Source organism: Flavobacterium notoginsengisoli, assembly GCF_014207905.1.
Lineage (GTDB): Bacteria > Bacteroidota > Bacteroidia > Flavobacteriales > Flavobacteriaceae > Flavobacterium > Flavobacterium notoginsengisoli_A.
This window is the reverse complement of sequence record NZ_JACHLB010000003.1, coordinates 461371-519041: the sequence shown is the minus strand read 5'-3', so window position 1 is coordinate 519041 and position 57671 is coordinate 461371. Positions and strand designations below refer to the sequence as shown.

Sequence of the window (57671 nt, the reverse complement as noted above, 5' to 3'; positions counted from 1 at the left end):
CGTATTTGGGAGTAGTTTATGATGTCTTAATTGCTTCATTTGAGATATTAGCAATACTTGTAATTTTTGCAGTTACAGTATTCTGGATCAGAAGAAATGTAATTAGATTAAAGCGATTTATCAATTCTGATTTGAATGGATTTCCAAAAAGTGATGCAAATTATATTTTGTATTTCGAAACCGTTCTAATGATTTTATTCTTATTGATGAATGCTTCTGACTATCATTTGCAAAATGTTCCAGGAGGTGTTTTTCATAAAGCAGGAAGTTTTCCAATAAGTCAATTTATTGCACCGATTTTTAATGGAATGTCAAATGAACTTGTTGTGCTTCTGTTTGAAGTTTTCTGGTGGTTGCATATTGCTGGTATTTTAGTTTTTATGAACTATTTATATTTCTCAAAACACTTGCATATACTTTTAGCTTTCCCGAATACTTATTTTGCTAATTTAAAGCCAGAAGGGCAGTTTGATAATTTAGCATCTGTTACAAATGAAGTTAAATTGATGATGGATCCAAATGCAGATCCGTTTGCAGCGGCTCCGCCAGCAGATGAGAATGCAGCACCGGCTAAGTTTGGAGCAAGTGATGTTCAGGATTTAAACTGGGTTCAGTTATTAAATGCATATACTTGTACAGAATGTGGTCGTTGTACTTCTTCTTGTCCGGCAAATCAAACAGGTAAAAAATTGTCTCCTCGTAAAATTATGATGGATACAAGAGATCGTCTAACAGAAGTTGGTAAAAACATTGATGCCAATAAAGGTGTTTTTGTTCCAGATAATAAATCACTTTTAAACGATTATATTACTCCAGAAGAGTTGTGGGCTTGTACGTCTTGTAACGCTTGTGTGGAAGAATGTCCAGTAAATATTAGTCCTTTATCTATTATTATGGATATGCGTCGTTACTTGGTTATGGAGCAAAGTGCTGCACCAATGTCATTAAACGCAATGATGACTAATATTGAAAATAATGGTGCGCCTTGGCAATATAGCCAGCAAGACCGTTTAAATTGGAAAAACGAGAACTAATTTTAGTTTACAATTATAAATTAAGAATTTAGATTTCAGAATAAAATTTGAAACTTTAAACTTTAAACAAAAGAGAGAAATGTCAGAAAGTTTAGTAGTGCCAACAATGGCAGAAATGCTTGCCGAAGGAAAACAACCAGAAGTTTTGTTTTGGGTAGGTTGCGCAGGAAGTTTTGATGATAGAGCAAAAAAAATTACAAAAGCGTTTGTGCGAATTTTAAATCGTACGAATGTTTCTTTTGCGGTATTAGGTACAGAAGAGAGTTGTACTGGAGATCCTGCAAAAAGAGCTGGAAATGAATTTTTGTTTCAGATGCAGGCGATGATGAATATTGAAGTTCTGAATGCTTATGAAGCAAAAAAAATTGTTACGGCTTGTCCGCACTGTTTTAATACTTTGAAAAATGAATATCCAGAATTGGGTGGTAATTATGAAGTTATTCATCATACAGAATTTTTAAAATCATTAATTGATGATGGAAGATTAACTGTAGAAGGGGGACAGTTTAAAGGAAAGAAAATTACTTTTCATGATCCTTGTTATTTAGGAAGAGCAAATAAAGTTTACGAAGCGCCTAGAGATTTAATTCAGAAATTAGATGTTGAATTAGTTGAAATGAAACGTTCTAAAGCAAATGGATTATGTTGTGGTGCTGGTGGAGCGCAAATGTTTAAAGATGCAGAACCTGGAAATAAAGAAGTCAATGTATTGCGTACTGAAGATGCTCTAGAAGTGAAACCTGATATTATTGCAGCTGGTTGCCCATTCTGTAATACTATGTTGACAGACGGAATTAAACATGAACATAAAGAAGGTGAGGTTAAAGTAATGGACGTTGCCGAATTGATTGCAAATGCGCAAGATTTATAAAAGGTTCTGAGTTGCTAAGATGCTAAGGTTCTAAGGTTTTTTAACTTGAAACTTTAAACCTGAAACTTTTCAAAAATCTAAAATCAACAATCTAAAATCTAAATTTAAAAATGTATATACCTTTTGAAAATTTACCAGGTGAATCAAGAGTATGGATTTACCAATCAAACAGAAAGTTTTCTGAGGAAGAGTTTTCTGAAATTGAAACTGACTTAAAAGCTTTTGTAGAACAATGGGCAGCTCATGGAACAAGCCTTGAAGCTTCTTACTTGCTTAAATACAATCGTTTTATCATATTGGCTGTTAATCAAGATGTGCAGGCAGCAACAGGATGTTCAATTGATAGTTCTGTAGAATTTATTCAAAGTTTAGAGAAAAAATATAATGTTGATTTGTTAGATAAAATGAACGTTACTTTTAAATTAGGCGAGCATATTGCACATAAACCATTGATTGATTTTAAGAAAATGGTGAAAGATAAAGCAGTAACAGGAAATACAATCGTATTTAATAATTTGGTTACTAATATTGAAGAATTTAATGATGCTTGGGAAGTTCCTGCTGCCGATAGCTGGCATAGCAGATTTTTCTAAGATAAATTTATAATATATTTGAAAAGGCATGAAATTTTAGATTTTGTGCCTTTTTTTTTGTTTCAGGTTTTAAGTTTGAAGTTTCAGGTTTGCAAATCTTTGTCATTCCGAGGAATGAGGAATGACAGATATGTATTATTGGCTAAACTTCTTATGAAAACAAAAAGATCTAATCTAGCCCCGATGGGAGCGGTATCTCCCGATTTAGAAAAACAAGGCTTTTTAGTCGTAGTTTTTGTTAATCGGGAATTTAGCGGACAGCGGGACAACTGGTCTTTTATATTTCAAAAGTTGTGCTTCTCGAAAAAATTATTAACTAGAATTAATCTAATTTTGTCAAAAATCTAACAATTTAAAAGCTTATTTAAACGTGATTTTTGAGTATTTTCGTAGAATTAAATTTAATACATGAAAATAGCAATTGTCTGTTATCCTACTTTTGGAGGTAGTGGTGTGGTAGCCACTGAGTTAGGTCTTGAGCTAGCCAGAAGAGGACACGAAATACATTTTATCACATACAGTCAGCCAGTGAGGTTGGCACTTTTAAATCCGAATGTACATTATCACGAAGTTAATGTTCCGGAGTATCCATTGTTTCATTATCAGCCATATGAATTAGCGTTATCGAGCAAATTGGTTGATATGGTTAAATTATATAAAATTGAGTTGTTGCACGTGCATTATGCGATTCCGCATGCATATGCGGGTTACATGGCAAAACAAATGCTGAAAAATGAAGGGATTAATCTTCCGATGATTACGACGCTTCACGGAACTGATATTACGCTTGTTGGAAATCATCCGTTTTATAAGCCGGCGGTAACTTTTAGTATCAATAAATCGGATTATGTGACTTCGGTTTCGCAAAGTTTGAAAGATGATACTTTGAAATTATTCAAAATTAAGAATAAGATAAAGGTGATTCCGAACTTTATTGAATTGGATAAAGTAAAAAAAGACCCAACGGCACCGTGTCATCGTTATGTTATGGCGAATGAGAATGAGCGTATTATAACACATATTAGTAACTTTAGAAAAGTAAAGCGTATACCAGATATTATTAAGATTTTCTATAATGTTCAAAAAGAGATTCCAGCTAAGTTAATGATGGTTGGTGACGGACCAGAAAAAGAAAAAGCGGAAATTTTATGTCAGGAACTTGGGATTTTAGATAAAGTGATTTTCTTTGGAAATAGCCACGAAATTGATAAAATCTTATGCATGACCGATTTGTTTTTGCTTCCTTCTGAAACGGAGAGTTTTGGTCTGGCAGCTTTGGAAGCAATGGCTTGCGGTGTTCCAGTTATTTCGAGTAATTCGGGCGGTTTGCCAGAGGTTAATTTTGATGGTTTTTCGGGTTACTTAAGCAACGTTGGAAATGTCGAAGAAATGGCTGAAAATGCATTGAAAATTTTAAGAGACGATGCTGTTTTAAATCAGTTTAAGGCAAATGCTTTAGAAGTGGCTAGAAAATTTGATATCAGAAATATTCTTCCTAAGTATGAAGCATTGTATCAGAAAGCGGTTGATGACTACAAATATGAAAAGCATTAATTTTAAAGAGCGATAAATGAAAAAAGTAATTTCTGTTTTAGCAGTTTTTGTTATGATTTCGTGCGGCGTTAAGAAAGTTGAAAATTCAAACGCATTGTATGAAGTTTTGACAAAACAATCTGATGGCGGAGGAAACATTAAGTTTTTTGAGATTTTAACGGAACCAAACGAAATTAAAATGCTTCAAAATGATCCTCTTTTAGCAGATAAAATGAAGAGTCCAAATGTTCACGATTATAATTATGTAATCTTGAATATGGGAGAAAAAAATACCAGCGGTTATTCTATTGATGTCGAAAAAGTAGAAGAAACGGATAAGAATATTGTAATAACTGTTAAGGAAAATAGTCCTGCTAAAGATGCAATGACGATGCAGGTTATTTCATATCCGTATACAGTAGTGAAAATACATTCTAAGAAAGAGATTATTATTAAGTGATTAGTAATAGGTGATTAGTGATTAGTCCTTATTAGTGATTTTAATAATCTAACTGTCAGGCTGAGCGAAGTCGAAGCCCTTACATAGAACTTATTTCAAATTAAAGCATAAAAAAACCTGTCGCTAAACGACAGGTTTCTTTTTTACAATTTTTTTTATTTTTATTTAGAATCTGAATTTAACGCCTAAACCAACGTCAAATCCAAAGTTATCATCATCATAGTATCCTGAACCGATTTCTGGTCTGGCATCTAGCGATAATGTCAAAGGTACTTCTTTAAATCTGTATTCGATACCAACATCTCCAGCCGCAAAAACATAAGTTCCGCTGTCATTGTATCTGTATCCTGCATTGTAATAATCGTAATCCCAAGCGGCTAAACCTCCACCGACACCAGCGTACCAGTTAAAACCTCCATCAATATTCCAAACCCATTGATAAAGAGCAACACCTTTAATAGCGTCAACATCTCTACTATTTCTCCAGCCTAAATCAAATTCAAGTCTGTTTTTTTGATTTAATCCTAATTGGTAAGATACCTCTCCTCCAAATCCGTTATTGTCTCCTAAACGTAGTCCTAAAGCGTGTTTTGAAATTTCTTGTGATTGAGCCGTAAATGCTAATCCAAAAAGCATAATGGCAGATAAAATTATCTTTTTCATAAATGGTTAATTATTTTTTTTCAAATGTATTATTACAGTTAAATAGAGAACGTATAATATTTTTGAAAATTGTTATATAATTCACATTTTTGATTAGATAAACACTCAATATGCTTGTTTTAAGGGCTATAAAGTAGAATTATTTCAAAATAATTGATGATATTAGTTGCGAGGTAAGAATATCTTCCATTTCAAATAAATTTTCTTCTTCTACAAAATTGCTGGCTTTATAAGAGAATAATTTCCAACGTTTTTTATGATATTCTAAAGCGGTTAAATTTTCTACCCAATCCCCAGAATTAAGGTATAATGTTGATCCGTGTTTATTTTCTTTAGTCATAATTTTGGGCTCATGAATATGACCGCAAATAACATAATCGTATTTTTTTTCTATAGCTAAATCAGTTGCAGTGGTTTCAAAATCAGAAATAAATTTTACTGCTTTTTTAACGCTTGCCTTAATTCTCTTAGAAAAGGAATATGGTTCACGACCTAATTTCCCCAAACACCAGTTTGCAAAACGATTTATAAGTATTAGATAATCATACCCTAATCCGCCCAATTTTGCAATCCATTTAGAGTGTTGTACAGAAGCATCAAATACGTCTCCGTGAAAAATCCAAGCTTTTTTATCGTCTAATTCTAAAACTAATTTATCCACCAAAGCAAAATTTCCCATATTCATATCACTGAATTTTCGAAGTATTTCATCGTGGTTTCCAGTAATATAATACACTTTTGTTCCTTTAGAAGCCATTCCGATAATGCGTTGTATAACGCGTAAATGCGCTTTTGGAAAGTACGATTTACGAAATTGCCAAGCATCAATTATATCGCCATTTAAGACTAAAGTTTTTGGTTTAATGCTTGAAAGATAGTTGTTTAGTTCTTTAGCGTGACTTCCGTAAGTTCCTAAATGGACATCAGAAAGAATGACCAATTCGACATTTCTCTTTTTCAATTTTTCTTGATTTGAAGTTTTACAAATTAAGAAAAATCGGCGCAGATTTATTTTATCAAAAGGTTATGAAAAAGCGGATAATTTTACCAAATTGTGATTTTTATTCCAGTTAATGTTTAGTTAATAATACCAGTTTTAAATTTTTTAATTTAATTCATAAAACTTACATTTGCTCAAAACAAATTACAATGGCAGGAAACAGCTTCGGCAAACTATATAAAGTAACAACATTTGGAGAATCTCACGGTGAAGCTTTAGGCGGAATCATCGATGGATGCCCTCCTGGAATTCAACTAGATTTTGAAGCAATTGAATTAGATATGGCTCGTAGAAAGCCTGGTCAATCAGCAATTGTGACACAAAGAAAAGAACCAGATGCAGTACAGTTTTTATCTGGAATTTTTGAAGGAAAAACAACTGGAACTCCAATTGGTTTTATCATTCCAAATACCAATCAAAAGTCTGACGATTATTCTCATATAAAAGATAACTACAGGCCAAGCCATGCTGATTATGTTTATGATCAAAAATATGGTTTCCGTGATTATCGCGGTGGCGGAAGAAGTTCTGCGAGAGAAACAGCAAGTAGAGTAGTGGCAGGAGCCATTGCAAAACAAATGCTTTCTGAAATTAAGATCAATGCTTATGTTTCTTCTGTAGGTCCAATTCATTTAGATACTCCATATCAAGAATTAGATTTTTCTAAAATAGAAAGTAATCCTGTGCGTTGTCCTGATGAAAAATCGGCAGCGATTATGGAAGAATACATTCGTGATATTCGCAAACAAGGAGATACTGTTGGAGGTGTTGTAACTTGCGTTATCCAAAATGTTCCAGTTGGTTTAGGAGAACCTGTTTTTGATAAGCTTCATGCAGAATTAGGAAAAGCAATGCTTTCTATAAATGCGGTAAAAGGTTTTGAATACGGAAGTGGTTTCTCAGGTTCTGAAATGAAAGGAAGCGAGCACAATGATTTATACAATCCTGACGGAACTACAAAAACTAATCTTTCTGGCGGAATCCAAGGCGGAATTAGCAACGGAATGGATATTTATTTTAGAGTAGCTTTTAAGCCTGTTGCAACTATTATGCAAACGCAAGACTCATTAGATAATAAAGGAAACATTACACCAATGACAGGAAAAGGACGTCATGATCCGTGTGTAGTGCCTCGCGCAGTGCCAATTGTGGAAGCAATGGCAGCAATTGTTTTAGCTGATTTTTATTTAATCAATAAAACATATTAGTAAAAGGTAAGACAGTGAGGGTCTTATATTTTAATAATCAAAAAATAAATTAATGCAAGAAGTTACAGAAACTAAAAAACAATCATTTTTTTCGGGATTAACAGGGCAAATTATAATTGCTATGGTTCTTGGAGCTGTATTAGGAATTATATTGCACAATAGCATTTCGCCCGAAGCTGCACAAGCATTTAGTAGTAAAATAAAAATGTTGGCAACCGTCTTCATTCGTTTGGTGCAAATGATTATTTCTCCTTTGGTTTTTACAACTTTGGTAGTAGGAATTGCGAAATTAGGTGATATTAAAACCGTTGGAAGAATTGGAGGAAAAGCTATTGGGTGGTTTTTTACGGCTTCATTCATCTCATTGTTAATTGGATTGTTTTATGTAAATATATTAGAGCCAGGTGTTGGATTAAAACTAGACCATGTGGATATGGCGGCAGCTTCTGAAGTTACTGGTAAAACTCAAAACTTGTCTTTTGACAATTTCGTTGAGCATATCGTACCAAAAAGTATCGTTGAAGCTATGGCAACTAATGAAATTCTGCAGATTGTCGTTTTCTCAATTTTCTTTGGATTGGCAGCTGCATCTTTAGGAGAGAAGGTAAAACCGATTATTGGTGCTTTTGATAAGTTGTCTCACATCGTTTTAAAAATGGTAAATTACGTTATGAAATTTGCGCCAATTGGTGTTTTTGGAGCAATTGCAGGAGTATTTGCTATTCGAGATGCAGAAGAATTGATAATTACTTATTTTAAATTTTTCGGATCATTCTTAATTGGTATCAGTACACTTTGGATCATTTTAATTGCTGTTGGGTATATTTTCTTAAAAGGAAGAATGACAGAGTTGTTAAAGCGTATTACTGGGCCTTTAGCAATTGCTTTTGGTACAACAAGTAGTGAAGCTGTATTTCCTAAGTTGACAGAAGAATTAGAAGGTTTTGGTGTAAAGGATAAAATTGTTTCTTTCATGCTTCCTCTTGGATATTCATTTAATCTTGACGGAAGTATGATGTATATGACTTTTGCAAGTATATTTATCGCACAGTTCTACAACGTACATTTGGATTTAGGAACACAAATGGCAATGCTTTTGGTTTTGATGTTAACAAGTAAAGGTATAGCAGGTGTTCCAAGAGCAAGTTTAGTAGTTGTAGCAGCTACTTGTGGAATGTTTGATATTCCTGTAGAAGGTATCGCATTAATTTTGCCAATTGACCACTTTTGCGATATGTTTAGAAGTGCAACCAATGTTTTAGGAAATGCTCTAGCTACCTCTGTAGTAGGGCAATGGGAAGATGCTAAAGAATAAGAAAAAGTAGCGCTGAGATTACAATTTTAACCTTAGTTGTCTAAATAACAATTGAAAAGCTGTATTTTTTTTTGAAATACAGCTTTTTTTTATTTTAAAGTGTATATTTGATTAAACTAGCCCGATTGATGCCCCAAAAACGGATTTATTTACTTCTATTTTTTTGCCTGAATTTCAGCATAAATTCGGCTATGGCGCAATCTGATTGTGGATTAAATCCTAAAACAGAAAAACTAGTTAAACAGGCACTTTCGTATTTCAGAGAATCTAACTTTGAAAAATCACTAATACTTTCTCGAACTGCCTTAAATGAGGCTACAATGCAAAAGGATAATTGTCTTATTGCACGGTCTTACAATATAATCGCTGCTAATTATAATGCGGTGTCAGAATTTGATAAGTCTATCTTTTTTTATAAAAAAAGTTTAGGTTATGCTAATAAAACCAGTAACGATTCTATCAAAGCCAATATTTACAATAATTTAGGAAATATGCATTGCTTTGATCGAGGAGAATTTGATCAAGGAATTCGATACTATAAAAAGGCGATCGCGTACTGCTTAAAAACAAATAACTTAAAAGATGTGTTTTTTACGAATGTCAATATAGCTTGGGCGTATTTTGATATTAAAAATTACGATGAAGGATATCTTTTCTTAAAGTATGTAAACAATAACATGAAATATGCAGATGATTCTACAGAAGTTATTGTTAATATGCTTAATGGTATTTATTTAAGTTATAAAAAACAGAATGATGAGGCTGATGCTTATTTTTTAAAAGCAATAGAAGCGGGAAATAAGTGCGAGGAAAAAACAGATTTATCAAATGCCTATTTAGAATATGCTACCTTTTTAAATAAAATTGATAGACATAAAGAAGCTTACGAGACTTTAAAAAAATATAATAAAATTTCAGAAGAGATTTATAATGAGGGAAAGTTAAAAAAAGCTTCCAGTGCAGGAATAAGACTAGAACTCGATGAATATAAAAGAGAGATTGATAAGATCGAAAATGAAAAAGTAGAACAATCTCAAAGTCTGAAAAAATCAAGAATTATTGTAATTCTATTTATTCTTATTTCTTTGATTCTTCTTTTCTTAATTATCACTTTAATAAAGAATATTCGATATAAGAAAAAACATAATTTAGAGCTTTTAAAAGCAAAAGAAATAGCCGAAGAAGCTTCTCTGTTAAAAACTCAGTTTATTTCTACTATTAGCCATGAATTGCGTACTCCGCTGTATGGTGTTGTTGGTATCACCAATATGCTTTTAGAAGAGCATGAGGAAATCTCCAAAAGCCAACATTTAAGTTCTCTAAAATTCTCCGCTAGATATTTACTTTCTTTGGTAAATGATATTCTTCAGATTAATAAGATAGAAGAAAATAAGATTGTTCTAGAAAATTTTACATTTAATATTTTAGACGAAATCACTGTTATTAAGAACTCACTATCTTTTCTTTCTCAGAAAAATAATAACAAAATTTCTATAGATGTTGACCCTGCAATTCCAGAATATTTGATTGGAGATAAACTTCGATTATCACAAATTTTGATGAACTTAGTAAGTAATGCATTAAAATTCACGAAAGAAGGAGAAGTAGAAATAAAAGTAGATTTAGTGAATGTTGAAGGAAAGCTAAATTACTTGAATTTTATGGTTAAAGACAACGGAATTGGTATCGCAGCAGTAGACCAGAGTAAGATTTTTGAAAAATTTGTTCAAGTCGGGCGTAAAGATGCCGATTATCAAGGAACTGGTTTAGGGCTTAGTATCGTAAAAAGGTTGTTGGGACTTTTTGGAAGTACGATTACATTGGATAGTGATCTAGGAAAAGGAACTTCATTTTCGTTTGTAATTGCCTTTGAGCATGATTTAGCTAAAACTAAAAGTATAATTAATGAAATTGAAGTCGATTTAACTTCAAATGAAATCTATAAAATTTTGGTTGTTGAGGATAATTTGATCAATCAATTGGTAACCAAAAAGATTATTGAAAAAAACAATTATGCCTGTAAGGTTGTTGATGATGGTTTCGCAGCATTGAAAATCTTAGAAAATGAAGTTTTTGATTTGATTTTAATGGATATCAATATGCCTTTAATGAACGGATTTGAAACCACAAAACGAATTCGCCTTTTGGGAATCGAAACGCCGATTGTTGCTTTAACTGCTTTTGATAAAGATGAAATTACAGATGAAGCCATTACAGCTGGTATGAATGATATTATTATAAAGCCTTTTGAACCAGTAAAATTATTTAAAATAATAAATTTCCTTATAAACGAAAAAAACGCTGTTTAATACCAGCGTTTTTTGTTTTTCTTGGAAGAATTAGATTTTCTCGATTTATGAGCTCCACCGCTTCTGTTTGAGTTTTTAGGTTTTTCTCCAGCTTCTGGACTTCCTGAATGCCATGGGTACGGATGATCTGTAATGATTTGTACATCTACTTTGATCAGCTTTTTAATATCTTTCCAGTAAGGCTCTTCATCTTTTCCACAGAAAGAAATTGCAATTCCTCCATTTCCTGCACGTCCTGTACGACCAATACGGTGTACATAGGTTTCTGGAATATTAGGCAAATCAAAATTGATAACATAAGGTAATTGTTCAATATCAATTCCTCTTGCAGCAATATCTGTTGCAACTAAAACCCCAACTTCTTTATTTTTAAAAGCATCTAAAACGCGTTGTCTGGCATTTTGAGATTTATCTCCATGAATAGCTTCAGCTGGAATGTCTTTCTTGCGAAGCGCTTTTACAACATTGTCAGCGCCGTGTTTTGTTCTCGAAAAAACAAGTACGTTTGATAAATTTTCTTCCTTAATCAACTTATACAACAAGTTTCTCTTTTCTGTTTTATCAACAAAATAAACGCGTTGTTCTACATTTTCTGCTGTTGATGAAACAGGAGAAACTTCTACTTTTTCAGGATCTTGAAGAAACATTTCTGCCAATTCACGAATGGCAATTGGCATTGTTGCTGAGAAAAGTAATGTTTGTCTGTTTTTAGGTGTTAGCTTTATGATTTTTTTGACATCGTTTATAAAACCCATATCCAGCATTTGATCAGCTTCGTCAAGCACCAAAGTATGTAAATGATTCAAATCAAGAAAACCTTGTTTGTGTAAATCTAATAAACGGCCTGGAGTAGCTACTAAAATATCAATGCCGTTTTTTAAAGCATCAACTTGCGGATTTTGTGAAACACCGCCAAAAATAGTCAGCTGTGTTAAATTGGTATATTTTGCATAAGTGTCAAAACTTTGTCCAATTTGTACAGCAAGTTCGCGAGTAGGCGTAACCACAAGCGCACGAATTTGTTTTGCCTTTTTTGAAGAACCAACAATTCGGTGTAATTGATGTATAATTGGGATAGCAAATGCTGCCGTTTTTCCTGTTCCTGTCTGCGCGCAGCCAATTAAATCTCGCCCTTCTAAAACCACAGGAATGGATTTTTCCTGAATAGGAGTCGGATTTAAATAGCCTTCTTCAAATACGGCTCTTTGTATACTTTTTGAAAGTGATAAATCTTCGAATAACATATCTAATTTGTTAGGTATTTTAGTTTAATGTACTAAAATGCTGTGCAAAGATAGGTTTATTCAGCCAATCGTTTGTTTGATTTTGCTTTTATTTGGCAAACCTGCTTAGTTACAGGATTGAAATTGGTGTTCAAAATCAATCCTGTTCTAAGTTTGCTTTTATAAAATCGGTTACCAAATAACCAATTAATTTTCCAATTAAATTATTGTTTGGTGCATTGTCTAAGTCTGGTGCTCCTTCGCAAATATGAATATAGGCGGCGTTTTTATGTTCTGCAAAAAAGGAAACAAATTGTCTTAGTTCTTCTACAGAAAAACCGCTTATAGTCATAGCGCTGCTGGCAATATTTGGAATTGCATCCAAATCTATTTCAATTCCGAAAGCATCATTTTTAATAAAATCTAAGGCAGTAATCATTTCACGATTAAAGTCTTTTTCTTTTCTGATGTTTACGCTGTCGTAAGTATTATAGCGAACTCTATCTTCTAGTTTTTTAATAATATCTAAAACGCTTTTTGAAGTGTAATTTTCATGCAATCCAAAAATGAAATATTTTTTTAGAAAACCTTCTTCATAAGCGTATGAAAATCCATTTCCGCTATGACGGCCTTCTAAAATTCTGAAATCAGAATGGGCATCAAAATTAATAGCATTTATTGGTTTTCCTTTCGCTAAAGCGGCACCTTTAATATTTCCGTAAGCGTTATTATGACCGCCACCAATAATAATAGGTGTTTTTCCAGCTTTAATAATCGTAAATATAATATGAGATACTTCTTTGTCTATTTTTTCAACCAGCTGACTTAATTTAGAACGATCGTCGATGTCGTTAAAATCTAAGTTTTCAACTTCACGCATTTCATCAGCAACATTTATATGTCCTAGAATAATAATGTTACTTCCTTTAGAAAATCTGTTGTGTTGAATGTTGGCAATACTTTTTATGGCACACTGCCATGCAGAAGCAGCTCCAGGTCTTCCGTAATTGGCACGCACACCAATATCTTCAGGAATTCCTAAAAGCACATATTTAGCTTCACTTTGTTTTAGAAAATCAACTTTGTCAGCTCCAGATGGAATGACAATCATTTTTTCTCCGAACTTTATTTCACCACTTCGATGATTTGTGACTTTTGCTAAATCATTTATAGTGAAAGGGATTAATTTCTCCATTAAAAAAATTTATTTTCCAAAAATAATATAATTGTACTAACTTACGTTATTACCTTATATTAATTCTTAAATTTGTTATTAAAGAAAATTTTTTAAATATGGAAAACCCAAAGAACAACAATTCAAGTCTAAAAGCGATAATCGCGGTTTTAGCAGTCCTACTAATTGGTAGCTTAGTGTATATTTTTAAATTATCTTCTGATTCAGAAGTAGTTAAAACAGAACTTACAACATCTATGACAGAGAAAGAATCTGTTATGAAAGATTTGCAGGAGTTAAAAGCAACTTATGATGCTGCAATTGCTGAAAATACTTCAATGTCTGATGAGTTGATCCAAGAAAGGGATAAAGTAGTTGCTTTAATGGATGATTTAAACAAATCTAAAGGGGACGTTTCTAAATACAAATCTCAAGTTCAGGCTATGCAAAGTAAAATGAAAACTTTGGTTGCTGAAAATGATGAATTGAAAAAACAAAACGGTGTTTTAACAACTCAGAGAGATAGTACTATCGTAGTTTTAGGAGAATCTAAGAAGTTTAATGAAGTTTTAGTTGGTCAAAACGAAGAGCTTTCTAAAACTGTAGAAAGAGGTTCTAAATTATCTGTTTTAAATACAAAAACTGCTGCTTACAAATTGAGAAGCTCAGGAAAACAAATTGAAACAGATAAAGCAAGTCGTGCTGATATCTTAAAAGTTAGCTTTACAATTGCTGAAAACCAAATTGCAAAATCTGGTGACAAAACTTATTATGTTCAAGTAATTGACGCTAAAAACAATGTTTTAGGCGAAAAGAAAACTGAAAGTTTTGGAGATAATTCTTTAACATACAGCTTTAAAACTACTGTTAAGTACGAAAACAAAAGCGTAAATGTTAGTGAAGATCTTCCAGGAAAAGATTTCGCAAAAGGAACTTACTTTATCAATGTTTTTGATAATGATGAATTAGTTTCTAAAACTAGCTTCAGCTTAAGATAATTTAGCCAAAAGGGATAAAATACCACTTTGATATTAAAGGTCTGTGCATTTTCACAGACCTTTTTTTATTGTAATAATTGAATATAAATATTACTCGAGAATTTTACCTTCAACAAAAACAGATTCTATTAAATTGCTTCCAAACGCATAAGGAATCTGATAATATGATGAAATAGGTTTTGTCAGGATTAAATTTGCTTTTTTGCCTTTTGTAATGCTTCCATGAGTTTCTGAAAGTCCCATAGCGTAAGCTCCATTTATCGTTGCTGCATTTATGGCTTCTTCTGGAGTCATTTTCATTTTAATACAAGCTGTTGCTACAACAAAATTCATATTTCCGGATGGAGTAGAACCTGGATTAAAATCTGTAGCCAAAGCTAAAGGCAGCCCCGCTTTTATAATTTCTCGTGCAGGAGTATAAGGAATGCTTAAAAAATAAGAACAAGATGGTAAAGCAACAGGCATTGTTTCAGACTCTTTTAAAGCTTCAATATCTTCAGGAGTCATAATTTCTAAATGATCAACAGAAAGGGCTTCAAATTTAACTCCAGCCTGAATTCCACCAATAGAATTAAATTGATTGACGTGGATTTTTGGTTTCAAACCAAATTCAATTCCTGCCTGCATAATTTTTTCTGTTTCTTCAACAGAAAAATAACCGCTTTCGCAGAAAACATCAACATAATCTGCTAATTTATTTTTGGCAATTTCAGGAATCATTTTAGTAATGATTTCATCAATATAACCAGCTTTGTTTTCTTTATAGTGAGTTGGAAATGCATGAGCACCCAAAAATGTTGCTTTAATTGCAATAGGATAATTTTCTGCCAATTTTTTAATTACACGAAGCATTTTTAATTCGCCTTCAATTGTTAATCCGTATCCTGATTTTATTTCAACCGCTCCTGTTCCTAAATGCATTACTTCTTCTAGGCGAATTTTAGATTGCTCGTAAATTTCGTCTTCTGAAGTTTTATTAAGTTTTTTTGCCGAATTTAAAATACCGCCACCACGATTGGCAATTTCTTCATAGGTCAATCCATTAATTCGGTCAACAAATTCCTGTTCGCGATTTCCCGCATAGACAATGTGTGTATGGCTGTCGCACCAAGAAGGGAGGATTACTTTTCCTGTCGCATCAATAACTTTATCTGCGTTAATTTTTGGAAGATTTTCCATTGAACCAAAATCAGCAATAAGATCATTTTCTAGAACTAAAAAAGCGTTTTTAATTGTTGGAAGCTCTGCCATTTCAGCACCAGAAACTTTGCTAATCAAAGTTTCTCGAACTTGAAGTAACTCTTGTATGTTTGTGATTAATGTTGTCATTATTGATATCGGTATAAAACACAAATTTCACGAATTTTCACTAATGAATTGTGAAAACTCGTGAAATTTATGTCAAATTGGAATTTGGAATTTAAAAATTGAAAATTATTATTTTATTCTGAAACGGTAATTTCGAACATCTTGCTCCAGTTTTTACCTGTAACAAAAATAGTTTTGGTTTTAGGATTGTAGGCAATACCGTTTAAAACGTCATCTTTGGTGATGTCAGTCATTTCTTTACGCAAACTTGATAAGTCTAAAATTCCTTCAACAGCTCCAGATTCTGGATTTACAACAGCAATAGCATCTTTGAACCATACATTTGCATAAATTTTTCCATTTATCCATTCAATTTCGTTTACAGCTTTAATTTTTGATTCTCCCGAATAAACGTTGATGTAATCAATCATTTTCTGAGTAGAAGGATCAACTTTCCATATTTTTTCAGTTCCATCTGTTTGGTAAATGTACTTTCCGTCATTTGTCATTCCCCAGCCTTCAATATCTTTTTCGTAATCAAAAGTTTTTTCCAGTTTTAAAGTTTTAGCATTATAGATAAAACCCTTTTTGTTTTTGTATGTTAGTTGGAATAATTTATCATTTAAAAATGTAATTCCTTCTCCAAAATATTGCTGGTCAAGATCAATTTGTTTGTAAACTTTTCCTGTTTTATAATCGTATTTTTTTATAAATGAAGCTCCCTCTTGTCCGGTACTTTCATACAATGTATCCTTATAAAATTCTAATCCTTCAGTAAAAGCTTTTTTGTCATGAGCAAAAGTGTTTACTATTTTAAACTTTAAGGCTTTTGGCTGCACATCTGAAACCACTTCAATTCTTTTAGTGGCATCAGAAGAATCTCCACCAAAATAAACAGTCGCTTTTAGGTGTTGATAACCCAATTTTTGATCTACTAATTCAAATCTGAATTCTTTTGCACCTTTTGTACTTCCAACTCTTTGGTCGTTTATGAAGTAGGCAACGCTGTCGATTTCTTTCGATTTTGGGTTTAAAATTCCAATTGTTAGCGCTTCTTTTTGCGTAAAATGAGCAGGAAAAGCACTATCATCGATATTAAATAAAGAATTTTCAGCTTTATTTTTATCTCCACATCCAACCAAAGTAATTCCTAATAAAATGACAGCTAGGAAGTTATATTTTTTCATAGTTTAAAATTTGAATAAGCCAATATACGACGATATTTTTATAGCAACAAAGGTCTTGCAAAAATATAAAAAGGTTGTATATTTGCACCGGCAAGTCCTACACGACCAGCTCCTGCAGACTCCCCCAGGATGGGAACATAGCAAGGGTACGTGGTTGAGCGGTGCGATGTAGGTCGCTTGCCATTTTTTATTTTTTAGAATTTTTTACTTTGTAATCTTCCTTCTGGAAGATTTTTTTATTTTTGGTCATCTGGAAATTAAATATGAGTGACAAACTTTCAAAAATATTTTTAATTATTCTGATTGTCGGTTTGGGATATCTTTTTTTTAGACATTTTAACTATAGAAAAGAAATTAGAGATAATCGAGCCCGAACAATTTGTAAATATACTTTCTGTAAACAATTTCCAAAATCTACGGAGGCGTTTGTGAAATATTGTGTTGATGGTAAATTGTATAGAAATAGTTCAGGTGGATGTCCGGAAAATAGTGAAGTTGCATTAAATAAATATTATGTCTTAGATTATTCTACTATCGATCCTAATAAAATCATTGTAGATTTCTCAAAAGAAATTACAGATTCTATATTAATAAAAGAATTAGAATCTAAGCTCGAATTTAAATACTGGTTAGATCATTAAAAAACTCATAACTCAAAAAATGAATAAAGTCGTTTTAATTACCGGAGGATCATCAGGAATCGGAAAATCTATTGGTGAATTTTTACATCAAAAAGGTTTCGTTGTTTACGGAACAAGCCGTAATCCTGATAAAGTTGTCAATTCTGTTTTTCCTTTGGTTGCTTTAGATGTTCGAAATGCAGAATCTATTCAAAAAGCTGTTTCTAAAATTATCGAAACTTCAGGAAGATTAGATATTGTTATAAATAATGCGGGAGTAGGAATTACAGGGCCTTTGGAAGAAATTCCGACAGAAGAAATCAGAAATAACGTTGAGACAAACTTCTTTGGTCCGATTGAAGTGATGAAAGCGGTTTTGCCACAAATGCGCAAACAAAATTCTGGATTAATTATCAATATTACTTCAATTGCGGGTTATATGGGACTTCCTTACAGAAGTGTTTATTCAGCATCAAAAGGAGCTTTGGAATTAATTACTGAGGCTTTGAGAATGGAAGTTAAATCTTTCGGGATTGAGATTACGAATGTTGCGCCAGGAGATTTTGCAACCAATATTGCAGCGGGACGTTATCATGCGCCAGTTATTAAAGATTCTGCTTATGAAGCGGTTTACGGTGGTGTTTTGGCCACTATGAATGAGCATGTTGATGCAGGAAGCAATCCGAATGAAATGGCTGAAGCGGTTTATAAAATTATCCAAACTAAAAAACCAAATGTGCATTATAAAGTTGGTGCTTTTATGCAGAAGTTTTCGATTGTTTTGAAACGTGCGCTTCCAGATAAAATGTATGAAAAAATGCTAATGAACCATTATAAATTATAAACTTATGGAGAAGATTGCGGAATATTTACCAGCTGTTTTTGGTGTTTTAGTTTTACTGGTTATTTGGTTTGTGATTCGAAGAATTTTAGGAGCGGTTAGCGATAAAATTAATAATGCAGAAACTTATAAAGAAGATACTTTGAGGGTTTTGGAAGAAATCAGAGACGAATTGAAAGAACTAAACAGAAACAAATAATTTACTGTTTGTAAATATTTTGTGAATTTTCATATAATTTACAAATTGATTTCGTTTTTGAAATTGTTATTGGTATTGATTTCGTAATTTTGCACCTGCGTTTGCGTGAGGGATAGGAAAAGTCCGCCGCGGCGGAGCAGATAGCCTGACCAGATTTGAAAAAGCGCTTATATACGTTCTGATGGGTGCGTCTTTTGCAAATATGGTCGCGCCCAGAATAATCAACACAATTTAAATAATATAAATTATGAAATTTTTTATTGACACAGCTAATTTAGCTCAAATTAAAGAAGCACAAGCTTTAGGTGTTTTGGATGGTGTAACAACTAACCCGTCTTTGATGGCAAAAGAAGGAATCACTGGAAAAAACAACATTTTGAAGCATTATGTTGACATCTGTAATCTTGTTGAAGGTGATGTAAGTGCTGAAGTTAATGCATTGGATTTTGACGGAATGGTTAAAGAAGGTGAGGAGTTAGCTGAATTACATGACCAAATCGTTGTAAAACTTCCTATGACTAAGGAAGGTGTTATGGCAGCAAAATATTTTTCTGATAAAGGAATTAAAACAAACGTAACTCTTGTTTTCTCTGTAGGACAAGCTATTTTGGCTGCAAAAGCTGGAGCTACTTATGTTTCTCCTTTTGTTGGACGTTTAGATGACGTTTCTACAGACGGATTAAACTTGATCCAAGAAATTAGAGAAGTTTATGATAACTACGGATACGAAACTCAAATTTTAGCAGCTTCTGTACGTCACACAATGCACATTGTAAACTGTGCTAAAATTGGTGCTGATGTTATGACTGGACCACTTTCTGCAATTTACGGATTGTTGAAACACCCATTAACTGATATTGGTTTAGCTCAATTCGTAGCTGACTTTGAGAAAGGAAACAAGTAATCCTTAGATACTTACAAAATAAAAATCGTCTTTTTTCTAACGAGAAAAGGCGATTTTTTTTACTTTTATATTGAATCTTAAACAATTGATTATGAAAGTACTATTTGTTTTGTTGTCTTTTTTGATTGTGAATTCTTCAATAAATGCCCAAGCTAAAGTGATTACTTCTGTAAACGACGCTGGCGATGTGGCAACCTACGAACTAGATTGTTCGGTTAAATTTCAAACTTTGGCTAAAGGTTTAAAGTATAATATTACCAGACATGAATTTAAAGGACCAGAATTGAAAAACTCATATCGTTTAATGTTGGTGATGGATGGTTTTTATTCTAAAACTTTAAATAGCGAAATGAAAATTTCGGCAGTTTTAAGTGATGGAACAGTCATAGAAGCGAAAAAAACAATAGAAGATGATGGCTTTTTTGATGGAGCGTGCACGCTTAAAATTGCAAATCCTGAAGCGCTTTTAAAAGCGGATATCGATAAAGTAATAGTTCATGCTGATAAAGATGTTGTTTATCCTTTAACGGCACAAAATAAGGCGATATTTAAAAAGAATTTAAGTAATATTATTAATGCGAAATAAAAGGAGCTAAGGTTCTGAGATACTAAGATTCTAAGGTTTTATCTTTTTTGAAATAAAAAAATCCAAATTCCGTTTTGTAAATTGGAATTTGGATTTTTTTATATTGTTGTTTTTGAAATTTTAATGTCCGCCGCCTTCGCTTTCTACGTGGCTGATTCCTTGTTTTTTAAGAATTTTAGGGCAATAGAAACCATAGAATCCTAAATAAGCAAAACCTAGAAGTGGTACAATGTAAGAGAAGTGTGTCCAAGTAATTCCGAAGATTCCTCCTGGATGAGAAATATCAAAATCACAAATACTTCCTTGAATTAATGGAATTACTCCACCTCCAAGAATCATCATAATTAAGAAAGAAGACGCTTTTCCTGTGTTTTTTCCTAAACCTGCAATTGCTAGATCGAAGATAGAAGGCCACATAATAGATAAGAATAAACCTCCAGAGATGAAGAAGAATTTAGCAATTTCTGGATTTGGCCAAACTAGACCTAAAACCATCATTATTAATCCTGAAGCTCCGAAAAGCATTAAAGTTTTTCCAGCATTTTTACCTCCAACAAAACTTACTGCAATAAACAATAAGATCCAAAGTGGGTAGATGTAGAATGAAGAAACATCATGTGCAGCAAATATATTAGCTCCAATAATTACTCCAAATGCAGCAGCTGGCACAATAAATTTTAAAGCTGTGTTTACTAGATTAGAAGTGTTAAATACGTTTACACCACCATTCCAACGTCCAATCATCAAACTTCCCCAATAAAGGGCGATAAAAGGTGCAATAGCATCTTCTAGTACATTACCGAACTCGCTTGTGTGCAATAAAGCTGGTAAATTACTAATGATAGTTACTTCTGTTCCAACGTAAATGAAAATTCCTAACATACCCAAGTATAATTGTGGGTAATCAAGAATGTTGAAACTACTGTGTTTGTCTTTAATAACAGCCTCTTCTTCTTTTTCTGGATCTTCAATTTTAGAAAAATTCATGAAAACCGCTACAATGATAAAAGCAAGACCAAGGATGATAAATGGTAATTTAATATCTTCTAATGAAAGTGCTGTTTTTTTATTGTCACCCATTCCGAATAACGCGATACCTAATAAAATCGCTCCGATTGTTGTTCCGAAAGAGTTGATACCTCCAGCAAGCGTTAAACGGTGCGCCCCAGTGTTCGGACTTCCCATTTTAATTGCTAATGGATTTGCTACAATTTGCTGAATAGAGAAACCTAAACCAACAGTAAACAAAGCAGTTAAGAAGAAAGGGAAACTTTCCATAGTTGCGGCTGGAATGAATAAAAACGATCCAACAGCAGAAAGAAGTAAACCAGCTGAAAGTGTTCTTTTATAGCCGAACTTTTGGAGTACGTCAAGCTTTAAAGAAACTAAAAAGAAGATTATCGATCCTACAAAGTATGCAGCATAAAATGCCCATGCTACTAATTGTGATTGTACTTGCGATAAAGTAAATACTTTTTTGAATACTGGAATCAGGATGTCATTGGCAGAACCAACAAAACCCCAAAAGAAAAAGACGATTATCAACGAGATAAATTGCCCCCATTTGGTTTGCACATTTTCTGAACTCATAATAATAAGGTTAATTTTTTATTTATTGTTTTTTGAAGACCGTAAATATATTTGTTAGGATTATCAAAAAAAAATAAAAAGGTATAAATAATGTTAAATTTATACCAACGGCTTTATTTTTTCAACAAAGTGTTAATTTTAACCCACTTAGAAAATGTAATTCGTAATTATATTTTATTCTAGTATTTTGTTTTTGACCTCTTTGCTGTAATTTCTACCTATCGGAATGTTATAAGATTGTATTTGAACGCGGTTTCCTTCTATAGATTTCACCTTGTTTAATGCAATTACATAAGATTTATGTATTCTTAGAAATTTATCTGCGGGCAATTCTTCCGATAAAGAGGTAAGAGATTTATGGGTAATATAGGTTTTGTCTGGAGTCACTACTTTGATGTATTCTTTCATTCCTTCTACAAACAAAATTTCTTCAATATTAATTTTCATCATTTTTTTATCGACTTTAATAAAAATATGAGAATCACCTTTTGCAGTCTCAACTTTAATATTGTTTTTGAGATTGTATTCGGTTGTTATTTTATTGATGCATTTAATGAATCTAGGAAGCGGAATAGGTTTTACTAAATAATCTAAAACATCAAGATCGTAGCTTTCTGCAGCAAATTCTCTAAATGCCGTTGTAATGATTACTTTGGTTTTACTTTCAATTAGACTGATTAGTTCAAAACCAGTCATCATTGGCATGTTGATATCTAGAAAGACGGCATCGACAGTTGTACTGTTAATAAAATCGAGCGCTTCTAGAGAATTATTGAATGTTGCTATTATTTCAAAATCTGTAAAATTGGTAAAATAATTTTCCAGAACCTTGATTGCTAATGGCTCATCATCAATTAACACGCATTTAATCTTCATTCTGAGTAGGTATTTGTAATCGGATTATGTAGAAATTTAGTTTGGTTTTTTGTTTGAGGCTGAAATTGTTTTTGTAAATCAACTTTAATCTCTTTTTGGTATTTACTAAACCAATTCCTTTTTTTGGATTATGATTTTGTGAAATTACAAAATTATTTAAGATTTCAAAATCAAGTATTTTATTGTCGATAACCTTGCAGTTGATTTTGATTTTTAGGTTTTTATTGTTTAAACCTCCATGTTTAAAAGCATTTTCTACCAATGATATGAAAATTAGTGGAGGTACGACAACGTCTTCAATTGGCGACTCTAAATTGATAGTGACTTCTACATTTGCAAAACGCAGTTTTTCGATTTCAATATAGTTCTGGATATAATCGATTTCTTTTAATAAAGGTACAAACTTAGTTCCTTTTACATCATAAAGCACATATTCCATTAAATTGGAAAGTTTGATAATTACATCTGGAACTTTTTTAGAAGATTCAAGAGATAAAGCGTATAAGTTGTTTAGTGTATTGAAGAAAAAATGAGGCTGAATCTGATTTTCGAGATATTTCAATTTTATTTTAAACTGATTTTCTCTCAAAGAACGGTTTCTTTCGCGTTCGCGTAACCAAGTTAAAGTCAGATAAACTGAAGAAGCCATTGCTAAAACGTACAATTCTCCAATACAAACGGCTACAATGTGATTAATTTCAAACGGATGATATTCTCGATTGGCTTCGGGCCAGATATTTTCACTTATGATATAATAAGTAAGTGCTGTTTTTAGCAAATAAATTACAAACAAACTTACAAGGAGCAAAAAAGTATACATGATATATTTCTGCTTCAAAACATATCTCGGAACCAAAACAAATAAATTGAGATATACTAACGGAATAACCAGCGAAAATTCAATTAAGTTGGATTTGAAAGCATAGGGATAATCATTAAAATAAGCTCCCCATCTTAAAAAGTTTAAAGTAAAGTACACGCCCCAAAACCAAATGTGATTTTGCAGTTTAATATCAAATTTAACTTTTTTAATTTCTTTCAATTGGTTTTAAGAGGTTTGTGGATTTTAGATTTTCTTAACAAGAATTAATATTGTGCAACTTTAAACAATTAAAGGCAAAGTGCCAATTTTTTTGAATAAAATTTCGTGATAATTGCTTATTCATGTTTATTTTTTGGAATAGAACGTTTTCGTAAAACGCATTATTGAATGATTTATGTCGTTCGTTTAAATTTTATTGTCGTTGGTTTAATTTATTTTTTTTAACAATGTCTTAAGAATAATTTTACCTCATAACTAACAAAATAAAATAAACATGAAAAAAATTTTCTTAATCTTTATGATTGTTTTTACGGCGCAAGTTTCGCTTGCCCAAGTAAAAAGTGTCAAAGGTGTGATTACAGATTCTGACGGTATGCCATTACCAGGCGTTTCTGTTGCTGTACAAGGAGGTCAAAGGGGAACAACAACCGATTTTGACGGATTGTATACAATTGAAGCTCAAAAAGGTCAGACTTTAGTTTTTACTTATGTAGGGCTAGAAACTCAGACAATTGTTGTAGGAGATGCTGCTACAATTAATGTGAAGTTGGTTCAAGGATCTTCAAATGCATTAAATGAAGTTGTGGTAACTTCTTTAGGTATAAAAAAGACAAGAAAATCTTTAACTTATGCTGCTCAAGAGCTTAAAGGAGAAGAGCTAACTCGTGTAAAAGATCCAAACCTTATTAATACTGTTGCTGGTAAAATTGCCGGTGTTGCAGTAACTAAGAGTTCTTCTGGAACAGGAGGTTCTACTAAAGTTGTAATTCGTGGTAATTCATCTTTCGTAAATAACCAGCCTTTATATGTAATTGATGGTATTCCTTTATACAACCAAGGAACAGGTCAACCAAATGGTACTTTTGGTGATTTGGCAGGGGGTAACCGTGACGGTGGTGATGTTGTATCATTGATCAATCCTGATGATTATGATGGAATGACTGTTCTTAAAGGTGCTGCAGCTTCTGTATTATATGGTAGCCAAGGAGCAAATGGTGTTATCTTGCTTACTTCTAAAAAAGGAAAAGCTGGAGTTGAATCATTTAATGTGAACTCTGTTACAACTTTTGACAGTGCGGCTTATTTACCAAAATTCCAATCAGATTATACTTCAAATGATGGAGATCCAAGAAGCTGGGGAGATAAGAAAAAAGTAGAAGGAGATATTAAAGATTTCTTTGAAACTGGAGTTACACAAATCACATCTATGGCTTTCTCTAAAGCTACTGATGGAAATTCAACAAGTTTAACTTACGCTAATACAGATGCTTCTGGAATTATGCCAGGAAATCATTTAAAGAAAAATAACTTTGGAATTCGTCAAACTAGTAAATTTTTAAACGATAGATTAAGTGTTGCAGTAACAGGAAACTATGTTGCTCAGACAATTAATAATAGACCAACAAATGGTTTATATTTCAACCCAATCAGCGGTGTTTATTCTCATCCAAGAGCTTTTAGTTTGAATGACTTAAAAACATATGAAGTTTTTGATCCAGTAAGAAATATGATGGTTCAAAACTATCCTGGTTTTGCAACAGTAAACGAAAGTAACGAGAATCCATACTGGCAAATTAACAGACAAAAATCTGTAGATACTAACAATTTCTTTAACGGAGCGATTGCTTTAGATTATAAAGTTGCTGAATGGTTTCACTTACAATCAAGATATAGCTACAATAGAAGCGAAAGCAATTTCCAAAAAGAAATGTACGCTACTTCTGCGACTTCTTTAGTTCATTCAACAGGAAGATACATCAATGCAAATTTAATTGGAACTCAGAACTATGCTGATATCTTAGGTTTGTTTAATACAAAAATTAGCGATAATTTTTCATTCAACGGTACAATTGGAGCAAGTATTAACAATTCTAAAACTACTGGTTTAACTGTAGATTCAGGAATTGGAGGAGGTTTAAACTATGCTAATATCTTTACTTTAGGAAACTTTGTAAATAATAACGGTAACGTTCAAACAGGTGCAGAAAGAGAAGTTCAGTCAATTTTTGCTGCTACAACTTTCGGGTACAAAGATTATTTATTCTTAGATCTTGCTGCTAGAAATGACTGGTCATCTACTTTAGTAAATACAAATGATCCAAGTTTCTTCTATCCTTCTGTAGGTCTTACAGGTATTCTTAGTGATATGTTTGCAATGCCAGAAGTTATTAACTTTGGTAAAGTTCGTGCTACTTATGCACAAGTTGGTAATGATATTGCTGGTAGTATTACTAGCCCTACTTCTACAATTGTTGCAGGAAGTATTGTAAATCCGCCAGTTGGTCCAATGCCAGGTACAACATTAAAACCTGAGTTGAAATCTGAGGTTGAGTTAGGTACAGAATGGAGAATGTTTAACAACAGATTAGGTTTTGAACTTTCTTACTATGATTCTAAAACTAAAAATCAATTTATCCAAGTTGCTGCTCCAGCTACAAACCCTAATGGTTACACTAATTATGCTATCAATGCTGGTAGTATTACTAATAAAGGTTTTGAGGTTGTTTTATACGGTGATATTATCAGAGGTGAAAAATTCAATTGGGATACTAGAGTTAACTACTCACAAAATAAGAGTAGGGTAAATGATATTCCTGCCGCAGATGGTGCAAACGGAAGAATTCTTATTACTGATCCAGGATCTAACAGCTACAGATATTCATTAATAGAAGGAAGACCATTTGGTGTAATCGAAGGTAAAAACCTTAAGAGAGATGCACAAGGTAGAATTCTAATCAATGATGACAATACAATTCAAAGAACAGATTGGGAAGAAGTTGGTAATGCAAATCCTGATTTTATGTTAGGTTGGTCTAACACTTTTAAAATTGGATCATTTACTGCTAATATCTTAATCGATGGACGCTTTGGAGGAGAGGTTTTAAGTTTAACTCAAGCAATCAATGACTACAATGGAGTTTCTAAAGCTACAGGTGATGCAAGAAATGCTGGAGGAGTTAAAATTAACGGTGTAAGAGCAAGTGACGGAACTCCTGTAACAACAATGGATGCATTTGACTATTACAATGGAACTGCAGGTAGAAACGGAGCTTCAGGAGAATATGTTTATGATGCTACAAATGTAAGTGTAAGAGAGGTTTCTATCGGATATACTTTCAAAAAAGATAAATTGCCATTCGTACAAACAGCAAGTATTTCATTAATTGCTAGAAACTTATTCTTTATTTACAAAGATGCACCATTTGATCCAAACGTTGCCTTAAGTACAGGTGAAGGTTTACAAGGTGTTGATGTGTTTGGTTTACCTTCAACAAGAAGTATTGGTCTTAATTTAAACTTAACATTCTAATCTAACAATCATGACACTAAATAAATTAAAAAGAACAGCGATATGCTTCTCATTACTTGCAGCTTTTAGTTGTACAGATAATTTTGAGGAGATCAACACAAATCCTGAAGGTGCTAGTACAGGACAATTAGAACAGGATTATAACAACATTAAAAGTTTGTTTAAACCTGCTTTTAGTAGAATTTATATTTCTGATGTTACTTGGCAATATCAGATTCAACAAAGTTTGCAGGCAGATGGATGGTCTGGATATATGATCACACCAGTTCCTTTTGGAGATTTTAATAATTACGATTATGCATTAAATCCTGGTTGGAATGGTTATGCTTGGGAAAGAGCTTATGTTGATATTATTGCAAATCTTTATAAAATAGAGCAGAGAGCTAAAGGTAAATATGATCAGTTTTACGCATGGTCGCTAATCATAAAAGCGGTTCAAATGCAACGTATTACAGATATGTACGGACCTGCTGTATATTCTAAATACGGAGCTGACGGTGCAGTTCTTTATGATTCTCAGAAAGATATTTACACTCAAATGTTCAAAGACTTAGATTTTGCAGTTACTGAATTAACAAAAAGAATTGCGGCAAATGAAGCATCTACTTTTAAAGGAACAGATTTGTCTTCTTACGATGGAGATTATACACAATGGGTTAAATATGCAAATTCACTTCGTTTAAGAATGGCTATGCGTATCGTAAAAGTGGATCCAGCTTTAGCAAAAACGGAAGCAGAAAAAGCAGTTAATAATTCAATAGGTGTATTTAAGCTTAATGCCGATGTAATGAAAATCAAATCGCCAGTTGACCTTAATGTGATTGATGTAATGAGCCACTCTTGGGTTGGTTTATTTATGGGAGCTGATATGCAGTCTATCTTAGGAGGTTATGAAGATCCACGTATTGCTAAATACTGGAATACATCAGAAATTAAACCAGGAGAATATGCTTCTGTTAGAAACGGTGTTACTTACCCTTCTGGAACAACTTATGCTAAATTTTCTCAAACTGGACCTAGAACAAAAACAGGCGAAGTTACTTGGATGTCTACAGCTGAGGTTTACTTCCTTAGAGCAGAAGGTGCTTTAAGAGGCTGGAACATGGGAGGAACTGGTAAAGAATTATACGAAGCAGGTATTAAAGCTTCTTTTGAGCAAAATGGAGTAGAAGGTGCAGCAGCTTACGCAGCAGACAATACAAAATTACCGCTTAATTATGTAGATCCATTGTTTCCTGCAAATAATACTCCTGCTGTTTCTAAAGTTACAGTTGCATGGGGTGTTACAAACGAAGAAAATCTTGAAAAAATTATCACTCAAAAATGGATTGCTACTTATCCTGATGGTCAAGAGGCTTGGTCTGAATTTAGAAGAACAGGTTATCCAAAATTATTCAGAATTGCAAATAACAAAAGTGGTGGTGTAATTAGTACAGAACTTGGTGTTAGAAGACTTCCTTTTGCTCAGTCTGAAGCAGCAAGTAACCCAGAAGGTGTTGCATCTGGTGTAACAGCTCTTGGTGGAGCTGATAACGGAGCGACAAGACTTTGGTGGGATGTTAATAAAGCAAACTTCTAAGAAAACAATAATATTGAGTTTGGTTAGTAGTAATGGTATAGACGGCGAAAGCGGTCTATACCATTCTTAAAACCAAAATGGTAATTACTACAAAAAAAGAAAAGAAATGAAAAGTGCTTTAGAAATAAAACCTGATATCAGTTACAAAAGCGCGGGAAAATTTGAAGAAACTCGATTTGAGAAAATCCACAACGAAATCTTCAAAAGTTCTATAGAAGCTTCTGTAATTGTAGCTCAGGAAATTGCGCAGCTGATTAGATCTAAACAAGAGAAAAATAAATCTTGTGTTTTAGGTCTGGCAACAGGTTCTTCTCCAATAAAAGTGTATGAGGAATTGGTTCGAATGCACAAAGAAGAAGGCCTAAGTTTTAGCAATGTAGTCACTTTTAATTTGGATGAATATTATCCAATGACAAAAGAAAACAATCAGAGCTATCATTATTTCATGCATGAGCATCTTTTTAATCATATTGATATCAAACCTGAAAATATTAATATTCCAGATGGTACTGTAGCAATTGATGAAATCAATCAATATTGTATTGATTACGAAATGAATATTAAAAATGCAGGCGGTCTTGATTTTCAGTTGTTAGGAATTGGACGTACGGGGCATGTTGGTTTTAACGAACCTGGCTCGCACATTAATTCTGGAACTAGAATTATTACCTTAGATCATATCACGAGAGTCGATGCATCATCTGCTTTTAATGGTATAGATAATGTGCCGAAACGCGCCATCACAATGGGAGTTTCAACCATTATGAGGTCTAAACGTATTGTTTTGATGGCTTGGGGGCAAAACAAAGCTGATATTATCAAGAGAACCATTCAAGGTGATATTAGTTCTGAAGTTCCTGCTACTTTTTTACAAAATCATCCCAATGCAACTTTTGTTTTAGACCAATCGGCGGCTACCGAATTAACCCGTTTTAAAACGCCATGGTTAGTTGGAGAATGTCTTTGGACACCTGAAATGAAAAGTAAAGCGATTGTTTGGTTGTGTCAAAAAACAAAACAGTCTATTTTGAAATTAACAGACCGTGATTATAACAATAACGGAATGTCTGATCTTTTGGCACAGGAAGGTTCTGCTTATGATATGAATATCAATATGTTCAATATCTTGCAACATACCATTACCGGATGGCCAGGAGGAAAACCAAACACAGATGATTCGCATCGTCCAGAAAGAGCAAATCCAGCTAAAAAAAGAGTAATTCTTTTTAGTCCGCATCCAGACGATGATGTGATTTCTATGGGAGGTACATTTTCGAAGTTAATCAAACAAGGTCACGATGTTCATGTTGTTTATCAAACTTCTGGAAACATTGCAGTTTCAGACGATGAAGCACTAAAATTTGCAGAAGTAGCAAGTGATTTTGTTGGAGAAGATAAAGCGGATATCAATTTCAAATCGGTAATTAATTTTTTAAATAACAAATCAGAAAACCAAATCGATTCTTTAGAAGTTCGAAAATTAAAAGGATTAATTAGAAGAAGAGAATCTTACGGCGCAACTAGATATATTGGCTTAAAAGATGAAAACACGCACTTTTTAGATCTTCCTTTTTATGAAACAGGACAAGTAAAAAAGAATCCTTTAGGGCCAGAAGATATTGCTATTGTAAAAAATATTATTGCCAAAATAAAACCACATCAAGTTTTTGCTGCTGGAGATCTCGCAGATCCGCATGGAACGCATGAAGTTTGTCTGAATGCCATATTTGCGGCTTTAAAAGAACTTAAGCCAGAACCTTATATGAAAGACTGTTGGCTATGGCTTTATAGAGGAGCTTGGCACGAATGGGATATTCACGAAATTGACATGGCAGTTCCGTTAAGTCCATCAGAAGTTTTATTAAAACGTCATGCTATTTTGCATCATCAATCTCAAAAGGATAGAGTGATGTTTCAAGGAAATGATTCTAGAGAATTCTGGGTTAGGGCTGAAGACAGAAACAAGAATACAGCTATTTTGTATGATGAATTAGGTTTGGCTGAATATGAAGCAATTGAAGCCTTCAAACGTTTTGATTATTAAAGTTTTAAGATTCGATTTTGAGCGAATCAAATGACAAAATTCAGAGGATTGCTTGTAAAAGTGAGGTAATGCAGAAGTCATTCTGAGTTTTGTCTTTTTTTTATATAAATTTAGGATACTTATTAAAAACTATCCAACCAAAAAAAAGAAAAATGAAATATTTATTTGTACTATTATTTGCAGGTATAACTGCGGGTGCTCAAGTCCAGAAAGAGCAGCTAAATCTTATGCCTTGGCCTCAGAGTGTTGTTGTTAATGAAGGTAATTTTGCTTTAACCAAAAACTTTAAAGTGAATATTACAGGAAATCCGAATCCAAGAATTTTTGGGGGAGTAACTCGCTTTTTGCGCCGTTTAGATGGTAGAGCAGGTATATTTTTTGAACAAGGGTTTATTGCGAAATTAAATGAAGTTCCGAATGCAGAATTGCAAATCAATTGTACAAAAAATGGTAAAATTGGTTTATACGAAGACGAAAGTTATCATTTAGATATTACTTCAAACAAAATTACTTTAAATGCATCGAGTGATTTAGGAGCTTTGCATGGTTTAGAGACTTTATTACAGTTGCTTCAAAACAACTCAAATTCGTTTTATTTTCCAGTTTCGAAAATCTCAGATTTTCCAAGATTTACATGGAGAGGCTTAATGATTGATGCTTCAAGACATTTTCAGCCAATTGATGTTATTAAAAGAAATATTGATGCATTGGCAGCCATGAAAATGAATGTTTTCCATTGGCACTTGGTAGATGATCAAGGTTGGAGAATTGAAATGAAAAAACATCCAAAGTTTACAGAATTGGCTTCGGATGGAATGTATTACACACAAGAGGAAATTAAAAATATCGTAAAATATGCTGATGAGCGCGGTATTTTAATTGTTCCAGAAATAGATGTTCCAGGTCACGGATCTGCAATTTTAACAGCCTATCCAGAAATTGGCAGTAAAGTAATTACGCTGACAGGAGGAACATCCGAAAAAAATATCCAAGGTACAGCAATTGCTACCTATGGAATTGAAAGAAATGCTGGAATTTTTACTCCAACATTAGATCCTTCAAATCCTAAAACATATCAGCTTTTAAGTGAAGTTTTTGATGAGGTTTGTCCTTTATTCCCAGGAGCTTATTTCCACATTGGAGGAGATGAAAATGAGGGAAAAGATTGGGATGCAAACCCGAAAATTCAAGAATTTAAAAAGAAACATAATTTAAAAACCAATCACGAATTACAAACTTATTTCACGATGCAATTGGCTCCAATGTTAAAGAAACATGGAAAACAATTGATGGGTTGGGAAGAAATTTTAACCAAAGATCTTTCTAAAGAAGCTATTGTGCATTCTTGGAGAGGACCAAACGAAGGAATGACAGCTGGACAGTCTTTAGTAGATGCAGTTAGAAAAGGCTACAAAACGGTTTTATCAAATGGCTATTATATTGATTTGATGTACCCAGTTGCGAGTCATTATTTAAATGATCCAATGCCAAAAGGAGCCAATTTAACTGCTGAAGAAAAAGCTAGAATTTTAGGCGGAGAAGCTACAATGTGGACAGAACTAGTGTCTCCAACCACGATAGATTCAAGACTATGGCCAAGAACAGCCGCAATTGCAGAAAGACTTTGGTCGGCAGAAGATGTGGTAGACGTTGAAAACATGCGTAAGCGTTTGGAAACGGTTTCTTTTAGATTGGAAGAACTAGGAATCACTCATCTTCGTAATAAAGACGTGATCTTAAGAAATATTGCCAATAATCAGGACATTCGACCACTAGAAGAATTTTTAAAAGTAAGCGAACCGCTAAAAGGATATACTCGTAATAAAGGAGGAACAGAATATCAAATGTATTCTCCATTGACACTTTTTGCAGATGCTTGCGGTCCGGATGCAAAAGACGCTTTGGCATTTGATGCGGCGGTTGCTCAATATTTAGCAAATAAATCGGCAGATAATAAAGCAAAAGTGGCTGGATTTTTCAATAAGTGGATTGCTGTACATAAAGATTTGACATCATTAAGTGCAAATGCTCCTTTGGTGCAGCCGCTATTGCCTTTGTCTAAAAGATTAAATGATGCATCGCAGGAATTATTATTGGTTTTAGATAATAAATCGACTTTGAAAGCTGATAATCTGAAAAAACTAGTAGAAGATTGTAATACAAAAGATCACGCAGATGTTGAATTAGCTGTTTATACAAGCTTGAAAAAATTATTGTAATATAATTTGAATTAGTGTTTAGTAAAATGTTGCCTCTATTAATTTGAATTCTATATCTCTGCCAGAAACTTTTCTGGTAGAGATATTTACAAAAGAGATTTTTCTGTTCTTCAAAAGAGCAAAAAATATATTTTCAAGAGTTAATAACAAAAATCCTGAAAATTATGTGAAATAAAATGTTTGGTGGGTTAAAATTGAGTTTGGTTATTTATTTTTTAATCTAATTTTATTTCAAAACAATGTGTCGAGTTTAGATAATTTGTTATTTGGTTTTTATCTAGACTAGGCATTTATAGAGCCTGACAATTCGTTGTCAGGCTTTTTTTTTTATTTAAAAAAGTTTCAAATAATTAGGATGTAGAGGTTTTAAGATTATTTTTACAATAACTAATCAACCCCAAAATAATGAAAGCATTTTCCATTTTTAATTATGTATTTTCTCTTATTGGCGCTGGCCTCTTGGCTGGAGCTATTTACCTTTACGTAGACAAACAGGCTTTTCTAGAAAAAGCAGAAACGACACAAGGAACAGTTATAGAAATGATTCCTAAAAGATCGAAAGATTCTACTACCTATAGTCCTGTTGTTTCTTTTATAACAAAATCTGGACAAACCATTACTTATACATCTTCAGTGAGCAGTAATCCGCCAAGTTATGACGTAGGAGAAAATGTCGAAATTTTTTATGATCCTGCCAATCCAAATGATGCCGAAATAAATGGTTTTGTTTCTTTATGGCTTGGAGTTCTAATTTTAGGAGGTATTGGAATTGTTTTCTTTTTAATAGGCTCTTTGGGAGTTTTATTGCGTTATCTTAAAAATAAAAAAGCGCAAAATTTACGTGAAACTGGAAAACCTATTGCAGCAAAATTTACGCAAGTTCAGTTAAATACCAATCAGACAGTAAACGGTAGAAATCCTTTTCTAATCTTGAGTCAATGGCAAGATCCAAAAACAGATGAATTATATGTTTTTAAAAGCGACAGTATTTGGTTTGATCCTACAGATTTTGTAAAAACAGATACGATTAGAGTTTTTATTGATCCAGAAAATCCAAAAGATTATGTTATGGATATTTCTTTTTTGCCAAAACTTAAAAATTAGAAAATCACCTAATTTGTTTAAGGAATATTTTGCACTAAAAATTTAAATAAAGAAAAATGAAAAATAGTATTTCTATCATGAAATATATTTTCTGTCTAATTGGATTAGGGATTATTATACAAGCCTTTATTATATATCAGGAAAAAAAGCCTTTTATAGAAAAGGCAGTTCTTGTAAAGGGTTTAGTGCTGCCTAGCTCGGATTATAGAACTAAAGTGTCTTTTGTAACAAAAGAAGGAAAATCATTCAAACTTTTTTTTGATACCAGCAATAATCTAATAGGCTATAACGACGGAGAAAGTGTGGAAGTTTTGTATGATCCTGAAAATCCATACAAAGCTAAGATCAATAGTTTTATGACTTTATATCTTGGAGTTTCGATTTTAGGCATTATAGGAAGTATTTTCTTTTTGACAGGTTTTTCATTTTTTAGGTCTGATTATAATAAACAAAAAATGATAAAATTTTTAAAACAATTTGGCAGACCTGTTACTACAAGGTTTAGTTCATTACAGCTTAATATGCACGTAACTGTAAATGGTACTCATCCCTATCTTATATACAGTAAATGGTTCGATTCAGAAACTAAGAAAACTTATTTGTTTAAAAGCGAAAATATTTGGTTAGAGCCTAGAGAATTTAATGTAACAAATGAAATTATGGTTTTGATTGATCCAAAAGATCCGAATAGATATTATATGGATATTTCATTCATAAAGGAATAAAAACTTTTAAGTACTTTTGAAATCAAATACAATGTTTCAGATTCCATGCAGAAATTCTTCAGTTTAATTACGCTTCTTTTTATTTTTTCTATCAGTTCAGCCCAGAATAAATTTGGAAATCCAGAAGTAGACCCGATTCAGATTCAGAAAACTTACGAATCATGGTCTGTTTATCAGAATAAAAATATAATGCTTTCTAGAGATTTTACGGCACTAGATTTTTCTTCAAAAGAAATTTCAAAAGAAATCTTTTTAGATCAGCTTGCCAACGGAAATTTTATTCCAATTCGATTGAAATCGGAAACAGGTATTTACATTTATAAATTATTCAAAATTCAGCCTAAAACTGATACCAGTATAAAAGCGACGATTAATCAAATTGGTTTTGATGCTTACAAAAATTACAAGATGGAAGGATTGGCTTTTCCTCCATTTTCATTTAAAGATTTAGACGGAAATCTAGTGACCAACGAATCGATGAAAGGAAAAATCATTGTAATAAAATGCTGGTACATTCATTGTGCGCCCTGTATCAGGGAATTTCCGCAAGTCAATAAATTAGTTGAAGATTATAAAGACCGAAAAGATATTGTCTTTATCAGTTTAGCCGAAGATTCTCCAGAACAACTAAAAACATTTCTAGCAAGAAAACCACTTTCTTATTCTGTAATTCCAAATATGAAAGAATATATGAATGAATCTTTGCAACTGAATTCTTTTCCAACACATTTCATTTTAAACAAAGAAGGAATGATTGCTAAAGTGCTTCCTAATTTCGAAAGTTTAGAAGTGGCTTTGGCGAAAGAAAGTAAGTTGTAATTGAATTAATCTCGCAAAGTCGCGAAGCCGCAAAGTTTTTTAACCAATTATTTTAGGATACAGTTTGTCATTTCGAGGAACGAGAAATCCTCGCAAGAAACTCCGCAACAATAATCTAAACTTTGTCGAGCTACTTGCGAGGATTTCTCGTTCCTCGAAATGACAAAATTACGCAGTAATCACCTTTAAAAAACAAAACTTTGCGACTTCGCGACTTTGCGAGAAACCTCCACCAGCATCAAAAAAACTTAGTCCCTCAGTACCTTTGCAACTCTGAACCTTTTTCCGTACTTTTGCACCAAATTAATTAAAAAGACATTCATGTTAACAGTCAATAATTTATCAGTTCAGTTTGGTAAAAGAATTTTATTCGACGAAGTAAATACTACGTTTACTCACGGAAACATTTACGGCGTAATTGGAGCTAATGGTGCAGGAAAATCTACTTTCTTAAAAGTAATTTCGGGCGATATTGATCCAACTTCTGGTCACATTCATTTAGAGCCAGGAAAACGTATGTCGGTTTTAAACCAGAACCACAACATGTTCGACGAACATACCGTTTTGGAAACCGTTTTAATGGGGAATAAAGTTTTGTACGCTGTTAAAAAAGAAATGGATGAGCTTTATTTGGATTATAATGATGCCAATGCAGACCGAATAGGAGAGCTGCAAGTTCAGTTTGAAGAAATGAACGGATGGAATGCTGATTCTGATGCAGCAGCCATGTTATCTAACTTAGGAATTACAGAAGCAGATCATTATACTTTAATGAGTGATATGGAAGGAAAAATGAAAGTACGTGTGCTTTTGGCGCAGGCACTTTTCGGAAATCCTGATTTGCTGATTATGGATGAGCCTACCAACGATTTGGATTTCGAAACAATCGCTTGGTTAGAAAACTTCTTAGCAAACTACGAAAACACTGTAATCGTTGTATCTCACGACCGTCACTTTTTAGATGCGGTTTGTACACATATTTCTGATATTGATTTCGGAAAAATCAATCACTATTCAGGAAACTATACATTCTGGTACGAGTCTAGCCAATTAGCGGCAAAACAACGTGCACAGCAAAACAAAAAAGCAGAAGAGAAGAAACAAGAATTGGAAGAATTTATTCGTCGTTTTAGTGCAAACGTGGCGAAATCTAAACAAGCGACTTCTCGTAAAAAAATGATTTCGAAATTGAACATTGCCGAAATCAAACCATCTAGCCGTCGTTATCCTGCGATTATTTTCGATCAGGATCGTGAAGCTGGAGATCAGATTTTGAATGTAGAAAACTTATCTGCTTCTGTAGACGGAGAAGTTTTATTTAAAGATGTTGATTTGAATATGGCAAAAGGCGATAAAATCGTTCTTTTCTCTAAAGATTCACGTGCTACAACAGCTTTCTACGAAATCTTAAACGGAGAACAAAAAGCAGATTCTGGAACTTACGATTGGGGAATTACAACCAACCAAGCGTATTTACCAGCTGAAAACCATAAATATTTCGAAAACGATTTGACTTTGGTTGACTGGTTACGTCAGTACGCAAAAACAGAAGAAGAGCGTGATGAGGTATTTATTAGAGGTTTCTTAGGAAAAATGATTTTCTCTGGAGAAGAAGCTTTAAAAACTTCAAGAGTTTTATCTGGAGGAGAAAAAGTACGTTGTATGTTGTCTAGAATGATGATGGAGCGTGCAAACGTTTTAATGCTTGATGAACCAACAAACCACTTAGATTTGGAGTCTATTACAGCTTTCAACAACTCATTGAAAAACTTTAAAGGTTCTGTAATCTTCACAACGCATGACCACGAGTTCGCACAAACTGTTGGTAACAGAATCGTAGAATTAACACCAAACGGAGTGATCGATCGTTACATGACATTTGATGAATATCTTGATGATGAAAAAATTCAGGAACAAAGAAAGAAGATGTACAATCTTTAAATTTTTAAATTCCAATTTTAAAAATTCCAAATTCCAAATTTTGACTTTACAACTTTGTCAAAGTTTTAAACTTTGACAAAGTTTTTCACCCATAAAAAATCCCAAACTCCAAGTTTAAATTGGAATTTGGGATTTTTTTATTGTTTATTGATGACTATTTGCTTCCGAACATTTTGGCGAAAATCCATATAATAATCGCAATAATAAAAATTACGATAAAGATCCCGAATCCCATTCCGGCTTTAAAAATGTCTCCTACTAGTTCACAGCTTGTAAATGAAAACAGTATTACGAATACCATTAACAATCTAAGTATTTTATTTTGCATGATGTTGATATTTTAAATTGATACTTAAAATTACTTCACGAATCAGGAAAATGTGTTATAGAATTTTGGAGAAATGTTTTAGGATTTTGATTTCAACTCAATTATTACATTTACTTTTATTCTCCAATTGTTCCCGTTTTAACTTCTCCCGCTTTTTTGTAGCTCACAGCAATTACCCCATTTGGTGTAACTGTACTTTCTGTTAAGGTAAAGCCTGACGGAGTTGCATTGTCCTTAAATAGTTTTTTTCCTTTGCCAAGAATAATCGGGTAAATTATGAGAGCAAATTCATCAACTAAATCATGTTCAAGCAAAAGCTGAACAAGTGTTGCGCTTCCCCAAACCTTAATGTCTCCGCCTTCTGAATTTTTAAGTTTTTTAATATCCTCTATTGAGGAAAGAAATTCCGAGTTTTCCCAGTTAGAATTATTTCTGGTAGAAGATAAAACGTATTTAGTAACTTCATTAATTCCTGGCCATCCGTCTGAATGTTTTGGCCAATAATCTTCAAAAATATCAAATGTTTTTCTGCCTAAAAGAATATCCGCGGGCTTCATTTGCTCCTGCATCACATTGCCATATTCTTCATCTCCAAAAGGCGCTACCCAACCTCCATATTTAAAACCACCAGAAGTATCTTCCTCAGGACCACCAGGCGCTTGCATTACACCATCGATGGTAATCATGGTTATGACAATTATTTTTCTCATAATTTTGAGTTTTTAAATTCGAATTAAAGTTACTTGAAAATCAGAGAAATGTGTTATAGAATTTTTAGGGAAATGTTTTAGGATTTGGAGTTAAAGTTTCAATCTAAATAACTTATTCTTTGATTATGAATTTCATAAAAGTTGATGTTAAGTCTATAATGAATTCAATTTCTTTTTCATTCACATTATCATCATGTTTAATGTATCTGTTCTGATATTTGGTATAATAATCTAAAAGAGTTCGGAACATATTGGTAGATTCTTTGCTTAACCCTTTCGTTTCTTGGTAATTTCCGACATTTCCAAGTTGATTTTCAAGTGATGCATTGTTTTGCAAAATTTCTTTTAGTAATACTTCCAATGATAATCGCATGTCGTCAATTAAATTTCTTTGATATTTTTTGGAATTAAGTTTTTCTAATGAAGAATTGTAAAGATTGAATGCTTTTTCATATTTACTTAACCAATGTTGTGTTTCTACAATTAGGTCAGACTTAAGAATATTTTTTTTCTCAGGAATGTTTTCTGGATAATTTGTGTAAAGTTTGTTTTTTAATTCTTTTACGTTTATTTCTTGTGCAAGTCTTTCATGGTCAAGTAATTCGGTTATGATTTCAAATCGTTGTTCATCATTGAATTTAATTAAATTTTCAAAAAATGCACTTCTTTTGTTTGGAACTCCTATAAATGGAGGTTTGTGAAAAGGAATTTCGACATTATGATCAATACTTTTAGCCGAAAAAAATTTACCTAGTTCTGTTCCTGTCAAACCATATTCTGAATTTGCCAGTATATCAGATGCATAAGTTAAAAATACTGTATTTAGTGGTTTTTTCATTTTGTGTTGTATTGTAAGTAATTATTTTAATAAATCCATTTAGTTATATTCTTCAAAAATATCATGATATCTCCAGATTATTTCTCCAAGAGGAGTCAGATCTTGACGACTACCTCTTTCAAATGCTATTCCTTTATCAATCATTTCAGATAAAGCTTCACCTCCTATTGATCCGCCATTATGAAAAAAGCGAACTAGTGATAAAAAAGTTAGCCATTTACCTTCACTTTTAAGTTCTCGAACTTTATTAATAATTGTTGGAGGAAATTTTTCAGGGGAGTAATAAAAAGAAGTATTTTCTCCGTCAAAAAAATCATCAAAAATTTGAACTTGTTTTGTTTTTACATCATAATCTTTCTGTAGCTGATCTAAAGAATTATTTAAGTGTTTTATTTGATCCGATAGCTTTATTTTGTCATCTTGTTCTGTTGTTAATTTTTTCTTGGTATAATCTAGATCTTTTATTGAATTGCTGATAATTTCGCTTTGTTTTAGTAAATCGTTATCTTTTAATTTTATTTGTTCAGTTTGTTCATCTATTGTTTTGGAAAAAAGTCTTACATTTTTTCTTTGTTCTTCATATTGGTCGAAATATTGTTCACGCTCTTTAACTACATCATCATATTCACTTCTTCTCACAACATCTTTGTTTACAATTCGACCAGTAATAGATGGCATTAGTCCAAACTCAATATACAAAACTAAACTTCTGGTTGCTATAATTATTAAGTAACCTAACAACATAAGTAATATTGCATGCAATACATCCGATAAAATTTTCCAAAATGTTAAATTCACTGTTGCATAATTTCGTATAAAAACTATTTTATCATTTAATGTGCAGTCATTATCAAAATTGAAGACAGCATACCATAATTGCCAATGATGTATTAATAAAACGATTATTAAAGTTCCAAAAAAAGGATTTGTTAGTTTGTCTTTAATATTACTGAAGAAGGAATTTATTACTTCCATAGAATAAAATGTAGTATAGTTATGTCTTATTACTGAAATGCTAATTTATATTTTTAATGTAAATAATGATTAATATTCTTAATAAATTAAATTTCAATTAATATGGCTACTTAAAAATATTTCCCCACCCAACACCCCAACAAATAAAATCAGATTCCGTATATTTGCGCAACCAAACATTACAATTGCTTATGAGCCAAAAAGTATTACTTAATTCGAAAGAAGTTACTATCATACTCCATCGTTTGGCTTGTCAGTTAATCGAAAAACATCTTGATTTCTCTAATACAATTTTGGTTGGAATTCAGCCGAGAGGTGTTTTTTTAGCTGAACGTTTAAAACAATTATTAGAAAACGAATACAAGGTTCCTGAAATCACTTTAGGATATTTGGACATCACTTTTTTTAGAGATGATTTCCGTCGTACTGATAAACCGCTTGAAGCCAATAAAACCCAAATCAATTTTATAGTAGAAGACAAAAAAGTCATTTTTATCGATGATGTTTTGTTTACCGGAAGAAGCATTCGTTCGGCACTAACTGCCATTCAATCTTTTGGAAGACCTTCAGAAATTGAATTATTGGTTTTAATAGACAGACGTTTCAGCCGTCATTTACCAATTCAGCCCGATTACAGAGGCCGTCAGGTCGATGCTATCAATGGCGAAAAAGTAATTGTAAGCTGGAAAGAGAATGATGGTGAAGATGTTGTTCACTTAGTGACGAATTAAGTTTAATCGGTTAACCGGTTAATTGTTTAATCGGTAATAACACCGATTAAGCGATTTTAAAAAACGATTAAACAATTCAACGATTAAACAAATAAACAATAAAAATGAAAGAATTAAGCGTAAATCATTTATTAGGAATCAAATATATCAACGAGAATGATATTAACCTGATTTTTGAAACGGCAGATCATTTTAAAGAAGTCATTAATAGACCAATTAAAAAAGTTCCTTCATTACGAGATATTACCATTGCCAATATTTTCTTCGAAAACAGTACCAGAACCAAACTTTCGTTTGAATTAGCGCAGAAACGTTTATCTGCTGATGTAATTAGTTTTTCTGCTGCTCAGTCATCGGTTAAAAAAGGAGAAACTCTGATTGATACTGTAAACAATATCCTTTCAATGAAAGTGGATATGGTTGTAATGCGCCACTCTAATCCTGGAGCGGCTTATTTTTTATCTAAAAATGTCAAAGCAAGCATTGTAAACGCAGGAGACGGCGCGCACGAACATCCGACTCAGGCTTTATTGGATAGTTATTCTATCAGAGAAAAATTGGGCGATGTTGCCGGAAAAAAAGTAGTTATTGTAGGTGACATTCTGCATTCGAGAGTTGCCTTGTCCAACATATATGCTTTGCAGATGCAAGGTGCTGAAGTAAAAGTTTGCGGGCCAAAAACTTTGATTCCAAGATATATTGAATCGCTTGGTGTTACGGTTGAACCGAATTTACGTAAAGCTTTAGAATGGTGTGATGTTGCGAATATGCTTCGCGTACAAAACGAACGTATGGATGTGAATTTCTTCCCATCAACACGTGAGTACGCACAGCAATACGGAGTTGATAAACCGCTTTTGGATTCGCTAGGAAAAGAAATTGTAATCATGCACCCAGGGCCAATCAATAGAGGAGTAGAAATTACTTCTGAAGTGGCAGACTCTGACCATTCAGTGATTTTGAATCAGGTAGAAAATGGTGTTGCGATTAGAATGGCTGTTATTTATTTATTAGCGTCTAAGATTCAGTAGGTTTTAGTTTTCGGCCGCAGTCGCAGTTTTCAGTTTTGAAATGGGTGTCACACTGAGCGAAGTCGAAGTGCTTTTTAGTGCTAAATGTGCTTTGCGAACGTGGACTTCGACTTCGCTCAGCCTGACAAACGTGAAACTTTAAACCTGAAACAACAAAAAAACTTAGTAAATTAGCATCATAAATTATAAGCCCCATAAAATTATAAAATGAAAGTAGATCAAAAAGGACATACCGTTACGATTAAAGATACTCAAGGAGATGTAAATGCTTTCTTGGAAAAAGTAACGCAACAGTTTAAAACTTTTGAAAAACAAAATATAATCATCGATTTATCTGCTGATTCTATCTCGGAAAAAGATTTGAAGGCTTTTTTACCGCTTTCAAAGCTTCATAAAAAAGCAAAAAAATCGTTTGTAATCGTCGCAACCGATCTTGATTTTAATGCTATTTCTGATAAATTAACTGTTGTTCCGTCTCTTTTAGAAGCGCACGACATTATCGAAATGGAAGAAATCGAAAGAGACCTCGGGTTTTAATTGTAGATTTTAGAGTTCAGATTTTAGATTTTGAATGTTGAAATCTAAAATTAAACAATCAATCTAAAATCTAAAATCAACAATCTAAAATGAAGCTTACCATACTTGGCTGTTATGCCGCAACTCCTAGAACACTTACTAATCCGACTGCGCAGGTTTTAGAGATTAAAAATAGATTGTTTTTAATTGACTGTGGTGAAGGAACTCAGGTTCAGCTTCGAAAGAATAAAATTAAATTCTCGAAGATTAATCACATTTTTATCTCACATCTTCACGGAGATCACCTTTATGGATTAATTGGAACTATTTCTACTTTTTCTCTTTTGGGAAGAACTACAGATTTACATATTTATGGTCCGAAGGGAATTAAGGAATTGATTCTCCTTCAATTGAAATTAACCGAATCTTGGACGACTTATTCTTTGTTTTTTCATGAATTAGAATCGAAAGAAAGCGAAGTTATTTTTGAAGATAAAAAGGTTATTGTAAAAACCATTCCGTTAAAACATAGAGTTTACACGAATGGGTATCATTTTCAGGAAAAGCCAGATGAAAGAAAACTGAATGTTGAAGCAGTTCAGCAATACGATATTCATGTTGCGTATTATCAGAAAATAAAAAACGGCGGCGATATAACATTGGATGACGGGACTGTGGTTAAAAACGAAAAATTGACGTTTGATCCTCCGCCATCAAAAAGTTATGCTTTTTGTTCGGACACCGTTTATAATGAAGATATAATTCCAATCATTGAAAATACTGATATTTTGTATCATGAATCTACGTTTTTAGAATCGGAAGCTAGATTGGCAGAAAAAACGTTACATTCGACAGCTAAAGAAGCCGCAACGATTGCTTTAAAAGCTAATGTAAAACAATTAATTTTAGGTCATTATTCAACAAGATATGATGGATTGGAACCATTTAAGAAAGAAGCCGAAGAAATTTTTCCTAATGTACTTTTAGCAGATGATGGATTGAGTTTTGAATTTTAAAGATTCTAAGATTCTAAGATTCTGAGATTCTGAGATTCTGAGATTCTGAGATTCTGAGATTCTAAGATTCTGAGATTCTAAGATTCTGAGATTCTGAGATTCTGAGTTTTTGGATAACCTGAAACCTGAAACCTGAAACCTGAAACTTGAAACTTGAAACTTGAAACTTGAGACTTCAAACTTTAAACCTGAAAAAAAAAACAAAAACTATGAGCGATTTAAGTAATTATAGAAGATCATACGAGAAAAGCGAATTATTGGAAACTAACATTCCGGAAGACCCAATAAACCTTTTTAATAGATGGTTTCACGAAGTAGAAGATTTTGGTGGAAGCGGAGAAGTCAATGCTATGACGGTCTCTACAGTAGGCTTAGACGGTTTTCCGAAGTCTCGTGTTGTGCTGTTGAAGAAATTCTCAGAAGAAGGATTTATATTTTATACCAATTATAGCTCTGAAAAAGGAAAAGCTATTGAAGCCAACCCAAATGTTTGTTTGTCTTTTTTCTGGCAGGAAATGGAACGTCAGGTTATTATTAAAGGAATTGCTCAAAAAACCTCAGAAATTATTTCTGATAATTATTTTGATTCACGTCCCGATGGAAGCAAGCTTGGTGCAATCGTTTCAAACCAAAGTGAAGTAATTCCATCAAGAACTTTTTTAGAAGAAAATTTAAAGAAAATCGAAGCCGAATTTGAAGGAAAACCTATTCCAAGACCTGAAAATTGGGGAGGATATATTGTCACACCGTTACAGGTAGAATTCTGGCAAGGAAGAGCAAATAGGCTCCACGATAGAATTCGTTATACAAGCCAATCTGATTTTTCATGGACAATCGAGAGGCTTTCTTCTTGATTTGTAAGAAATTTATATTTCTTTAAAAAAAAGAGGTGTATTTCATCGATTAATTTTGTAGTTTAGCGATAAATTAAATACGTTTGGTAAAGAAATCAGACGATATTTATTCAAAAATAAATTTAAAGGATTTGCCCCACATTTACTTTAAACTGCTAATATGCTATTGATTATGAAAAAGATTAAGCGCATCATGTTGTTCATTGCGATTCTTATCGCAATGAACTCATGTACTGCAGACACCGCCGAAGGAAGCGTGGATAATACTCCAATCGAGACGCTCGTTACCAATTACTCATACAACGACTCAGAACTTTTAGCGCTGAAGCTTATAAACGAATATCGTGTTAGCGTAGGTCTAAATGCTTTAGAAAGAGTAAATCATATATCTTCTAAATGTGAAGAACATAATGTTTATATGATTGAAAACAATGTCGTAAATCACAATGATTTTGTCGAAAGATCTCAAAATATTACTAGTGTTTTAGGAGCCAAAAAAGTTGGTGAAAACGTTGCCTACAACTATAAAACTCCTGAAGCTGCTTTGAGAGCCTGGCTGGAGAGTCCAGGCCACAAAGCAAATATCGAAGGTGATTATACACATTTCGGTATATCTGTAACAACAGACACTGTAACAGGAAAAAAATATTACACTAACATTTTTGCTAAGTTGTAAAAAAAAACTTGAACTGGTTGGTTTTTTAGAGATCGTTGTAATTCGCAGAGTTACAACGATTTTTTTTATAAAAAAAAGCTGTCTAGAAAGACAGCCTTTTAAAGTTGGTTATGTTAGTAATTAAATTACAAAGCAGTTATAATAAACTCGCTTCGTCTATTTGCTTGATGTTCTTCTTCGGTACATTTAACACCATCGGAACATTTATTTACAAGTTGTGTTTCACCGTAACCTTTTCCAGTTAATCGGTTCGGTGCTATTCCGTTTTTAATTAGCCATTTGATTGTAGATTTTGCTCTTCTGTCTGACAATGCAGCATTGTATTGATGCGTTGCTCTACTATCGGTATGTGAACGAATGTCTAATTTCATTGTTGGATTTTCGTTTAAGACTACTAAGATTTTTTCTAAATCTAAAGCGGCTTCTGTTCTAATATTTGATTTGTCAAGATCAAAGTATATCATTTTAATTCCAAAGCATACACCTAGATCATCGCCAACAGTAACTTTACAGCTTGATTTTTCTAATGCAATAGGAAGGCTTGTTGTGCCAGTAGTTTTCGAAATGGTTACACTTACTTCTTTGGTGTTATATTCTGGTTTTTCAGCTCTTACAAAATAGATTTTTCCACATTCTACAGGGAAGGTATATTTTCCATAGCTATCTGAAACAATTGTATTTTTTACGTTCATCTGATCGTCGAATAGTGTCACTTTTGTTCCTGGCAAAATTGTTCCGCTTTCGGCATCAGTAATTATACCTTCAAGCTGTTGTTCGCATTTTAGTTTTCTTGTTTCTAAGAATTTATAAATATCATCAGAACCTTGTCCGCCGTCTTTATTAGAAGTAAAATAACCTCTTCTTGAAGCAGGATCAATAATGTATGCAAAATCGTCTTTAGGAGAGTTTACATCGGCTCCAACATTTTGAATGTTGCTGATTTTTCCATCAGAATCAATATTAGCCACAAAAACATCTAAACCACCAAGTCCAGGATATCCATCTGAAGAAAAATAAATTTCATTTTCTTTAGTCACAAAAGGATACGTTTCTTTTCCTTCGGTATTAATATCTTTTCCAAGATTTTCAGGAGTTCCGAATCCGCCGTTTGGATTTATACTCACTTTATATAAATCAGATTGACCAAAAGAGCCAGGCATATCTGAAGAAAAATATAATGTTTTTTCATCAGGACTTAATGCAGGATGTCCGTTACTATAATTATCACTGTTAAAAGGCAGCTCAGTTATATTACCCCATTTATTATCTGCGCCAAGCGTTGCTTTGTAAATTTTGATTAGAGTAATTCTGTTTTCGTCTTTTCCTTTTTTACCGTTAATATAGTTGTTTCTTGTAAAATATACTGTTTTGCCATCTTGTGTAAAAACAGGAGATGCCTCATGAAATTTGGTGTTTATAGGCGATTTAAACTTTTTAACTTTACCTGCATTTCCATTTTGAGGATCAATATCGGCATTATAAATATTGGTAAAATATTCGCCAGTCCATTGGTGTTTGCGTTTAGTAAAGTTTCCGGTATCTCTTGCAGAAGCAAAGTAAATTTTATTATTATAAACAAAAGATCCATAATCTGAATATTTACTATTTATGCCAGCATCTTCGATTTTATATCTTCCTGAATTGGCTTTAATTTGATCCAAATAGTTTACATCATCTTTATAAAGTTTACCTCGTACATCATTTTTTGATTTTGCATAAAACTGATCTAAAAGAGAATTGGCTTTGTTATTTTCGCCAATAGATTTTAAAGATTGAGCATAACGATAATAATATTCAGGTTCTACAGTGGAATTCATTGCAAATAATTCGCCATACCATTTTGCTGCATTAGCAAAATCTGAATTAAAATAGTAGGAGTTCCCTAGTTTTTTAAACATATCATCAGATTTGTATCCTTTTGCGGCTACTTTTTCATACGTTTTAATAGCGTCGACATAAGCATAGCTATCGTATTTCTTATCTCCAGAAGCTATTTTCGCTTTTTGCGCATAACTGTCAAATGAAAAAGCACTGATTATGGTTAAGAGAAGTAGTGTATAGTTTTTCATGGTGCGAAATTTTTAGAAGAAACGAGGGGTTGTCATTTTACTATTGTATTTGAAAAGTTCGAAACGTAGAAAGATTTCATGCGAACCAGAATTGTAATTTCTTAATCTAGTTGTTTCGTTATCATATCCGTATCCGATATATAAACCTTCAGTAAGTTGAAATCCTGCCATTGCACTTACTGCTGCATCCCATCTGTAAGCTGCTCCAAGAGTTAGTTTTTCAAAGAATAAAAAGTTTGCTGATACATCAAGCTGAAGAGGAGCTCCTTCAACCAGTTTAGTTAGAACTGCTGGCTTGAACTTTATTTCTTGAGATAAATCAAAAACATAACCTCCCATTAAGTAGTAATTGATTTGATCTTTGTAAATCGCGACATCATTGTCATCATAACGGTTTGTCTGAATGAAGTTTGGAACAGACAACCCTATGTAAGCTTTACTCGAATGCCAGTAAATACCCGCACCAACATTTGGAGAAAAATCATTATTTAAATTTTGAAATTGTGGATCGCCCGCAGTTTCGGGACTTAATTTAGTTACATCAAGATTAAAAATATCGGCTGTACCTTTTATACCAAATGAGAGTTTCCAAGTGTCTGAAGTTGGAACGGTATAAGAAAGGTCTACAGAGAATTGATTTTCAGTCGTGGGTCCAATTTTATCATTGACTAAAGATACACCAAGTCCAACATTGCTGTTGTTTATTGGAGTATTAACAGAAATGGTATTGGTTTTAGGAGCTCCATCTAATCCTACCCATTGATCACGGTGTAATGCAAAAACGCTTAATGCACCACGAGAACCAGCATAAGCAGGATTTATGTTAATTGTATTGTACATATATTGGGTAAATTGCGCATCTTGCTGAGCATAACCGCTATATGTAACTAACAGAATGACGAAAAAAAATAATTTTGTTCTCATAGTAAAAATGGATTATTTTTATTATTACTACTGATTTTTTAATATATTGAAAATCAGATAGTTATTTTATGTGAAATTACATATTTTTTTTACATAAAATTTATAATATCTTGAAAAATAGGGTTTTACGTTTGTTTTGGTTGGTTGCTATTTTGATAGGTATAAATAACCGCTTAATTTGTTATCCTGAAGGTTGTTATTGCCATCTAGAGACTTATAATGTATGATGTAAAAATAAGTTCCTGTAGGTAAACCGTCAGATTGTTTTACAGTTGTTCGTCCTCTTGAAATTCCATCAAATGCATTGGTTGTGTTGTTATAGTTTTTAGTTTCGAAAACCAAAATTCCCCAACGATTATATATTTCAACTGTATTTTCTGGATAGCAAGTCAAATTATCAATATTGTCAATTTTGAAAGTATCATTAAAATTATCACCATTAGGAGAGAAAGCATTGTGAGGGAAAACTTCTTCGCAAGCTAAAACCTTACAATCATCATTTACTTCCATATTTAGGATGATGTTTCGTGGACATTTTTCACCAGCGATTTGATACTCTAAAACATAGTTTCCTAGAGCCAATCCAAACGGATTAAAAATATTTCCTTGAAGCGAATTTGTATTGCTTCTATCGATCCAAGTTCCTGTAGTTGGACTTCCTTCTGGTAATAAACTGGTTAAGTTAATAAGAGATGAATCGTCTGTACAAGCTGTACTGCTAAATTGGGTTGTACCATTTGGCACTACTGTAATAGTAACAATAGCTGTATCGCAGTTTTCACTACTTAATTTGTCGCAGATTCTATAGCTGTAAGTATAAGTTCCTGCTGGTGTTAAGCTAGAAACTGTTACATTTCCAGTATTACTAATTGTAATATTTGGATCAGTTTTGCTATTATTATCATTAAGAAGCGTAAAGTTTACTAATTCTAAAGTGACTGGTGTTGTTCCTTTTACATCATTGCTTAATACATTGCCAACTAATCCAAAAGTGTTGCATCCGATATTGCTGTATGTGTCATCATTCGCAACAACTGGAGTTGGTGGCGCGGATGGAGTTGTAACCGTTACAGTTACAACAGCAGTGGCACAATTTCCAAAATCGGCTTTTTCACAAATTTGGTATGTTAATGTATACGTTCCTGCAGGTGTATTTGGAGCAACATTTACAGAACCATCTGAATTTAATGTCAAAGCTCCTTTTGGATCAGGAATAGTTGTTGTTAAAGTGATGTCATTTAAGTTTACTGCTGAACCATTTAAGGTATCATTAGTAAGTACATTTATGATATTATTTGCTCCAGTGGCTCCGTTTATAGGTCCAGCTGTATCATTATTTGCAATAATGGCAAATGTTGGACGAGCTGTACAATAAGGATCAGATGGAGGATAATTTACTGTGATTGTTTCGCTTGGATTTAAAGTCAGCGTTAAAATAGCTGTCGGACGTAATTTTTCAAATCCATCTGCACCTTGAACCCATTTGTTATTTTCAAAAATCCATCCTGGCCAATCAATGCCTTTTCCATTTCCATCTACTACTGCACCTGGCCATAAAACACGTCCGCTTAATGGCAGATTATTCATTGTTGAGATAATGTTGTTATTACTATCAGCCCATGCTATGGTTACGCCATTTACTGGAGTAAAGTTTACAGCAGTTACTACATAATCAATATATGGAACATCGTTGACACAGATTGGAGTTGCAGAAACTGTAATTTTTGGAGCTTCAATTGTAATTGTAACTGTAGCAGTGTCGCAATTGTCTGTTTGGTTTGCTTCGCAAATTTGATAAACTAAAGTTAATGTGCCAACAGGTGCATTTGGTAACACATCTATAGAACCATTTGGATTTAGCTGTAAAAAGGCATTTGGTGTTATTGTTGTTAAAATAACATCCGATGGAGTAACGATAACGCCATCAAGAGTATCATTTGAAAATACATTTAAAACATTTGTTGTGGTATGATTTACCCCAGCAATTGGACCAGCTGCATCATCATTAGCTATAATGACTTTTTTAGGTTTACAGTTTACAGTAAAAGTCTGAACTAGTTCTCTTTTATTTCCTGCACAATCAGTTAAAGTGTATGTTCTGGTTAGAATGTAAACATTTCCATCGCATCCGTTGTTAGTGTCAGTAACAGTAATATTAACGGTTGGACTGCAATTATCTGCTGCATCTTTAATATCTGCTGGACTTCCAACAGGAATCAAATCTACGCTAGCTAAATTGGTTACGTTGGCAGGAGCTGTTCCTGTTGGAGCTTTAGTATCTCTAACTGTAATAATTTGAGTATAAGAAACTACATTTCCTCCACAATCACTAGTTTTCCAAGTACGTGTTAAGGTATAATTCGAAGCGCATCCATTTTGAATATCTGATTTTGTTTCAGAAAATACAATTGGCAAATTCCCATTGCAATTATCAGAAGCAGTCATTTCTGCTACTTCAGGAATAGCATCACATGAAACGGTAACGTTCTGTGGAAGATTTCCAGTAAATAATGGTGCAGTTGTATCTTGAATAGTAATTACTTGTGTGAATGTGTTAGAAACATTTCCGCAATCGTCTTTAACAGTCCAAGTGTTGGTGTAAGTACCTGCATTTCCGCATCCGGCAGAAGCAGTAAACTGTCCGCTTACTTTTACAATATTGGTTACATCAGCATCACAAGAATCTGAAGCAGTTGGAAATAAAGCCTGAGCATTTGCTAAAGCAGCTGCATCACTGCATTCTACAGTTTTGTCTAAAGATCCTGCTAAAGTTGTCCAAGTTGGTGCTGTTGTATCTTGAATAGTGATTATTTGTGTGAAAGTATCAGAAGCATTTCCGCAATCGTCTTTAACGGTCCAAGTGTTCGTATAAGTTCCTGCATTTCCGCATCCAGCCGAAGCCGTAAACTGTCCGCTAACTTTTACAATATTATTTACATCGGCATCACAAGAATCTGAAGCCGCTGGAAATAAAGCCTGAGCATTTGCTAGAGCAGCTGCATCACTGCATTCTACAGTTTTGTCTAAAGATCCTGCTAAAGTTGTCCAAATTGGCGCTGTTGTATCTTGAATAGTGATTATTTGTGTGAAAGTATCAGAAGCATTTCCGCAATCGTCTTTAACTGTCCAAGTGTTCGTATAAGTTCCTGCATTTCCGCATCCAGCCGAAGCAGTAAACTGTCCGCTTACTTTTACAATGTTAGTTACATCGGCATCGCAAGAATCTGTTGCTGTGGGTAATAAAGCCTGAGCATTTGCTAAAGCAGCTGCATCATTGCATTCTACAGTTTTGTCTAAAGATCCTGCTAAAGTTGTCCAAATTGGCGCTGTTGTATCTTGAATAGTTATTATTTGTGTGAAAGTATCAGAAGTATTTCCGCAATCATCTTTAACCGTCCAAGTGTTCGTATAAGTTCCTGCGTTTGTGCATCCGGCAGAAGCAGTAAACTGTCCGCTAACTTTTACAATATTAGTAACATCAGCATCGCAAGAATCTGTCGCTGTAGGGAATAAAGCCTGAGCATTTGCTAAAGCAGCTGCATCATTGCATTCTACAGTTTTGTCTAAAGATCCTGCTAAAGTTGTCCAAGTTGGCGCTGTTATATCTTGAACAATAATAGTTTGAGTAACAGGAAGAGAAACGTTTCCGCAAGCATCCTGAGCTGTCCATGTTCTAGTTTTGGTATAAGATCCTGCACAATTTCCAGAAACCGTATCGTCTACATAAGTTAATGATGTTACAGTTCCACTATCATCTGTTGCAGTTGCTTGTGCAAAAACAGGTTCAGCAGGACAATTAATTGTCGTAGTTTGAGGTAACGGATTTATAATTGGTTTGATAGAATCTCCATCTAAAATTGTAAAAGACTCATTAATTTCACAACCATTTGCATCTGTAATTTTTACACTATAATTTCCGGCAGTAAGATTAGTTGCAGTTGCAGTTGTTTGAGCCGGAATAGTATTCCATACATAAGTATAGGCTGGAGTTCCTCCAGAGACAGTAACTGTAGCAGAACCGTTATTTCCATTTCCACAAGAAACATTAGTTTGAGATTTTATTGCGCTTAAAATTGCTGCAGGCTGTCCAATTGTAACAGAATTAGATGCAGAAGAACAGTCATCTGTTACAGTCAAAGTATAAGTTCCCGCTGGCATATCAGTAACATTTGCAGAAGTTGAGATTTCTGCATTTGTATTGTCTTTCCAAGAATATTTTACAGTTCCTATAGCATTTGTCACAGTACCTGCTGTCAAAGTTCCAGTACTTTTTCCAAAGCATGAAACATCTGTTTTAGAAGATGCAGCTAAAGCTAAAGCCCCTGTAGGTTGCGAAATTGTAATAACTAAAGTTCCTTGACAACCATTGCTATCCATTGCTGTAACTTCATAACTTCCAGCTTCCAAATTAGTTAAAGTTTGAGAAGTTCCTGCATAAGCAGCGCCATTCTTTTTCCATGAATATGTATAAGGAGCCACTCCGCCAGAAGCATTTTCTACGGTAATAGAACCTGTAGCTTGGTTGAAGCATTTTACATCAACATGCGAAGCAATTAATTCAGTTACTGTAACGGTACTTTTCGTCACTACAACTGGTTTTATATCAAAACAATTCGAAGCATTTGTTCCTTTGATGTAATAAGTTCCAGGAACTGCTGCAGCAAAGTTAGAATACGGAGTTGTTGCTGTTGCGTCTGTCCAATAAGTATATGTTAATCCTGATGAGCTTCCAGTAGTAATACTTGCAGTAGTTAAATCTACCGAAGTTGCTGGTGAACAAATTGGAAGCGGATTAGTTATTGTAACTGTTGGTTTTTCATTTACATTAACGATTATTTCTTTTTTTGGACCAATACAAGCATTCGTTTTTCCTTCAGCAACATAGTAAGTATATTGCCCAGCTACAGCTGTAGAAGGAGTTAGCGACTGTTGACCAGTTGAGGTCAAAGTTTCATAATAGTACAATGTATATTCTGGCTTTGTAGGAACAGCAGTCAATGCAACTGGAGTATCGCCAATACAATAATTTATTGGGCTAGTTACAGTTGGTGTTGTTGTGATGCTTTCAATTGTAATAGTAAATGCAAAATAGCATCCGCTAGAAGCTCCTGGTGGAATTGCATAATAAGTCGATGTTCCAACGGTAGCAGGAAACGGATTATTTATAGTATATTGTGTTGTTGTTCCTGCAACTACTGGATACGCATTATAAAATGTTGATCCAGTTGGAAATGACCCCGTTACATCTGTAACAGGAATTGATGATGCACTGTTGCAAAAAGTAAAAGCAATTGTTGGAGGTGTAGCTTGGCAATTTGCATTAGTATAATTTGCTGAATCTATGGTCGTTTGAAGCGGTGCAGCGATTGAAGATCCCGTACAGTTTCCAGATGGCGTGTAACCTAATATCAAAGAGTGATCTGATACAGTAACTGACGAATTAACGCCTTTTCCACTTAATTTTCCATCTACCTGAATAACATTACTACAGTTAGAATTTTTTAACAAGGCACAATTCTCAGTTGATTTTAATGTGAATGTTAATTCTCCCAAAACAGTATTTGGATCGGTAGGTAATGGCAATGTTCCTAAATCCCAAACAATAGATCCATTTGCACCAATTGTTGGTTCATAAGTCAATGAATTTGGAGAAGGAGCAGGAGTGAAATTTATCGTTTTTGCCAAACTTCCATTAACAAATGTAGCATTGTAAGGAATTGGAATAACAAGTTTACTATTTTGGATGGCTTCTGTTCCTCTATTTTGTATTTGAACTTTATAACCAAGTTCCTGACCAGGCAAAACTGTATATGGACCAGCTCCAGCAGGACTTCCGTTTATTGTGGTAGCACTAATTATACCTTCAATTTCTGGAACATAGGCGTCAACTGCCATAACAATAGAAAAGATTACATAAGTGTCAACAGTAGATCCATATCTGAAAGTGGTAGAAGTCTGATTATTTCCAATGATGTCTTTATTTTCATTTGGAAGTTTAAACATGCTGATATCCATTCCTGAATTATTTTCGAGATTTGGATTTCTATAATTTCCTCCAGTATTGATTGAAGAGTTAAAGAAATTATCAGGCGAATTTTCGGAATGACTTAAGCTTAAATAATCATTACTATTTAATTTCTGAATTTTAAAGTAATCGCCGTTATAATTGACATCACCTTCACCGGCCATAATTCCAAGTTTAACATCAACAGGTCCAGATGCTATGGAATTAAATCCAGAAACAGAAAAAGAGTGATCGGCAGTAATATTATTTTGTACAAATGCATGACCATCAAAAACAGTAATATCTCTATTTTTCATGTCTGAATTTTCATAAACCACTACTAATCCCCATCCAGCATATTTTCCTATCGCACCACCGTCAGCACCTTCTGTAGCGGCAATGTTGGCAGCAAAATATTCACCAACTCCATTTGCTTTTACATAATCTGTAACTTCTGTGTATGCCGTAAAAATATTATTTTCAGAATTGGTTGGGAAATAGATGTCTGTTGCTGTAAATTCATCGTAGTTGCCATTATTTGGACCTTTAAACAAGATTTTTCTTTTGTCTAGAGTTGCAACGGTACCGTTTTTATTTACAGTAAAAGTACTAGGGCTATTAGTTGCATTGTCAATTCTTCCAGTCCAGTACAATCCAGCGTAAACAATATTATAGCAGTTTGTTAATTTGGCACCGTGATCATTCAATAAATCTAAAGTTGCAGAAGAAGAATTAACGGTTTGGTTATTATTGTCTTTATCAACATATATCATCGGAAAATCACCATTTGTTTCCCATCGATCATAATTCTGAGTCGTTAAGTTGATATTTCCAATCATCGTAAAATCTCCTTTGATTTTATAGATTGTTCTAGTCGGAGAATAAGAAGAAGTTCGTTCTTTAAACGGTACAATTACTTGAGCTTTTGCCTCATTAATGCCCATAAAAAGCACTAAAAAGATATAAAAAGCCGTTAAATAGGGATAGTAGAATTTTTTCATAGTAATAGCTTTTTAAATTATCCGCCTATAGAGATTTTATAAAGTAGAACATATTTTGAAGTATCATTTTTAATCAAGTTATTGATCACAGCAGGGTTTGTCTGGATATTTGAAATGATGAGAATGTATTTTAGATTTTCAAAATTGGAGAAAGAATTAAGATCAATAGATTTATTTAAATCTGTCGATGTTTCAATTTTGATTGTTGCAATTTCGATATCACTTTTTAATGAAACTGCTGTGTTAAGGCTATTAAGCGAGTTTATATCTGTAAATAAAGACGTAGGTTTTTCACCATAAACTTTGGTTTGTCCAGAAAAAGAATAAACAGAAGATTGTAAATCATACAAAAGATGTTTGAGATTGCTCAGCTTAGAACTTTGTCCAGAACTCTCTAAGTTTTTTAAGTACGAATCCACATTTTCACTTTGAGCAAATGAAAAAGTTGTTGTCAAAAAAAACAGTATGAAGAAAATATTTTTTTGAAAGATGTTTCTCTTTGAGAGAAAAATAAACTTACAATTTGCAACAAATTTTACTGCTTTTTCAAGAGTAGATTTAGTTTTCATAACTTATGATTTTGTTTAAAAGTATTTACTAAATTTTAACAGAATCAAAGTTATATTAGAGTTTTTCTAATTGAATTTTTTTATCTACAACTAACCTAAAAACTCGTTGAAATGTATTTTTTCTACAAAAAAAAACGATAAAAAGATTATTTTTTAACATAAAAATGCAAAAAACGCAACCCGTTTTTTTGCTTTTTTAATGAAAAATAGAAATTTTAAAATATTATAAATACTTAATAATCAGGTATTTGGTTAAAATTTTGCAAATTTAGAGAATCTCGACCAAATACTGATTTCTTAGATAAAATACACTAATTGTATTTTTTTTGAATTGTGATTTTTTTTAAGATTAACATATTATAAAGAATACATTCTTGTTAAAATTTGATTATAGTGTTAACAGAAATAAAAAATAGAAAAGGTTTAAAATTTCTTTTGTAAATTAGAACTTAATTAAAAAATACTAATCTCCAAATCGGGTTTTTAAATTTTAAAGCTTATGAAAAATCTAATTTTAATACGTCATGCTAAATCAAGTTGGGAAGCACCATTGAAAGATTTTGATCGCCCATTAATGAAAAGAGGAATTTTAGATGCACATGATGTTTCGTTACACATTTCTAAATATCTTCCTAAAACCTATATAATTTGGAGTAGTACTGCTGCAAGAGCATCAGAAACCGCATTAATCTTTGCTCAGAATATTTCCTATCCTTTAGAAAGCATCGTTTTTAAAGACGATTTATATACTTTTGATGAGAAACAACTCGAAAAAGTTATCAAATCGTGTGATAATAGTTTAGAAAGCGTTATTCTTTTCGGACATAACGAGGCTATTACAAATTTTGTTAATAAATTTGGAGATGTTTTTATAGATAATGTTCCAACTTCAGGATTTGTATCCTTACAATTTGATGCCGAAAGCTGGGATACTATAAATAAAGGTAAAACACATAAAACTATTTTCCCCAAAGATTTAAAATCATAACAGTGTACGAACAGAAATATATCGATAGAGAAAAAAGCTGGTTAGCGTTTAATGCAAGAGTTCTTCAGGAAGCCGCAGATAATACGGTTCCGCTTTTAGATAGATTGCGATTTGTTGGAATTTTTTCAAACAATTTAGATGAATTTTTTAGGGTTCGATATGCAGCCATTAGAAGATTAAGTCTCTCTGGTATTTCTGGTGAAAAATATTTGGGCGGAATTTCTGCTCATCAATTAATTAAAGATATTACAGAAATTGTTATTCAGCAGCAATCTGAAAGTTTGCGTATTCTTGGCAATATAGAATCAGAACTAGAAGCCGAAAATATTTTTATAATTAACGAAACTCAAATTACTCCAAAGCAAGAATGTTTTTTGAAGGACTTTTTTATGCAAAAATTAAGTCCAGAATTGGTAACCATCATTTTAAATGATCTAGCCGTATTTCCTGTTTTAAAAGATACTTTGGGATATTTGGCTGTTCGTTTAGAATTAAAAAATGATGAAGTTAGATATGCTTTAATTGAAATTCCGAAAAACATTAACAGATTTGTTGTTCTTCCTTCTGAAGATGAAAAACAATACGTGATTTTAATCGATGATGTAATTCGTTTTAAACTGAAAAACATCTTTAACATCTTCGATTACAAAACGGTTTCGGCTCACATGATTAAAATTACTCGTGACGCACAATTAGAAATTGATAGTGATTTGAGTAAGAGTATGTTGGAGAAAATCGCTTCGTCTGTAAAAGATCGTAGAATTGGAGAACCTGTTCGTTTTATTTACGATAGTTTAATTGAAGATGATACTTTGCGTTTCTTTTTAGATAAAATGAAAATCGAAGAAACGGATAGTATAATTCCTGGAGGAAGATATCATAACCGTCGCGATTACATGGGATTTCCAAATCTTGGGCGTTACGATTTGTTATACAAACCAAATGAACCAATGCCAGTTCCAGGTTTAAGCCTTGAAGGAAGTATCTTAGAAAAGATTAGCAAAAAGGATTATTTAGTTAATGCTCCATATCAGTCTTTTTCTTATTTAACAAAGTTTCTTCGTGAGGCGGCATTAGATCCAAAAGTAACAAGTATTAAAATTACATTATATCGTTTAGCTAAGAACTCGCAAATTATTAGTTCGCTTATAAACGCGGCTAAAAAT

Annotated in this window: 47 protein-coding genes and 1 other RNA gene (2 of these 48 only partly in view); 31 read left to right on the top strand and 17 right to left on the bottom strand. The window is 33.0% G+C overall.

Features of this window, described 5'->3' with window-relative positions; genetic code table 11:
* From HNP35_RS12510 to HNP35_RS12490, 5 genes are all read left to right on the top strand, one after another.
* Positions 1-1034, top strand: partial view of a (Fe-S)-binding protein gene (locus tag HNP35_RS12510; protein WP_184162351.1) — the 3' portion only. It extends 301 nt beyond the left edge of the window; the window shows 1034 of its 1335 coding nt (coding positions 302-1335); its start codon lies off the left edge, out of view; the stop codon is at positions 1032-1034.
* Positions 1035-1113: 79 nt separating this feature from the next.
* The gene (locus HNP35_RS12505) at positions 1114-1905 is read left to right on the top strand and encodes a (Fe-S)-binding protein (RefSeq protein ID WP_184162348.1); all 792 of its coding nucleotides are present in this window, start codon (positions 1114-1116) and stop codon (positions 1903-1905) included.
* A gap of 110 nt (positions 1906-2015) precedes the next feature.
* Positions 2016-2498: an ABC transporter ATPase gene (locus HNP35_RS12500; RefSeq protein ID WP_184162345.1), complete on the top strand. Its 483-nt coding sequence runs from the start codon at positions 2016-2018 to the stop codon at positions 2496-2498.
* Positions 2499-2906: 408 nt separating this feature from the next.
* On the top strand, positions 2907-4052 hold the full coding sequence (gene bshA, locus HNP35_RS12495) for an N-acetyl-alpha-D-glucosaminyl L-malate synthase BshA (RefSeq protein ID WP_184162342.1): 1146 nt from the start codon (positions 2907-2909) through the stop codon (positions 4050-4052).
* Positions 4053-4068: 16 nt separating this feature from the next.
* Positions 4069-4491: a protease complex subunit PrcB family protein gene (locus HNP35_RS12490; protein ID WP_184162339.1), complete on the top strand. Its 423-nt coding sequence runs from the start codon at positions 4069-4071 to the stop codon at positions 4489-4491.
* A gap of 165 nt (positions 4492-4656) precedes the next feature.
* Here HNP35_RS12490 and HNP35_RS12485 read toward each other — a convergent pair whose 3' ends face one another.
* Both HNP35_RS12485 and HNP35_RS12480 read right to left on the bottom strand, forming a co-directional pair.
* Positions 4657-5154, bottom strand: a complete 498-nt coding sequence (locus tag HNP35_RS12485) for a hypothetical protein (RefSeq protein WP_184162336.1) — start codon at positions 5152-5154, stop codon at positions 4657-4659.
* Between the two features lie 139 nt (positions 5155-5293).
* The gene (locus HNP35_RS12480; RefSeq protein ID WP_184162333.1) at positions 5294-6115 is read right to left on the bottom strand and encodes a UDP-2,3-diacylglucosamine diphosphatase; all 822 of its coding nucleotides are present in this window, start codon (positions 6113-6115) and stop codon (positions 5294-5296) included.
* Positions 6116-6303: 188 nt separating this feature from the next.
* Here HNP35_RS12480 and aroC point away from each other — a divergent pair, with 188 nt between their 5' ends.
* The 3 genes from aroC to HNP35_RS12465 all read left to right on the top strand — a co-directional run bounded on the left by aroC (position 6304) and on the right by HNP35_RS12465 (position 10986).
* On the top strand, positions 6304-7362 hold the full coding sequence (gene aroC, locus HNP35_RS12475) for a chorismate synthase (protein WP_184162331.1): 1059 nt from the start codon (positions 6304-6306) through the stop codon (positions 7360-7362).
* Between the two features lie 52 nt (positions 7363-7414).
* Positions 7415-8677, top strand: coding sequence for a dicarboxylate/amino acid:cation symporter (locus tag HNP35_RS12470; RefSeq protein WP_184162327.1), 1263 nt, complete (start codon positions 7415-7417; stop codon positions 8675-8677).
* A 191-nt stretch (positions 8678-8868) separates the two neighbouring features.
* Positions 8869-10986, top strand: a complete 2118-nt coding sequence (locus tag HNP35_RS12465) for a response regulator (RefSeq protein WP_246453502.1) — start codon at positions 8869-8871, stop codon at positions 10984-10986.
* Here the strand turns inward: HNP35_RS12465 and HNP35_RS12460 are convergent.
* Positions 10983-12230, bottom strand: coding sequence for a DEAD/DEAH box helicase (locus tag HNP35_RS12460; RefSeq protein WP_184162324.1), 1248 nt, complete (start codon positions 12228-12230; stop codon positions 10983-10985). The genes HNP35_RS12465 and HNP35_RS12460 overlap by 4 nt on opposite strands.
* Positions 12231-12366: 136 nt before the next feature.
* Positions 12367-13404 carry a formimidoylglutamase gene (locus HNP35_RS12455; RefSeq protein WP_184162322.1) on the bottom strand — a complete coding sequence of 346 codons (1038 nt, stop codon included), beginning with the start codon at positions 13402-13404 and terminating at the stop codon, positions 12367-12369.
* 98 nt (positions 13405-13502) lie between these two features.
* Here HNP35_RS12455 and HNP35_RS12450 point away from each other — a divergent pair, with 98 nt between their 5' ends.
* The gene (locus HNP35_RS12450; RefSeq protein ID WP_184162319.1) at positions 13503-14381 is read left to right on the top strand and encodes a hypothetical protein; all 879 of its coding nucleotides are present in this window, start codon (positions 13503-13505) and stop codon (positions 14379-14381) included.
* 90 nt (positions 14382-14471) lie between these two features.
* Here HNP35_RS12450 and hutI read toward each other — a convergent pair whose 3' ends face one another.
* Positions 14472-15710 (bottom strand): imidazolonepropionase, encoded by a 1239-nt coding sequence (gene hutI / locus HNP35_RS12445; protein ID WP_184162316.1) that lies wholly within the window; start codon positions 15708-15710, stop codon positions 14472-14474.
* 113 nt (positions 15711-15823) lie between these two features.
* Complete coding sequence (locus HNP35_RS12440; protein ID WP_184162314.1) at positions 15824-16876, bottom strand: glutaminyl-peptide cyclotransferase; 1053 nt, start codon at positions 16874-16876, stop codon at positions 15824-15826.
* 88 nt (positions 16877-16964) lie between these two features.
* Here HNP35_RS12440 and ffs point away from each other — a divergent pair.
* The 6 genes from ffs to HNP35_RS12410 all read left to right on the top strand — a co-directional run bounded on the left by ffs (position 16965) and on the right by HNP35_RS12410 (position 20026).
* Positions 16965-17062: signal recognition particle sRNA small type (ffs, locus tag HNP35_RS12435), an RNA gene on the top strand.
* Positions 17063-17139: 77 nt separating this feature from the next.
* Complete coding sequence (locus HNP35_RS12430; protein ID WP_184162312.1) at positions 17140-17517, top strand: hypothetical protein; 378 nt, start codon at positions 17140-17142, stop codon at positions 17515-17517.
* A 19-nt stretch (positions 17518-17536) separates the two neighbouring features.
* A complete protein-coding gene (locus tag HNP35_RS12425) occupies positions 17537-18340 on the top strand; it encodes an SDR family oxidoreductase (protein ID WP_184162309.1) in 804 nt (267 codons plus the stop codon).
* Between the two features lie 4 nt (positions 18341-18344).
* Entirely contained in the window at positions 18345-18536 is a 192-nt protein-coding gene (locus HNP35_RS12420) for a hypothetical protein (protein ID WP_184162306.1), read from the top strand.
* Positions 18537-18783: 247 nt separating this feature from the next.
* On the top strand, positions 18784-19440 hold the full coding sequence (gene fsa, locus HNP35_RS12415) for a fructose-6-phosphate aldolase (RefSeq protein WP_184162302.1): 657 nt from the start codon (positions 18784-18786) through the stop codon (positions 19438-19440).
* Between the two features lie 91 nt (positions 19441-19531).
* On the top strand, positions 19532-20026 hold the full coding sequence (locus tag HNP35_RS12410) for a hypothetical protein (protein ID WP_184162299.1): 495 nt from the start codon (positions 19532-19534) through the stop codon (positions 20024-20026).
* 120 nt (positions 20027-20146) lie between these two features.
* Here HNP35_RS12410 and HNP35_RS12405 read toward each other — a convergent pair whose 3' ends face one another.
* The 3 genes from HNP35_RS12405 to HNP35_RS12395 all read right to left on the bottom strand — a co-directional run bounded on the left by HNP35_RS12405 (position 20147) and on the right by HNP35_RS12395 (position 23534).
* A complete protein-coding gene (locus HNP35_RS12405) occupies positions 20147-21616 on the bottom strand; it encodes an MFS transporter (RefSeq protein WP_184162296.1) in 1470 nt (489 codons plus the stop codon).
* Between the two features lie 174 nt (positions 21617-21790).
* Entirely contained in the window at positions 21791-22492 is a 702-nt protein-coding gene (locus HNP35_RS12400; RefSeq protein WP_184162294.1) for a LytR/AlgR family response regulator transcription factor, read from the bottom strand.
* Positions 22482-23534 carry a sensor histidine kinase gene (locus HNP35_RS12395; protein WP_184162291.1) on the bottom strand — a complete coding sequence of 351 codons (1053 nt, stop codon included), beginning with the start codon at positions 23532-23534 and terminating at the stop codon, positions 22482-22484. The genes HNP35_RS12400 and HNP35_RS12395 overlap by 11 nt, the downstream gene beginning before the upstream one ends.
* Before the next feature lie 274 nt (positions 23535-23808).
* On the opposite strand from HNP35_RS12395, the gene HNP35_RS12390 reads away from it, so the two are divergent.
* The 8 genes from HNP35_RS12390 (at position 23809) to HNP35_RS12355 (ending at position 37275) form a co-directional block, all read left to right on the top strand.
* Positions 23809-26844 carry a SusC/RagA family TonB-linked outer membrane protein gene (locus tag HNP35_RS12390; RefSeq protein ID WP_184162288.1) on the top strand — a complete coding sequence of 1012 codons (3036 nt, stop codon included), beginning with the start codon at positions 23809-23811 and terminating at the stop codon, positions 26842-26844.
* 10 nt (positions 26845-26854) lie between these two features.
* Positions 26855-28423, top strand: coding sequence for a RagB/SusD family nutrient uptake outer membrane protein (locus HNP35_RS12385; RefSeq protein ID WP_184162285.1), 1569 nt, complete (start codon positions 26855-26857; stop codon positions 28421-28423).
* A 106-nt stretch (positions 28424-28529) separates the two neighbouring features.
* On the top strand, positions 28530-30467 hold the full coding sequence (gene nagB / locus HNP35_RS12380; protein ID WP_184162283.1) for a glucosamine-6-phosphate deaminase: 1938 nt from the start codon (positions 28530-28532) through the stop codon (positions 30465-30467).
* A 152-nt stretch (positions 30468-30619) separates the two neighbouring features.
* On the top strand, positions 30620-32686 hold the full coding sequence (locus tag HNP35_RS12375) for a beta-N-acetylhexosaminidase (RefSeq protein ID WP_184162280.1): 2067 nt from the start codon (positions 30620-30622) through the stop codon (positions 32684-32686).
* Between the two features lie 405 nt (positions 32687-33091).
* Positions 33092-33790 (top strand): DUF3592 domain-containing protein, encoded by a 699-nt coding sequence (locus HNP35_RS12370; protein WP_184162277.1) that lies wholly within the window; start codon positions 33092-33094, stop codon positions 33788-33790.
* 56 nt (positions 33791-33846) lie between these two features.
* Positions 33847-34515: a DUF3592 domain-containing protein gene (locus HNP35_RS12365; protein WP_184162274.1), complete on the top strand. Its 669-nt coding sequence runs from the start codon at positions 33847-33849 to the stop codon at positions 34513-34515.
* A 45-nt stretch (positions 34516-34560) separates the two neighbouring features.
* Positions 34561-35334 (top strand): TlpA family protein disulfide reductase, encoded by a 774-nt coding sequence (locus tag HNP35_RS12360; RefSeq protein ID WP_184162271.1) that lies wholly within the window; start codon positions 34561-34563, stop codon positions 35332-35334.
* Positions 35335-35655: 321 nt separating this feature from the next.
* Positions 35656-37275, top strand: a complete 1620-nt coding sequence (locus HNP35_RS12355) for an ABC-F family ATP-binding cassette domain-containing protein (protein WP_184162269.1) — start codon at positions 35656-35658, stop codon at positions 37273-37275.
* Positions 37276-37429: 154 nt separating this feature from the next.
* On the opposite strand, the gene HNP35_RS12350 is transcribed toward HNP35_RS12355, so the two are convergent.
* From HNP35_RS12350 to HNP35_RS12335, 4 genes are all read right to left on the bottom strand, one after another.
* Entirely contained in the window at positions 37430-37603 is a 174-nt protein-coding gene (locus HNP35_RS12350) for a hypothetical protein (protein WP_167365412.1), read from the bottom strand.
* Positions 37604-37719: 116 nt separating this feature from the next.
* Complete coding sequence (locus tag HNP35_RS12345) at positions 37720-38313, bottom strand: dihydrofolate reductase family protein (RefSeq protein ID WP_184162266.1); 594 nt, start codon at positions 38311-38313, stop codon at positions 37720-37722.
* A gap of 112 nt (positions 38314-38425) precedes the next feature.
* Complete coding sequence (locus tag HNP35_RS12340; protein ID WP_184162263.1) at positions 38426-39151, bottom strand: hypothetical protein; 726 nt, start codon at positions 39149-39151, stop codon at positions 38426-38428.
* Between the two features lie 39 nt (positions 39152-39190).
* Complete coding sequence (locus HNP35_RS12335) at positions 39191-40126, bottom strand: hypothetical protein (RefSeq protein ID WP_184162261.1); 936 nt, start codon at positions 40124-40126, stop codon at positions 39191-39193.
* Positions 40127-40317: 191 nt separating this feature from the next.
* Here HNP35_RS12335 and pyrR point away from each other — a divergent pair, with 191 nt between their 5' ends.
* The 6 genes from pyrR to HNP35_RS12305 all read left to right on the top strand — a co-directional run bounded on the left by pyrR (position 40318) and on the right by HNP35_RS12305 (position 44950).
* A complete protein-coding gene (gene pyrR / locus HNP35_RS12330) occupies positions 40318-40857 on the top strand; it encodes a bifunctional pyr operon transcriptional regulator/uracil phosphoribosyltransferase PyrR (RefSeq protein ID WP_184162258.1) in 540 nt (179 codons plus the stop codon).
* Positions 40858-40961: 104 nt separating this feature from the next.
* Complete coding sequence (locus HNP35_RS12325) at positions 40962-41888, top strand: aspartate carbamoyltransferase catalytic subunit (protein ID WP_029273654.1); 927 nt, start codon at positions 40962-40964, stop codon at positions 41886-41888.
* Between the two features lie 207 nt (positions 41889-42095).
* Positions 42096-42425 (top strand): ribonuclease Z, encoded by a 330-nt coding sequence (locus HNP35_RS12320; protein WP_184162255.1) that lies wholly within the window; start codon positions 42096-42098, stop codon positions 42423-42425.
* Positions 42426-42514: 89 nt separating this feature from the next.
* Positions 42515-43420, top strand: coding sequence for a ribonuclease Z (locus tag HNP35_RS12315; protein WP_184162252.1), 906 nt, complete (start codon positions 42515-42517; stop codon positions 43418-43420).
* Positions 43421-43629: 209 nt separating this feature from the next.
* Positions 43630-44274: a pyridoxamine 5'-phosphate oxidase gene (gene pdxH, locus HNP35_RS12310; RefSeq protein WP_184162249.1), complete on the top strand. Its 645-nt coding sequence runs from the start codon at positions 43630-43632 to the stop codon at positions 44272-44274.
* Positions 44275-44446: 172 nt separating this feature from the next.
* A complete protein-coding gene (locus HNP35_RS12305; protein WP_184162246.1) occupies positions 44447-44950 on the top strand; it encodes a CAP domain-containing protein in 504 nt (167 codons plus the stop codon).
* Positions 44951-45075: 125 nt separating this feature from the next.
* Here HNP35_RS12305 and HNP35_RS12300 read toward each other — a convergent pair whose 3' ends face one another.
* The 4 genes from HNP35_RS12300 to HNP35_RS12285 all read right to left on the bottom strand — a co-directional run bounded on the left by HNP35_RS12300 (position 45076) and on the right by HNP35_RS12285 (position 55517).
* Positions 45076-47019, bottom strand: a complete 1944-nt coding sequence (locus tag HNP35_RS12300) for an OmpA family protein (RefSeq protein WP_184162243.1) — start codon at positions 47017-47019, stop codon at positions 45076-45078.
* Between the two features lie 12 nt (positions 47020-47031).
* A complete protein-coding gene (locus HNP35_RS12295; RefSeq protein WP_184162240.1) occupies positions 47032-47943 on the bottom strand; it encodes a PorP/SprF family type IX secretion system membrane protein in 912 nt (303 codons plus the stop codon).
* Positions 47944-48090: 147 nt separating this feature from the next.
* Positions 48091-54948, bottom strand: a complete 6858-nt coding sequence (locus tag HNP35_RS12290) for a gliding motility-associated C-terminal domain-containing protein (RefSeq protein WP_184162237.1) — start codon at positions 54946-54948, stop codon at positions 48091-48093.
* A 17-nt stretch (positions 54949-54965) separates the two neighbouring features.
* Positions 54966-55517 carry a hypothetical protein gene (locus HNP35_RS12285; RefSeq protein WP_184710795.1) on the bottom strand — a complete coding sequence of 184 codons (552 nt, stop codon included), beginning with the start codon at positions 55515-55517 and terminating at the stop codon, positions 54966-54968.
* 499 nt (positions 55518-56016) lie between these two features.
* Between HNP35_RS12285 and HNP35_RS12280 the strand changes: the two genes are divergently transcribed.
* Together HNP35_RS12280 and ppk1 are read left to right on the top strand one after the other, a co-directional pair.
* Complete coding sequence (locus HNP35_RS12280) at positions 56017-56505, top strand: SixA phosphatase family protein (RefSeq protein ID WP_184162231.1); 489 nt, start codon at positions 56017-56019, stop codon at positions 56503-56505.
* 2 nt (positions 56506-56507) lie between these two features.
* Positions 56508-57671, top strand: the 5' portion of a protein-coding gene (ppk1, locus tag HNP35_RS12275) for a polyphosphate kinase 1 (RefSeq protein ID WP_184162228.1). It continues 915 nt past the right edge of the window; 1164 of the gene's 2079 nt are visible here — the first part of the coding sequence; its start codon is at positions 56508-56510; its stop codon lies off the right edge, out of view.

Excerpts from the sequence above, each read along its gene's own strand:
- fsa (WP_184162302.1), top strand. The coding sequence starts at position 18,784 with ATGAAATTTTTTATTGACACAGCTAATTTAGCTCAAATTAAAGAAGCA.
- HNP35_RS12365 (WP_184162274.1), top strand. The coding sequence starts at position 33,847 with ATGAAAAATAGTATTTCTATCATGAAATATATTTTCTGTCTAATTGGA.
- nagB (WP_184162283.1), top strand. The coding sequence starts at position 28,530 with ATGAAAAGTGCTTTAGAAATAAAACCTGATATCAGTTACAAAAGCGCG.
- bshA (WP_184162342.1), top strand. The coding sequence starts at position 2,907 with ATGAAAATAGCAATTGTCTGTTATCCTACTTTTGGAGGTAGTGGTGTG.
- HNP35_RS12345 (WP_184162266.1), bottom strand. The coding sequence starts at position 38,313 with ATGAGAAAAATAATTGTCATAACCATGATTACCATCGATGGTGTAATG.
- HNP35_RS12325 (WP_029273654.1), top strand. The coding sequence starts at position 40,962 with ATGAAAGAATTAAGCGTAAATCATTTATTAGGAATCAAATATATCAAC.
- HNP35_RS12410 (WP_184162299.1), top strand. The coding sequence starts at position 19,532 with ATGAAAGTACTATTTGTTTTGTTGTCTTTTTTGATTGTGAATTCTTCA.
- HNP35_RS12315 (WP_184162252.1), top strand. The coding sequence starts at position 42,515 with ATGAAGCTTACCATACTTGGCTGTTATGCCGCAACTCCTAGAACACTT.
- HNP35_RS12400 (WP_184162294.1), bottom strand. The coding sequence starts at position 22,492 with ATGAAGATTAAATGCGTGTTAATTGATGATGAGCCATTAGCAATCAAG.
- HNP35_RS12390 (WP_184162288.1), top strand. The coding sequence starts at position 23,809 with ATGAAAAAAATTTTCTTAATCTTTATGATTGTTTTTACGGCGCAAGTT.
- HNP35_RS12485 (WP_184162336.1), bottom strand. The coding sequence starts at position 5,154 with ATGAAAAAGATAATTTTATCTGCCATTATGCTTTTTGGATTAGCATTT.
- hutI (WP_184162316.1), bottom strand. The coding sequence starts at position 15,710 with ATGACAACATTAATCACAAACATACAAGAGTTACTTCAAGTTCGAGAA.
- aroC (WP_184162331.1), top strand. The coding sequence starts at position 6,304 with ATGGCAGGAAACAGCTTCGGCAAACTATATAAAGTAACAACATTTGGA.
- HNP35_RS12360 (WP_184162271.1), top strand. The coding sequence starts at position 34,561 with ATGCAGAAATTCTTCAGTTTAATTACGCTTCTTTTTATTTTTTCTATC.
- HNP35_RS12500 (WP_184162345.1), top strand. The coding sequence starts at position 2,016 with ATGTATATACCTTTTGAAAATTTACCAGGTGAATCAAGAGTATGGATT.
- HNP35_RS12285 (WP_184710795.1), bottom strand. The coding sequence starts at position 55,517 with ATGAAAACTAAATCTACTCTTGAAAAAGCAGTAAAATTTGTTGCAAAT.
- HNP35_RS12350 (WP_167365412.1), bottom strand. The coding sequence starts at position 37,603 with ATGCAAAATAAAATACTTAGATTGTTAATGGTATTCGTAATACTGTTT.
- HNP35_RS12295 (WP_184162240.1), bottom strand. The coding sequence starts at position 47,943 with ATGAGAACAAAATTATTTTTTTTCGTCATTCTGTTAGTTACATATAGC.
- HNP35_RS12465 (WP_246453502.1), top strand. The coding sequence starts at position 8,869 with ATGGCGCAATCTGATTGTGGATTAAATCCTAAAACAGAAAAACTAGTT.
- HNP35_RS12450 (WP_184162319.1), top strand. The coding sequence starts at position 13,503 with ATGGAAAACCCAAAGAACAACAATTCAAGTCTAAAAGCGATAATCGCG.
- HNP35_RS12370 (WP_184162277.1), top strand. The coding sequence starts at position 33,092 with ATGAAAGCATTTTCCATTTTTAATTATGTATTTTCTCTTATTGGCGCT.
- HNP35_RS12460 (WP_184162324.1), bottom strand. The coding sequence starts at position 12,230 with ATGTTATTCGAAGATTTATCACTTTCAAAAAGTATACAAAGAGCCGTA.
- HNP35_RS12355 (WP_184162269.1), top strand. The coding sequence starts at position 35,656 with ATGTTAACAGTCAATAATTTATCAGTTCAGTTTGGTAAAAGAATTTTA.
- HNP35_RS12505 (WP_184162348.1), top strand. The coding sequence starts at position 1,114 with ATGTCAGAAAGTTTAGTAGTGCCAACAATGGCAGAAATGCTTGCCGAA.
- HNP35_RS12425 (WP_184162309.1), top strand. The coding sequence starts at position 17,537 with ATGAATAAAGTCGTTTTAATTACCGGAGGATCATCAGGAATCGGAAAA.
- HNP35_RS12280 (WP_184162231.1), top strand. The coding sequence starts at position 56,017 with ATGAAAAATCTAATTTTAATACGTCATGCTAAATCAAGTTGGGAAGCA.
- HNP35_RS12420 (WP_184162306.1), top strand. The coding sequence starts at position 18,345 with ATGGAGAAGATTGCGGAATATTTACCAGCTGTTTTTGGTGTTTTAGTT.
- HNP35_RS12440 (WP_184162314.1), bottom strand. The coding sequence starts at position 16,876 with ATGAAAAAATATAACTTCCTAGCTGTCATTTTATTAGGAATTACTTTG.
- HNP35_RS12320 (WP_184162255.1), top strand. The coding sequence starts at position 42,096 with ATGAAAGTAGATCAAAAAGGACATACCGTTACGATTAAAGATACTCAA.
- HNP35_RS12375 (WP_184162280.1), top strand. The coding sequence starts at position 30,620 with ATGAAATATTTATTTGTACTATTATTTGCAGGTATAACTGCGGGTGCT.
- HNP35_RS12305 (WP_184162246.1), top strand. The coding sequence starts at position 44,447 with ATGAAAAAGATTAAGCGCATCATGTTGTTCATTGCGATTCTTATCGCA.
- HNP35_RS12385 (WP_184162285.1), top strand. The coding sequence starts at position 26,855 with ATGACACTAAATAAATTAAAAAGAACAGCGATATGCTTCTCATTACTT.
- HNP35_RS12455 (WP_184162322.1), bottom strand. The coding sequence starts at position 13,404 with ATGGAGAAATTAATCCCTTTCACTATAAATGATTTAGCAAAAGTCACA.
- HNP35_RS12340 (WP_184162263.1), bottom strand. The coding sequence starts at position 39,151 with ATGAAAAAACCACTAAATACAGTATTTTTAACTTATGCATCTGATATA.
- HNP35_RS12470 (WP_184162327.1), top strand. The coding sequence starts at position 7,415 with ATGCAAGAAGTTACAGAAACTAAAAAACAATCATTTTTTTCGGGATTA.
- pdxH (WP_184162249.1), top strand. The coding sequence starts at position 43,630 with ATGAGCGATTTAAGTAATTATAGAAGATCATACGAGAAAAGCGAATTA.
- HNP35_RS12290 (WP_184162237.1), bottom strand. The coding sequence starts at position 54,948 with ATGAAAAAATTCTACTATCCCTATTTAACGGCTTTTTATATCTTTTTA.
- HNP35_RS12335 (WP_184162261.1), bottom strand. The coding sequence starts at position 40,126 with ATGGAAGTAATAAATTCCTTCTTCAGTAATATTAAAGACAAACTAACA.
- HNP35_RS12490 (WP_184162339.1), top strand. The coding sequence starts at position 4,069 with ATGAAAAAAGTAATTTCTGTTTTAGCAGTTTTTGTTATGATTTCGTGC.
- HNP35_RS12430 (WP_184162312.1), top strand. The coding sequence starts at position 17,140 with ATGAGTGACAAACTTTCAAAAATATTTTTAATTATTCTGATTGTCGGT.
- HNP35_RS12300 (WP_184162243.1), bottom strand. The coding sequence starts at position 47,019 with ATGAAAAACTATACACTACTTCTCTTAACCATAATCAGTGCTTTTTCA.
- HNP35_RS12405 (WP_184162296.1), bottom strand. The coding sequence starts at position 21,616 with ATGAGTTCAGAAAATGTGCAAACCAAATGGGGGCAATTTATCTCGTTG.
- pyrR (WP_184162258.1), top strand. The coding sequence starts at position 40,318 with ATGAGCCAAAAAGTATTACTTAATTCGAAAGAAGTTACTATCATACTC.